General features: G+C 58.7%; 55 protein-coding genes and 1 pseudogene (2 of these 56 cut by a window edge). 26 read left to right on the top strand and 30 right to left on the bottom strand.

Going from position 1 to position 56,502, the window contains the following annotated elements; all coding sequences use genetic code 11:
* From speB to ACR3ES_RS07515, 10 genes are all read right to left on the bottom strand, one after another.
* Positions 1-221, bottom strand: partial view of an agmatinase gene (gene speB, locus ACR3ES_RS07470; protein ID WP_170428729.1) — the start only. 622 nt of this gene lie to the left of the window's left edge; 221 of the gene's 843 nt are visible here — the first part of the coding sequence; it begins with the start codon at positions 219-221; the stop codon falls past the left edge of the window.
* Entirely contained in the window at positions 218-1,387 is a 1,170-nt protein-coding gene (gene nspC / locus ACR3ES_RS07475; protein ID WP_170428733.1) for a carboxynorspermidine decarboxylase, read from the bottom strand. The genes speB and nspC overlap by 4 nt, the downstream gene beginning before the upstream one ends.
* An 80-nt stretch (positions 1,388-1,467) precedes the next feature.
* Positions 1,468-2,691 (bottom strand): saccharopine dehydrogenase family protein, encoded by a 1,224-nt coding sequence (locus ACR3ES_RS07480; protein WP_170428737.1) that lies wholly within the window; start codon positions 2,689-2,691, stop codon positions 1,468-1,470.
* A 23-nt stretch (positions 2,692-2,714) separates the two neighbouring features.
* Positions 2,715-4,604: a biosynthetic arginine decarboxylase gene (gene speA, locus ACR3ES_RS07485; RefSeq protein ID WP_170428740.1), complete on the bottom strand. Its 1,890-nt coding sequence runs from the start codon at positions 4,602-4,604 to the stop codon at positions 2,715-2,717.
* 99 nt (positions 4,605-4,703) lie between these two features.
* Positions 4,704-5,789: a DUF1513 domain-containing protein gene (locus ACR3ES_RS07490; RefSeq protein WP_170428743.1), complete on the bottom strand. Its 1,086-nt coding sequence runs from the start codon at positions 5,787-5,789 to the stop codon at positions 4,704-4,706.
* Positions 5,790-5,792: 3 nt separating this feature from the next.
* Positions 5,793-6,803: an imelysin family protein gene (locus ACR3ES_RS07495; RefSeq protein ID WP_170428746.1), complete on the bottom strand. Its 1,011-nt coding sequence runs from the start codon at positions 6,801-6,803 to the stop codon at positions 5,793-5,795.
* 3 nt (positions 6,804-6,806) lie between these two features.
* Complete coding sequence (locus ACR3ES_RS07500) at positions 6,807-8,342, bottom strand: di-heme oxidoreductase family protein (RefSeq protein ID WP_480425133.1); 1,536 nt, start codon at positions 8,340-8,342, stop codon at positions 6,807-6,809.
* Complete coding sequence (gene bfr, locus ACR3ES_RS07505) at positions 8,314-8,799, bottom strand: bacterioferritin (protein WP_170428754.1); 486 nt, start codon at positions 8,797-8,799, stop codon at positions 8,314-8,316. Before bfr ends, ACR3ES_RS07500 begins: the two co-directional genes overlap by 29 nt.
* Entirely contained in the window at positions 8,747-9,040 is a 294-nt protein-coding gene (locus tag ACR3ES_RS07510; protein WP_170428757.1) for a (2Fe-2S)-binding protein, read from the bottom strand. Before ACR3ES_RS07510 ends, bfr begins: the two co-directional genes overlap by 53 nt.
* 134 nt (positions 9,041-9,174) lie before the next feature.
* Positions 9,175-10,446: an imelysin family protein gene (locus ACR3ES_RS07515; protein WP_170428760.1), complete on the bottom strand. Its 1,272-nt coding sequence runs from the start codon at positions 10,444-10,446 to the stop codon at positions 9,175-9,177.
* Positions 10,447-10,696: 250 nt separating this feature from the next.
* Between ACR3ES_RS07515 and ACR3ES_RS07520 the strand changes: the two genes are divergently transcribed.
* Positions 10,697-11,245, top strand: coding sequence for a ZrgA family zinc uptake protein (locus tag ACR3ES_RS07520; RefSeq protein ID WP_170428763.1), 549 nt, complete (start codon positions 10,697-10,699; stop codon positions 11,243-11,245).
* Between the two features lie 629 nt (positions 11,246-11,874).
* Here ACR3ES_RS07520 and ACR3ES_RS07525 read toward each other — a convergent pair.
* From ACR3ES_RS07525 to ACR3ES_RS07540, 4 genes are all read right to left on the bottom strand, one after another.
* Positions 11,875-12,498, bottom strand: a complete 624-nt coding sequence (locus ACR3ES_RS07525; RefSeq protein WP_170428766.1) for a methyltransferase domain-containing protein — start codon at positions 12,496-12,498, stop codon at positions 11,875-11,877.
* A 1-nt stretch (position 12,499) separates the two neighbouring features.
* Positions 12,500-13,255 carry a CDP-diacylglycerol--serine O-phosphatidyltransferase gene (pssA, locus tag ACR3ES_RS07530; protein ID WP_170428768.1) on the bottom strand — a complete coding sequence of 252 codons (756 nt, stop codon included), beginning with the start codon at positions 13,253-13,255 and terminating at the stop codon, positions 12,500-12,502.
* A complete protein-coding gene (locus ACR3ES_RS07535) occupies positions 13,252-13,941 on the bottom strand; it encodes a phosphatidylserine decarboxylase (RefSeq protein WP_170428770.1) in 690 nt (229 codons plus the stop codon). Before ACR3ES_RS07535 ends, pssA begins: the two co-directional genes overlap by 4 nt.
* A gap of 268 nt (positions 13,942-14,209) precedes the next feature.
* Positions 14,210-15,208: a LacI family DNA-binding transcriptional regulator gene (locus ACR3ES_RS07540; RefSeq protein ID WP_170687740.1), complete on the bottom strand. Its 999-nt coding sequence runs from the start codon at positions 15,206-15,208 to the stop codon at positions 14,210-14,212.
* 191 nt (positions 15,209-15,399) lie between these two features.
* Here ACR3ES_RS07540 and dctP point away from each other — a divergent pair, with 191 nt between their 5' ends.
* The 10 genes from dctP to hisD all read left to right on the top strand — a co-directional run bounded on the left by dctP (position 15,400) and on the right by hisD (position 24,936).
* Positions 15,400-16,404 (top strand): TRAP transporter substrate-binding protein DctP, encoded by a 1,005-nt coding sequence (gene dctP / locus ACR3ES_RS07545; protein ID WP_170428774.1) that lies wholly within the window; start codon positions 15,400-15,402, stop codon positions 16,402-16,404.
* An 89-nt stretch (positions 16,405-16,493) separates the two neighbouring features.
* Positions 16,494-17,042 (top strand): TRAP transporter small permease subunit, encoded by a 549-nt coding sequence (locus tag ACR3ES_RS07550; RefSeq protein ID WP_170428776.1) that lies wholly within the window; start codon positions 16,494-16,496, stop codon positions 17,040-17,042.
* Between the two features lie 9 nt (positions 17,043-17,051).
* Positions 17,052-18,362, top strand: a complete 1,311-nt coding sequence (locus tag ACR3ES_RS07555; RefSeq protein ID WP_170428779.1) for a TRAP transporter large permease — start codon at positions 17,052-17,054, stop codon at positions 18,360-18,362.
* Between the two features lie 15 nt (positions 18,363-18,377).
* Complete coding sequence (locus ACR3ES_RS07560) at positions 18,378-19,268, top strand: SMP-30/gluconolactonase/LRE family protein (RefSeq protein ID WP_170428782.1); 891 nt, start codon at positions 18,378-18,380, stop codon at positions 19,266-19,268.
* 10 nt (positions 19,269-19,278) lie between these two features.
* Positions 19,279-19,788 (top strand): OsmC family protein, encoded by a 510-nt coding sequence (locus ACR3ES_RS07565; protein WP_170428785.1) that lies wholly within the window; start codon positions 19,279-19,281, stop codon positions 19,786-19,788.
* Positions 19,785-20,381: a carboxymuconolactone decarboxylase family protein gene (locus ACR3ES_RS07570; RefSeq protein WP_170428788.1), complete on the top strand. Its 597-nt coding sequence runs from the start codon at positions 19,785-19,787 to the stop codon at positions 20,379-20,381. The genes ACR3ES_RS07565 and ACR3ES_RS07570 overlap by 4 nt, the downstream gene beginning before the upstream one ends.
* A 389-nt stretch (positions 20,382-20,770) precedes the next feature.
* Complete coding sequence (locus tag ACR3ES_RS07575; protein ID WP_170428790.1) at positions 20,771-21,754, top strand: TRAP transporter substrate-binding protein; 984 nt, start codon at positions 20,771-20,773, stop codon at positions 21,752-21,754.
* A gap of 26 nt (positions 21,755-21,780) precedes the next feature.
* On the top strand, positions 21,781-22,272 hold the full coding sequence (locus ACR3ES_RS07580; protein WP_170428793.1) for a TRAP transporter small permease: 492 nt from the start codon (positions 21,781-21,783) through the stop codon (positions 22,270-22,272).
* 3 nt (positions 22,273-22,275) lie between these two features.
* Positions 22,276-23,565: a TRAP transporter large permease gene (locus ACR3ES_RS07585; RefSeq protein ID WP_480425136.1), complete on the top strand. Its 1,290-nt coding sequence runs from the start codon at positions 22,276-22,278 to the stop codon at positions 23,563-23,565.
* Between the two features lie 54 nt (positions 23,566-23,619).
* Positions 23,620-24,936, top strand: coding sequence for a histidinol dehydrogenase (gene hisD / locus ACR3ES_RS07590; protein ID WP_170428799.1), 1,317 nt, complete (start codon positions 23,620-23,622; stop codon positions 24,934-24,936).
* A 115-nt stretch (positions 24,937-25,051) separates the two neighbouring features.
* On the opposite strand, the gene ACR3ES_RS07595 is transcribed toward hisD, so the two are convergent.
* From ACR3ES_RS07595 to ACR3ES_RS07610, 4 genes are read right to left on the bottom strand one after another with little or no spacing between them, the layout of a single operon-like run.
* Entirely contained in the window at positions 25,052-25,654 is a 603-nt protein-coding gene (locus ACR3ES_RS07595) for an amino acid synthesis family protein (protein ID WP_170428802.1), read from the bottom strand.
* 22 nt (positions 25,655-25,676) lie between these two features.
* On the bottom strand, positions 25,677-27,788 hold the full coding sequence (locus ACR3ES_RS07600; protein WP_170428804.1) for a CoA transferase: 2,112 nt from the start codon (positions 27,786-27,788) through the stop codon (positions 25,677-25,679).
* On the bottom strand, positions 27,785-28,600 hold the full coding sequence (locus tag ACR3ES_RS07605; protein WP_170428807.1) for an alpha/beta fold hydrolase: 816 nt from the start codon (positions 28,598-28,600) through the stop codon (positions 27,785-27,787). The genes ACR3ES_RS07600 and ACR3ES_RS07605 overlap by 4 nt, the downstream gene beginning before the upstream one ends.
* The gene (locus ACR3ES_RS07610) at positions 28,593-29,003 is read right to left on the bottom strand and encodes a RidA family protein (RefSeq protein WP_170428810.1); all 411 of its coding nucleotides are present in this window, start codon (positions 29,001-29,003) and stop codon (positions 28,593-28,595) included. Before ACR3ES_RS07610 ends, ACR3ES_RS07605 begins: the two co-directional genes overlap by 8 nt.
* Before the next feature lie 164 nt (positions 29,004-29,167).
* On the opposite strand from ACR3ES_RS07610, the gene ACR3ES_RS07615 reads away from it, so the two are divergent.
* The 4 genes from ACR3ES_RS07615 (at position 29,168) to ACR3ES_RS07630 (ending at position 33,560) form a co-directional block, all read left to right on the top strand.
* Positions 29,168-30,625, top strand: a complete 1,458-nt coding sequence (locus ACR3ES_RS07615; protein ID WP_170429668.1) for an aldehyde dehydrogenase — start codon at positions 29,168-29,170, stop codon at positions 30,623-30,625.
* Between the two features lie 89 nt (positions 30,626-30,714).
* Positions 30,715-31,749, top strand: coding sequence for an LLM class flavin-dependent oxidoreductase (locus ACR3ES_RS07620; protein ID WP_480425139.1), 1,035 nt, complete (start codon positions 30,715-30,717; stop codon positions 31,747-31,749).
* A gap of 63 nt (positions 31,750-31,812) precedes the next feature.
* Positions 31,813-32,616 carry a carnitinyl-CoA dehydratase gene (locus tag ACR3ES_RS07625; RefSeq protein WP_170428815.1) on the top strand — a complete coding sequence of 268 codons (804 nt, stop codon included), beginning with the start codon at positions 31,813-31,815 and terminating at the stop codon, positions 32,614-32,616.
* A 101-nt stretch (positions 32,617-32,717) separates the two neighbouring features.
* Positions 32,718-33,560, top strand: a complete 843-nt coding sequence (locus tag ACR3ES_RS07630) for a 3-hydroxyacyl-CoA dehydrogenase NAD-binding domain-containing protein (protein WP_480634707.1) — start codon at positions 32,718-32,720, stop codon at positions 33,558-33,560.
* A gap of 16 nt (positions 33,561-33,576) precedes the next feature.
* Here ACR3ES_RS07630 and ACR3ES_RS07635 read toward each other — a convergent pair whose 3' ends face one another.
* Complete coding sequence (locus ACR3ES_RS07635) at positions 33,577-34,632, bottom strand: GlxA family transcriptional regulator (RefSeq protein ID WP_480425140.1); 1,056 nt, start codon at positions 34,630-34,632, stop codon at positions 33,577-33,579.
* 132 nt (positions 34,633-34,764) lie between these two features.
* On the opposite strand from ACR3ES_RS07635, the gene ACR3ES_RS07640 reads away from it, so the two are divergent.
* From ACR3ES_RS07640 to ACR3ES_RS07670, 7 genes are all read left to right on the top strand, one after another.
* The gene (locus ACR3ES_RS07640) at positions 34,765-35,661 is read left to right on the top strand and encodes a beta-keto acid cleavage family enzyme (RefSeq protein WP_170428821.1); all 897 of its coding nucleotides are present in this window, start codon (positions 34,765-34,767) and stop codon (positions 35,659-35,661) included.
* A complete protein-coding gene (locus ACR3ES_RS07645; protein WP_170428823.1) occupies positions 35,658-36,662 on the top strand; it encodes an ABC transporter ATP-binding protein in 1,005 nt (334 codons plus the stop codon). Before ACR3ES_RS07640 ends, ACR3ES_RS07645 begins: the two co-directional genes overlap by 4 nt.
* Before the next feature lie 61 nt (positions 36,663-36,723).
* Positions 36,724-37,830 (top strand): extracellular solute-binding protein, encoded by a 1,107-nt coding sequence (locus ACR3ES_RS07650; RefSeq protein ID WP_170428825.1) that lies wholly within the window; start codon positions 36,724-36,726, stop codon positions 37,828-37,830.
* Between the two features lie 175 nt (positions 37,831-38,005).
* Positions 38,006-38,794 (top strand): ABC transporter permease, encoded by a 789-nt coding sequence (locus ACR3ES_RS07655; RefSeq protein WP_480425143.1) that lies wholly within the window; start codon positions 38,006-38,008, stop codon positions 38,792-38,794.
* Entirely contained in the window at positions 38,680-39,579 is a 900-nt protein-coding gene (locus ACR3ES_RS07660) for an ABC transporter permease (protein ID WP_480426467.1), read from the top strand. The genes ACR3ES_RS07655 and ACR3ES_RS07660 overlap by 115 nt, the downstream gene beginning before the upstream one ends.
* Positions 39,580-39,617: 38 nt before the next feature.
* Positions 39,618-40,766: an acyl-CoA dehydrogenase family protein gene (locus ACR3ES_RS07665; RefSeq protein ID WP_170428831.1), complete on the top strand. Its 1,149-nt coding sequence runs from the start codon at positions 39,618-39,620 to the stop codon at positions 40,764-40,766.
* On the top strand, positions 40,763-42,874 hold the full coding sequence (locus ACR3ES_RS07670; RefSeq protein ID WP_170428834.1) for an acetate--CoA ligase family protein: 2,112 nt from the start codon (positions 40,763-40,765) through the stop codon (positions 42,872-42,874). Before ACR3ES_RS07665 ends, ACR3ES_RS07670 begins: the two co-directional genes overlap by 4 nt.
* Before the next feature lie 105 nt (positions 42,875-42,979).
* Here the strand turns inward: ACR3ES_RS07670 and pta are convergent.
* From pta to ACR3ES_RS07700, 6 genes and pseudogenes are all read right to left on the bottom strand, one after another.
* A pseudogene (gene pta / locus ACR3ES_RS07675) lies at positions 42,980-44,004 on the bottom strand (phosphate acetyltransferase).
* An 11-nt stretch (positions 44,005-44,015) separates the two neighbouring features.
* Positions 44,016-45,056, bottom strand: a complete 1,041-nt coding sequence (locus ACR3ES_RS07680) for a YeiH family protein (RefSeq protein WP_170428840.1) — start codon at positions 45,054-45,056, stop codon at positions 44,016-44,018.
* Between the two features lie 9 nt (positions 45,057-45,065).
* On the bottom strand, positions 45,066-45,209 hold the full coding sequence (locus ACR3ES_RS07685; protein WP_170428843.1) for a hypothetical protein: 144 nt from the start codon (positions 45,207-45,209) through the stop codon (positions 45,066-45,068).
* 65 nt (positions 45,210-45,274) lie between these two features.
* On the bottom strand, positions 45,275-45,652 hold the full coding sequence (locus ACR3ES_RS07690) for a hypothetical protein (RefSeq protein ID WP_170428846.1): 378 nt from the start codon (positions 45,650-45,652) through the stop codon (positions 45,275-45,277).
* Positions 45,653-45,980: 328 nt separating this feature from the next.
* A complete protein-coding gene (locus tag ACR3ES_RS07695) occupies positions 45,981-46,673 on the bottom strand; it encodes an MOSC domain-containing protein (protein WP_170428850.1) in 693 nt (230 codons plus the stop codon).
* A complete protein-coding gene (locus ACR3ES_RS07700) occupies positions 46,670-47,212 on the bottom strand; it encodes a MarR family winged helix-turn-helix transcriptional regulator (protein WP_170428853.1) in 543 nt (180 codons plus the stop codon). Before ACR3ES_RS07700 ends, ACR3ES_RS07695 begins: the two co-directional genes overlap by 4 nt.
* A gap of 87 nt (positions 47,213-47,299) precedes the next feature.
* Here ACR3ES_RS07700 and ACR3ES_RS07705 point away from each other — a divergent pair, with 87 nt between their 5' ends.
* Positions 47,300-48,064 (top strand): hypothetical protein, encoded by a 765-nt coding sequence (locus ACR3ES_RS07705; protein WP_170428856.1) that lies wholly within the window; start codon positions 47,300-47,302, stop codon positions 48,062-48,064.
* Between the two features lie 56 nt (positions 48,065-48,120).
* On the opposite strand, the gene ACR3ES_RS07710 is transcribed toward ACR3ES_RS07705, so the two are convergent.
* The 4 genes from ACR3ES_RS07710 to ACR3ES_RS07725 form a co-directional block, all read right to left on the bottom strand.
* Positions 48,121-48,900 carry an IclR family transcriptional regulator gene (locus tag ACR3ES_RS07710; protein ID WP_170428858.1) on the bottom strand — a complete coding sequence of 260 codons (780 nt, stop codon included), beginning with the start codon at positions 48,898-48,900 and terminating at the stop codon, positions 48,121-48,123.
* An 11-nt stretch (positions 48,901-48,911) separates the two neighbouring features.
* A complete protein-coding gene (locus ACR3ES_RS07715) occupies positions 48,912-50,270 on the bottom strand; it encodes a TRAP transporter large permease (RefSeq protein ID WP_170428861.1) in 1,359 nt (452 codons plus the stop codon).
* Complete coding sequence (locus tag ACR3ES_RS07720; protein ID WP_170428863.1) at positions 50,270-50,935, bottom strand: TRAP transporter small permease subunit; 666 nt, start codon at positions 50,933-50,935, stop codon at positions 50,270-50,272. The genes ACR3ES_RS07715 and ACR3ES_RS07720 overlap by 1 nt, the downstream gene beginning before the upstream one ends.
* Before the next feature lie 67 nt (positions 50,936-51,002).
* Positions 51,003-52,241 carry a TRAP transporter substrate-binding protein gene (locus tag ACR3ES_RS07725; protein WP_170428866.1) on the bottom strand — a complete coding sequence of 413 codons (1,239 nt, stop codon included), beginning with the start codon at positions 52,239-52,241 and terminating at the stop codon, positions 51,003-51,005.
* Between the two features lie 108 nt (positions 52,242-52,349).
* Here ACR3ES_RS07725 and ACR3ES_RS07730 point away from each other — a divergent pair, with 108 nt between their 5' ends.
* Together ACR3ES_RS07730 and ACR3ES_RS07735 are read left to right on the top strand one after the other, a co-directional pair.
* Positions 52,350-53,945 carry a GMC family oxidoreductase N-terminal domain-containing protein gene (locus ACR3ES_RS07730; protein ID WP_170428868.1) on the top strand — a complete coding sequence of 532 codons (1,596 nt, stop codon included), beginning with the start codon at positions 52,350-52,352 and terminating at the stop codon, positions 53,943-53,945.
* Between the two features lie 60 nt (positions 53,946-54,005).
* Positions 54,006-55,220, top strand: coding sequence for an MFS transporter (locus tag ACR3ES_RS07735; RefSeq protein WP_480425145.1), 1,215 nt, complete (start codon positions 54,006-54,008; stop codon positions 55,218-55,220).
* A gap of 20 nt (positions 55,221-55,240) precedes the next feature.
* On the opposite strand, the gene ACR3ES_RS07740 is transcribed toward ACR3ES_RS07735, so the two are convergent.
* The gene (locus ACR3ES_RS07740; RefSeq protein WP_170428874.1) at positions 55,241-55,858 is read right to left on the bottom strand and encodes a TetR/AcrR family transcriptional regulator; all 618 of its coding nucleotides are present in this window, start codon (positions 55,856-55,858) and stop codon (positions 55,241-55,243) included.
* A gap of 187 nt (positions 55,859-56,045) precedes the next feature.
* Between ACR3ES_RS07740 and ACR3ES_RS07745 the strand changes: the two genes are divergently transcribed.
* Positions 56,046-56,502: the 5' end (the start) of a homocysteine S-methyltransferase family protein gene (locus ACR3ES_RS07745; protein ID WP_170428878.1), read on the top strand. The gene runs 488 nt beyond the window's last position; only the first 457 of its 945 coding nucleotides appear in the window; the start codon lies at positions 56,046-56,048; the stop codon falls past the right edge of the window.

The following is a 56,502-nucleotide window of genomic DNA, read 5'->3' on the forward strand; positions in this document are numbered from 1 at the left end:
GCGCAGTCCAGCGGATCTTCGGTGAAGATTCCTTCGGCACATGGCTCGGCGTGGCCGGTGATGCGTTCCAACTCGTTGCTGGCGTCGATGATGGCCTCGGGGCCTTTGGCGGTGCCCGAACCGTAAGAAACCGTGCGTTCCAACGGCACCGGGATCACGCGGAAGCGCGCGTCTTCGCTGCGTTCCGAGGCGGTCAGTTCGCTGTCGAGGAAAATGCTCATGAAAGCCTCGATTTGAAGTCGTCATAGCCGAACTGTTTGATGATTTGCAGCTCGTCTGTTTCGCTGTTCCACAAGGCGATGGTTGGCAGGGGAACACCGTTGAACGTGTTGGTCTTGACCATCGAGTAATGCGCCTGATCGAGGAAGGCAAAGCGTTGGCCGATTTCCAGCGGCTTGGCCCAGGTGTAATCACCGATCACATCGCCTGCTAGGCAGGAGGGACCGCCCAGACGGTAGGTGTGGCCCTCCTTGGCCTCGTCCAATAGGGCGGGGCGATAGGGGGCCTCGATCACGTCGGGCATATGACAGGTGGCCGAGATATCGGTGATCGCCAGGGTCATACCGTTGGTGGGCAGGTCGAGAATTTCGCCGACCAGAATACCCGCGTCAAGCGCCACCGCCTCGCCGGGTTCGAGGTAGACGTCGACGCCGTAGGATTCATGGATGGCCTTGATGAAGGCCACCAGCCCATCGCGGTCGTAGTCATCGCGGGTAATATGGTGCCCGCCGCCGAAGTTCAGCCATCTGAGTTGGTTGAGGAAGGGGTTGAGTTTCGGTTCAACGGCAGCCCAAGTGCGTTTCAACGGCTCGAACCCCTGTTCGCAAAGCGTATGCATGTGCAGGCCGTCCACCCCGGTCAGAGAGGCTTCGGTCAGTTGACTGACAGGTGTTCCGAGGCGTGAACACGGCGCGCAGGGATCGTATTTTGGAACCTCACCTTCGGAATGTTCCGGGTTGATCCGCAGGCCGATCTGCACATTGGCTGCGTGGGCTTTGGCGAGAAATCGGTCCTTTTGCGCGGGCGAGTTAAAGATGATGTGGTCGGACAGCGACAGAATCTCGTCGATATCCGCATCTTTGTACCCGGCGCAGAAAGTTGCGACCTCTCCGCCATATTCTTCGCGACCCAGCCGTGCTTCGTAGATGCCGGAGGCACAGGTGCCGCAGAGGTGTTGGCGCACCAGCGGGGCCAGCGAGAACATCGAAAACGCTTTGAGCGCGCTGAGGACATGCGCGCCGGATTGTGTTCCAACGTCTGATAGGATGCGCAGGTTTCGCTCTACCGCTTTTTCATCGACTACAAAGCAGGGGCTGGGTACCCGGTTAAAGTCGAAATTGCGGAAGGCGCCGGCGTCACCAGCTTGTGTGGTCATCAGGTCGGACATGTCCGGCGTCTCCGTTGGGTGGAAAGGCCGGGGCTCTGCCCCGGACCCCGGGATACTTTTAGCCAGATGAAGTTCTGGATCTAGAATTCTACGGGGCCGTCGAGTTCGTGGACTTGCCATGGCAGGCCGTGAGTGTTCAGCATGTCCATGAAGTCATCGGGGTCGAGTTGTTCCATGTTCCAGACGCCCGGCTCGGTCCAATTGCCTTTTAGCACCTGTGCCGCACCGATCATGGCGGGGACGCCGGTGGTGTAGCTCACGGCCTGGGAGCCGACCTCGGCGTAGCATTCTTCGTGGTCACAGATGTTGTAGATGTAGAAGGTCTTCTCGCCCGAGCCGTCCTTGGCCTGACCCGTGGCGATGTCGCCGATGCAGGCTTTGCCCTTGGTTTCTGCGCCCAGATCGCCGGGATCGGGCAGCAGGGTTTTCAGGAACTGGATCGGGATGATCTCCTTGCCGTCATGCATCACCGGGTCGATGCGGGTCATGCCCACATTTTCCAGCACTTTGGCGTGGGTGATGTAGGCGTCGCCGAAGGTCATCCAGAAGCGGGCGCGCTCGATCTCGGGGAAGTGGGTCGAGAGTGACTCCAGTTCCTCGTGATACATCAGGTACATGTTCTTGGGGCCGATGGCGGGGAAGTCGAACTCGACCTTGTAGGTCATGGCGGGGGAGTGTTTCCACTTGCCACCTTCCCAATGGCGGACCTCGGCTAGCACTTCGCGCAGGTTGATTTCCGGGTTGAAGTTGGTGGCGAATTCCTGATCGTTCGAGCCGCCATTGGCGTCCAGGACGTCGATTTGGCGAATAGTCTCCAGCTTGTGCTTCTTCAGCCATTTCGCGAAAACACTGGTCACGCCCGGATCGAAACCTGATCCGAGGATGGCGGTCAGGCCAGCTTCTTTGAAGCGTTCCTGATAGGCCCATTGCCAGTGATACTCAAACTTTGCCTCATCCTCGGGCTCGTAATTCGCCGTATCCAGATAATGGATGCCAGCCTCCAGGCACGCGTCCATCAGCACCAGATCCTGATAGGGCAAGGCGAGGTTCACAAGGATTTCCGCCCCTGTTTCCTTGATCAGCTTGACCGTGTCTTCGACCTTATAGGCGTCCAGTTCGGCGGTTTTGATGTCCACACCGACGCGGTCTTTCACCGCTTTGGCGATGGCGTCACATTTTGACTTGGTGCGGCTGGCCAAAGTGATTTCGGTAAAGATGTCCGAATTCATCGCCATCTTGTGCACGGCGGCGTGCGATACGCCACCTGCACCGACAACCAGTGTTTTGCCACTCAAAGTTCCCATGGGGGTCATCTCCTCTCAAGGGTTTATTCGTAATAGGTGTAGCCGTTGATCGAGTCGCGATAGGCGCTCATCAGGGTTTTGCGGTCCTTGGCCTGTAAAGTACCGGTCGAGATCGCCTCGTCCACCATTTTGCGAAAGGCAGCAACGCAGTCTTGCGGATCGAACTCGACATAAGACAGGACCTGGCTGATCGTGTCGCCCTCTTGTTCATGCAGCAGGTCAAAGCCGCCATCGGCACGCAGGTCGATGGTGACGACGTTGGTGTCGCCGAACAGGTTGTGCAGATCGCCCAGCGTTTCCTGATAGGCGCCGACGAAGAAGACGCCCATGAAGTATTCGTTTTCTTCTGGCAGCGAGTGCACTGGGAGGCTGGGGGAGACGCCATCGGCTAGAATGAACCGGTCGATCTTGCCGTCGCTGTCGCAGGTGATGTCAGACAGGACCGCGCGCCGATCCGGGGTCTGGTTCAAACCTTGCAGGGGCACGATCGGGTGCAACTGATCGATCGCCCAGACATCGGGCAGCGATTGGAAGAGCGAGAAGTTGCAATGATAGATATCGGCCACCTTCTCGAGTTGCTCGTCCACATCCGTTTCCAGATCGTCGCTCGCCGCCAGTGCCTTGAGGCGCGCCATCAGGGACAGGTAGATGCGCTCAGCCCGGGCCATTTGGCGCAGATCTACATAGCCGCGGCGGAACAGGGCCCGGAGTTCGTTGCGGTAGAAGGTGGCGTCGTTCCAACATTCCTGCAGCCGGTCTTTACTGAGATAGCCATGCACGGCGGCAAGGTCAGCGACCAGATGGTGGTCGTCAGCTTCAACTTCGGGTCCGTTGGGCGCGTCGTACAGAGTGCTTTCCAGCACGTTGAACACCAGCATCGAGGAGGTTGCGACCAGGGCTCGACCGCTTTCGGTGACAAGGGTAGGGTGATCAATCTCGGCTTCGTCCATGGCGTAGGCCACGGTTTCCACCACGTTGGCGCAGTATTCCTCGACCGTGTAGTTGATCGAGTTTTCGGCAGCCTTCTTTTCGCCCGTATAGTCCACACCCATGCCGCCGCCGAGGTCCAGATGGGTCAGCTGCACGCCTTCGCGGGTCAGTTCGGTGTAATACCGGCAGGCCTCGCCCACGGCGCGGCGGACATCGTTGACATCCTGCACCTGAGATCCCAGATGCGAGTGCTGCAGCTTGAGGCAATGCAACAACCCGGCTGCTTTCAGTTTGTCCACCACGGTGACCAACTGATCGGTGTTCATGCCAAAAGCGGACCGGTCGCCCGAGCTTTCTTCCCATTTGCCGCTGATCTGGTTGGTCAGCTTGACCCGTACACCGATCAGGGGGTCGATACCCAGTTCACTATACACGTCGATTACCGTGTCCGCCTCCTTGGGGCTTTCCAGCACAATGACCGTGTTAAAGCCGATCTTGCGGGACAGGATCGCCAGTTGGATGAATTCCGTATCCTTTACACCATTGCAGACGATCAGCGCCTCGCGCGACAGGCGGTGGGCCAGTGCGATCACCAGTTCGGGTTTTGATCCGGCCTCAAGCCCATACTCGTATTTCTTGCCAAATTCGACGATGCGGTCGACCACTTGCGCCTGCTGATTCACCTTGATCGGAAACACGCCGCGATAGGTTCCTTTGTACCCCGTTCGGGCAATTGCATCAGCAAAGCTTTCGTTAATATGCGCGATCTCGTGTTCCAGATAGGACGAGACGCGCAGGATCATCGGAGCCTTAATGCCCCTGTCGTCCAGATCGCTGAGGATACCCGGCAGGCTGATTGCATCGGCCTCGGGCGCCATCGGATTGCGCAGACCGATCTCGCCCTGTTCCGTCACCTCGATGAGGTCCTTGCCCCATTTTTCAACCCCATAGATGGCGTGCGGTGCGGCAGGCGTGTGTTTCAATCAGGTCCATCCTTACGGTTTAGGTGCAGGTTCGCGCCGCCAATACGGTAACGGCTCGATTCGTCCAAGTGTAAACTGCGGGGCAGTGTCTGCCGATCGTTATGAAACGTTGCGGATCGGGATCAGATGATTGTCCCACTGACACTCGGATCGCATCGAAATCGCGGATCGTGCTGATGTGACCGACCCAAACACCCCGGTGCCCGTTGTGAAAATCAACCCCTGCGGGCCCGCACCCAGACCACACACGTCTTCAAGCGTAAATGAATCCAAAAATGTGTCGTTGATTGCGTCAAAGCGCAGCAGGGCGTTGCCGCGCGGGCAGGTGATGGCCACCGTTTTGCCGTCCGCCGCAAAGGCAATGCTGCCTGCATAGCCTTGCAACGTGTTTTGGATATGTTCTGGGGCGGATAACAGGCGCGGGGCTTCGCCTCTGTGGTGTAGCCCCAGAAGCGCAGGGTGTTCGGTCCGATTGCCCTGCCATTGCATGGCAAACCCAACCAAACCATCCCCTCGGACCGCAAGATGACGAATTGAATTCTTCCGCAGTGCCCGGGGCAACTCGACCTGCTCGATCACAGATCCGGACAGATCGACATAGGTCAGATTGGACTGCATGGTCGGCAGGTTCAATTTGGTCCGTCCGGTGTCCGGATGCGTTTCAATGCCACCATTGGCGACCACCAGCGATTTGCCATCCGGCATCAGCCGCATGTCATGCGGTCCGACACCACCCGAGGAAAACTCGCCCAATCGTTCAAAGCTATTGGCGTCCCACACGCCGATCAGACCTTCCCCTGCCTCGTAGTCGTTTTCGGTGGCGTAGAAATGGTCACCGTCTGCTGAGAATGTGCCGTGACCGTAGAAGTGGCGCCCATCAGGTGCCGCAAGTTCAGCTTTGACCGATCCGTTTTTGCAGTCGATTACGCTGGCAAAGGTGCCGGGGCGTCGGGCGAATGCCACGGCCTGCGCCTTAAATGGATGTGCGGCAGCGGCGTGACCGCGTGACGGCAGTGGAAGGGCAAACAGGATCGCGCCATCGCCGCCCAACCCGGCCAAACGATAAGAGCCATCAGGAAACAGGGCTGCCGCCAGAAAGTCGGGCGCCCCGACCGACGCCCAGCCTTTGACGGGCGACAGGCTCGCTGCGGCGAGACCGGCGATGAAGTGACGGCGGCTGGTCATGGATCAGTCCCCGTCAAGCGCGTTGAACCCGGCATTGATCCCAAGTGTGGGACCCAAATCCAACGCGGCAATGGCGCGAATATCGTTGACGGATCGCTGCAACACCTCGATCCGCAGCCGTCCTTGAGGGGTTTCCACACCGGCAAAGGTGGGATCGTCAATCGACTGGGCGCTTTCGATGGCACGCGCAAAGGCGGCGTCCAGATCAGCGGCGATTTCGGGATGATCGAAAGACAGGCGTGCAGCGAGATCGCGCAGGGCGATCAGTGACAGCTCGACATGGCGCAAAGACCGGCCCGAACGGCGCGCCTCGGCCCGATTTGGGCGCGGGCGATCAAACGTGCCAAGGGGTCGGCCCAGACGGGTTTCGTGGGTGAACTGCAAACCTGTGGACAATGCCTTGAACAGCTCCTGCATCGCTTCATCCTGTGATCGGTACGGGCTGTCACCGCCGGGTTGTGTCACGAGGGGGGCATAGTTCTGCCAGTCGGCGGCGATGGCCTTGGCATTCGCGTCGATGTCGGATGTGATGGCTTGCAGCAAGGCGCACCGGTAGGCCGTGCTGCCCTGATCGGCAAATGCGGGATCGTACAGCAATTGTTCGATCGCAAAAAAACCGCGTCCTGCCACGGAGGTTTCAGCAAAGTCCTCGGGGTTTTGAACTGCCAGATCCTCGGCGGCAATCAGCTGCGACAAGGCTTTTGGCGTGAATCCCTTGGTGTCCGGCCAGAACGCCAAGGCAAATGCGCGGTCGTCCGTTTCAGTCGGACCAAAGCGCAGGTGGCTGGCTGAAATCCAGTTGTCGAAAGCCGCGCCATATGCCGCGCGGAGGTCTGGCGAACTTGGGTCACAATCCGACTGAGCGGTCGCAACCAGAGCACCGGTCGCGTCAGAAAACGCGGCAAAGCGTGGCATGATATGGGTTTCGGTTACGTCCATAAGGATCGGCGCCCGATCCTGCGCCTGGACGGCGAATGGTAAGAATAGGGCTGCGAGCAAGGCAAGAATTCGCATCGGTCAGAGACTCTCCAGAAATCGAATGAGCGCGTCGCGGTCGGCTTTGGGCATGGACACAACGGTATCTCGGGCGGATTGCGCCTCGCCACCGTGCCATAGAATCGCTTCGAGTAGGGTGCGGGCGCGTCCATCATGCAGAAATTGAGTGTGCCCGGAAACACGTTCAGTCAGGCCGATGCCCCACAACGGCGGCGTGCGCCATTCCCGCCCGGTTGCGCGGGCCTCGGGGCGGTTATCGGCCAGGCCGTCCCCCATGTCGTGCAGCAACAGGTCGGTATAGGGCCAGATCAGCTGGAAACTGTGCTCGGGTCTGTCCTCCATCCGATGGGTAACATGGGCCGGCGTATGGCAGGCGACGCATCCCGTCGTATGAAACACCTCTTTGCCGCGCAGAACCTCGGGATCGTCTATATCTCGGCGTGCCGGAACACCCAGATTTCGGGTGTAGAACGCGATGAGATCCATACCGATCTGGTCCACTTCAAAAACGCGAACGTCGTTGTCACCGTGTGGCGCGTTCAGACAGTTGATCTGCGCGTCAGTGCAATCACCGTGTGGAGCTGGGTACAGGGGTGTGGAAATACCGATATCGCCCGAAAACGCAGAGGAAGACTGCTCCATCAGCGTCGGCATTCCGGCCTTGTGTCCAAAACGCCCCATCATTGGCGCGCCATACTCGATAGACCAGACGATGTTCGGTCGGCCCGAGATACCATCCCCATCCATGTCGTCTGGGTCGGCCTTGGCCAAAAGATCCTCCACCGGGATGGCTTCGAGCAGACCAAGCCCGATCATTTGCGGCGCAACCCGGGGACTGAGCATGGCGTCGGGATGTAGGGGGCCATAGCCCAGATCGGCAGCCTTGTATGTCGGGCGCCGCAGCGAGGCGGTTTCACCCTCGGACAACTCGACCGGGATGTCCTCGTAGGTTATGTCCAACCGATATTCCGAGGGGTGGCCCGCCAACGCGAAATCCTGCATCTGGTTGCCATAGTTTGGATCGGGGAGGGTGGCGATATAGTCCTCAATCTCCGAATACCCGTCTTCGGGCGTGCCGGGGATCGAGACCCTCAGAAACATCGAGATTGCATTGTCATCCGGTCCGTTGGGGGGATGCCCCCGCCCATCCTTGATGTGACATCTCTGGCATGATCGCGCGTTATAGAGTGGCCCCAAACCGTCCGATGCGAGTGTCGACGAAGGCGAGGACACCCAGATCTTCTTGAACAAACCGTTGCCTACCCTGAAATCCAGCTCTTGCTCGAAACTCAGGTTGCGGGAGGGTTGCGAGAAGGCGTCCGCGTCGTTGCGCACGCGCACTGTTGCCGCGCCGGCCGACAGCTCTTCGAATTGCTGCGGCTTGTCAAAGTTCCGGGGCGCCGAGATGGCCGCCGAGATGCGGGCACGTTCAGCATCGGTCCGAGGTTGAAAATTTAGATGAAGGTCACGTAATTCGGCTGATAGGGAAGGGGTGGCCGCCAAGGCGACCACCAACAGGGTAAAGAGGCTATTCGCCCTCGGCCATTGTCGCGGCATTGAGTTGCGCGTACTTGGCCTCGCCGATCCTGTCATGCAGGTCGAGCTGGGTTTCCAGAAAGTCAATATGCCCCTCTTCATCTGCCATTAACTCTTCAAACAGCGCCATTGATACATAGTCACCGACGCTGTGGCAGTGTTCGCGCGCTTCTTTGTACAGCGCCCTTGCGTCAATCTCGGCAGCAAGGTCGCATTCCAGTGTTTCTTTTGGGTTCTGACCGATACGCAAAGGATCAAGCTTTTGCAGGTTCGGATGGCCTTCCAGAAATAATATACGCTCAATGAGCTTGTCCGCGTGGTGCATCTCTTCGATGCTCTCTTCGCGGCTTTTCTTCGCCATACCGCTCAGACCCCAATCTTCCTGTAGTCGGTAGTGCAGCCAGTACTGGCTGACTGCGGTCAATTCATGCCGCAGTGACTTGTTTAGATATTCTATGACCTTGGGATCGCCCTTCATCTGCTTTCTCCTGAGTTACTCCGGTGCGTAGTGCACGGAGTTGCATGGGTACTTCCAGATTATCGTTTGATCTCATGGTGTCTAGGAAAAGAGGCATGCACCCGCCACAGTCTGCGGACTTCCCAAGGGCATGGTAGATTTTCCCAGGTGTGATGATGGTGCTCGAATCCGCCGTTCGCATCCAGTCGATTGCAGAGCGGATGTCGTGATCGGTGATGTTAGTACAGTGGCAAACGATCATAGCTACTCGACCGATTCTGATTTCTTACTTAAATAGTAGGTTATTTGCCCGGGGTCCAGTTCGAACTTGCATTTCCTGCGGTTCGGATGACCGGAAGCGCAATTTGTCGCACGCTTCCGGCCCGTTTTAGAGAGTTACTGGAAAACAGCGTCCGGGTTATCCAGGCTGTCCGACCCTTCAAACTCGATCTGGTCCAGTTCCAGGGCGGTAACGATTCGCTCGATGGTCCGTGTCTGATCGACGAGTCCGTCCACGCCGCCCATAATCAGGGCTTCACCACCTTCATTGCCGCGCTCCAGCATCTGGTCATAGGCAAAACCGGCTTCGGCCGTTGTCTTGATCAGGCCAAGTGCCTTCATCGTGTTCGCCAGCTTGGCCCGCATCTCTGTATCCAGCGCCGGGTCAGTTGCAACGACCAGATCGGACAGCGACGCCCCGGACACCGGTGTGCCGTCGATACGCGTGTAGCTGCCTTTATAGACGTTCTGGATTCCCAACCCATCGTAGTAATGGCTGTTGTGGGTGTTGTCGGCAAAGCAATCATGCTCTTCCTCGGGGTCGTTCAGCATCAGGCCCAGACGCATCCGCTCACCGGCCTGCTCGCCATAGGACAAAGAGCCCATGCCGGTCAGGATTGCACTGACACCTGCGGATTCGTCAGCGGTTACCGCAGCACGGGCGTCGCCACCGTCGGCCCATTGCGCGGTCATCCATTCCAGATCGCTGACAAGCAGGTCGGTGGCTGCGCTCAGATACTGGGCACGGCGGTCACAGTTGCCGCCGGTGCAAGCGTCACCCTGCGCATAGTCGGACCAGGGCCGATTGCCGGCGCCGGCGCCGTGGCCGTTGAGGTCCTGGCCCCACAGCAGGAATTCGATGGCATGGTAACCGGTCGCCACGTTAGCCTCGATCCCGTCTGCCTCGTGCAAGGTCTCGCCCAGCAGTTCAGGGGTGATTTCGCTGGCGTCCACCGCATTGCCCGACAGCTCAAAGCTGGGGTTGGCGATCACGTTCAGCACCGCGAATTCGTTCTCGTCTGTCGCGCCACCATAAGACGGGTCAACATAGTCGATCAAACCCTCGTCCAGAGGCCAGGCGTTTACCTTGCCTTCCCAGTCATCAACGATGGGATTGCCAAAGCGGTAGACCTCGGTTTGCTGATAGGGAACACGCGCCGCGATCCAAGCAGCGCGTGCGGCGTTCAGGGTCGCGTCCGACGGATCGGCGATCAATGCGTTAACAGCGGTTTGCAGCGCTTTTGCTGCAATCAGGCTGTCCTCGTATTTGGCTTCGGCAATATTGGCGTAGTTGTTCAGCACATCGGCTTTCGCAGGTGCATCACTGGCCGAGGCGGCGGTAGCGATACCCAGGGTTAGTACGCTGGCGGCAGCAAATAATCTGGTCATGAGGTTTGAGTCTTTCCTATCAGAAATGGCAATGTGTGGTCACACGTGCCACAAGATTTTCACGGCAAGATAACTGAGTGATTTCATCAAGTATGTCAACCTGGGTTCTAAGGTCGACATTGTCGCAATGGTTGATCCAGTGCATTTGCCTCCCCATATCTGGTGGTTTTTGACGCACCCGGCGACATTGCGCGACCGTTTAAACAGGATAGAATAGAGGGCCTGATTCTGTTTTCAGCGGTGCCGGTTAATGAAGTGCGCGGTTTTTGCCTTGTTCCTATGCCTTGCAGCCTTGCAGGCACACGCCACTGAGCTGCGGCCGCAGGGTTCCAAAACGCTTGGTATCGTTTTTTCGGATACGGAATTTTCCTTGTCTCTGGCGGTGCCCGGCTCAGAAATTGTCGGATTTGGACGCCCCGCCGAAAACGATGATGAGCGGGCTTTAGTGGCGGTGGCGATCTCTGATCTGTCAAAGCCTTTGGAACTGTTTGTCGTTCCTGACGCGGCTGGTTGTTTCACCACATCCGCCAATGTCACGTTGTCCGGCGAGAGCCTTGGGCAAGAAGATGGTGCAACAGGCAGCAGCGACCAGCCCTTAACAAATTCGGAACACACCGAGTTTCAGGCCGAGTACATTGTCCAATGTCAGGATCTGGGGGCTTTGGACAGGATTGAGTTTGCCTATTTCGACCGTTTTGAGGGCACTGACAAACTCACGGTCCAAATTGAAAAAGCCGGCGCGGTGCGCGCGTTCGAGGTGACCCGGGCCACACCGCTTTTGGATTTATCGGCCATTTAACCACCTCACCATGATTGATAAAACCAAGCGCAACTGGTGGTCCTCCTGAGTGTTGTTTTGTCCTCAGATGAAGGGGAGAGGTGATGTCTGTTCGTTGGATTGCGAGGTCAGCCCTAAAAGCACGCGCAAGTTCACCCGCATCCGCATCGCCCGGCACAGAAGAAAGTGGGGCCAGTCGCAAAGAGGTCAAACGCTTGCCGCCGCTAAGTTTCGATTGACTGAAAATCCCGAACGCCCATGTGTCACGTGCCAAGCAGCGGTTGGCGTGACCGTTGAAGCTCTATGCAAGTGGAACGCCTGGAGACCCTGGTGTGAAAACCTGGATCTTAAAAGTACGAGATCGTGGATATCTGCATCCGCCACCTCAGGGTTGATACGGAATTGACCACTGAGATCTTGCATAACGCGCAATGGCGGAGTGCAAGCTAAACATCTCAGATACTGCGCTCAGGAACTCGGTGGTCTTCAAGGTTGTCCAGGCGCTACGGCATGCCAAACGGCGAAAGCCCGTTAGGATGATTGAAAAAAGGAAGATATGTGTCTGCTGTGCCGACAGCCTTCGCAAGACGTTCTTTTCGGACATCTTGTTGCGGAATCTTCTGGTGGGGCCGGTTCAGTCACCGAATCCTTCAGGCCTCTTCGGCCTTATGAAGAACAAGGAATGTCATCATCCCAAACGGCGGCAGGGATTGTTTGTCGTCGATCACCAGATCAGCTTCTTGCAGCACAGTGTCCATCGCGAAATCGGAATGCCACCCGAGAGTGTTGGCGAATGGCGCGGATATCCGTTCGAGAGACGCCAGCAGTCCCTTTTCGCGCTTGAAGTGGTTGGTGATTACAACCTTGCCGCCGGGTTTGAGGACCCGCGCGATTTCGGCCATCACCTTTTCCGGCTCCGGCACCACTGAAAGCACATGCATCGCGACAATTGTGTCAAAGGAGCTGTTTGGAAAATCGAGGTTCCGGGCATCCATTTGGCGAAGTTGTACCACGTGATCCAACGTCATCCGCTGCACCTTGTCTTGTGCCTTGGCAAGCATCTCTGTGCTGAAATCTATCCCGGTGACCAGAAGATCGGACTTGTAGTGCTGCAGTGACAATCCGGTGCCGACGCCAACTTCTAAAACACAACCCTCCCGAGTGTTGACATAGTCAACGGCCTTGCGTCTACCCGTGTTGGTTACAGCACCAAAGGTTCTGTCATACACAGGTGCCCAGCGAGCATAAGAGGTTTGTACGGCTTTGATATCCAACTTACTGCTCCTTGTCGGCTTTGCTGGGCGGTCTTGCAATAAGGCACCAGATGACTGTCCCGATGTAACCCAGGCAAAGTACCACAAGAGTGATCCAAGCGTAGGTCAGGACAGCTGCGCCAAGAAACGCAAAACTCACCAGGAAGAATTTTACATTCTCGCGGGAAATTCGAGTGGTTTTAAACGACCAGGTGGGGATCTGGCTGATCATCGCCAATCCGACCACGATCATATAGGCGCAAATGATCACATCCGGCAGCAGTGGCGCCTCGGCAAATGCAAAAGACACGAACATCGGCAACATCACCAGTAACCCGCCCGCCGGCGAAGGAACGCCAACGAAATAAGGTTCTTGTGCGTCGCGATTTTCCGCCTTGTTGCTGACGTTGAACCGAGCCAGACGCAAGACGCAACACGTCGTAAAAACCAGAACTGAAATCCATGCAAGGTGGAGCGTGTCCTGCAAGGCCCAGAAATAGATGATGAGCGGCGGAGCGGCGCCGAAGTTCACAAAATCCGCCAGCGAATCCAGCTCCCCTCCCATCTTGCTATCGCTGTTGAGCAAGCGTGCGAGCCGTCCATCAAGGCCGTCCAGAACACAAGCCGCCAGGATCAGCTGCGCCGACAGTACATAGTTGCCCTGAACGCCAAATCGGATTGCAGACATACCTGCGCAAATCGCCGCAATTGTCAGCATATTGGGGATGAGCTGAACCAGAGCGAAGTCTGATATGTGCCTGTCGGGTGGCCGGGTCATTTCTCTGACCGCGTACCGTTTGCCGGACCGGGCAGGTTGGCCAGAACGGTTTCGCCTGCAACCATTGTTTGGCCGATGCGGACCAATGGTTCAACGCCCGCGGGCAAATAGACATCCAGCCGGGACCCGAAGCGGATCAGGCCGAACCGGTCGCCGGTCTGCATCCTGTCACCGGGTTTCACGAAACAGACGATACGTCTTGCAACCAGCCCCGCAATTTGAACGACCGCTAGATCTCGTCCATCGGCCATGCGAATGCACAGGCTGTTGCGTTCGTTATCAGCACTGGCCTTGTCGAGCGATGCGTTGAAAAACTTGCCGGGGCGGTAGGCCACCGCAGTGATTTCACCCGATATCGGTGTTCTGTTCACATGGCAGTTGAAGACGCTCATAAAGACGCTGATGCGGGTAAGGCCGGTTTCCGGCATGCCAAGCTCGGCTGGCGGAATAGCCTGTTCAATCAGGGATACAATGCCGTCCGCTGGGCTGACAATGAGCCCCGAACGTTGGGGCGTTATCCGTTCCGGATCGCGAAAGAAATAGTAGCACCAAACGGTCAGACCCACGCCGACCCATCCAAGAGGTTTAAAAACAAAGAATAAAACCAGGCTAGTGGCAGCAAAGACCGCAACAAAGACGTTGCCCTCTGGGTGCATTGGCTTGATGAAAGTGCTGAGCATATTCACGTGCTAGTTTCCCTCACGGCAACTTGCGGAAGTTTCTTAAGGCCATTGCGACGGAATACAAGCGGGTTCTGGCGGGTGCGGAGAACAACCGCTTTCTCGCCCATCCTTTGTCCTTGTGAAATCGACAGCTTTGTACTTGCTCACAACCACCATACACGGCGGTCGGCGCGTATCGCGGGGAAAGCTTGAATTGGCAGAGTCCGCCAGGACTCATGCACCGCATCAGCAAGGCTTCGGGAGATCATTTGAAAGAGCAGCCGGGGGAGGTTCAGGCCGAGCCACGTTCGATCAACCGGCAGGGAATCCAGATCTTTTCTTCCACCTTCTCGCCCCCGACGACGATCCGGTCGACCACATCGGTCGCGCGTTCCGCCATGGACTGCACAGGCAGGCGAATCGTGGTGAGCTGGTTGCTTTCCCATTCTGCCATGGGGATGTCGTCAAAACCCACGACCTTCATGTCATCGAGAAAGCCGGTCCCAGCAGTCGCGCGCAGCCGGTCCATCAATCCGATGGCGAACAGATCGTTTGGGCAGAGAAACCCGTCCGGCAACCCTCCGCGCGCTGACAGTAGAGTATCCGCGACGCGGGTGCCATCATCATAGCTATAACCGCCGTCAAAGACCTTGAGTGGCGCCTGCCCGTGACGCTCAAGCCCCGCGATATGCCCAGCCAGACGGGCCGCGCTGGTCCAGTGACCTGCTGTGCCCCGCGCCACCGCGATCCGACGGCAACCGCGTTCAACCAACAGGCGTGCGGCCAGGTTGCCACCCTGTGTGAGATCGGCACAGACCGAGGCCGTCACCGACTCGTCGTCGATCCGGTTCAGAAGCAGGACCTGAAGCCCGGCCTGCTTGAAATCTGCTACCAGTCCAGGGGGAATGTTCATCGAGGTCAGGATGACCACCCCGACTTGGTACTGACGGAAAGTTGCGATCAGCCTGCCCGCGTCGTCATCCGTGCCGATCTGACACGAGATCGGGATAAAGTTGTTTTGTTGCAATGCCATAGAGATGGATTGGTGCAGAACGGCGTGGATCGGATTGTTCAGCTGACCCATAAGGATTCCGACAATCTGTGACCGGCGCGAGGTCAGCGCCTGTGCCAGGGCATTGGGCTGATACCCCAGTTCCCGCGCCGCTTTGAGGATTCGTTCGCGCGTTTTCTCTTGTACGGAATGACCGTGCGAGAATGTCCGCGACACAGTTGCGCGCGACACTCCAGCTCGTTGGGCGACATCGTCTGCGGTGGCTCTTCCCTCGGGCATCGGTGCTTCGCTTTTCTGCTGATTTACAAGGATAATGACGCGGTTGGTCGTGCATGTCTAGGGTAGTTTATGAAAGCGCGTTCATTCAATTATCGTAAATAAAAAATAGCTTACTTGACATTTAATCGAGGTGTGTTGCAAATAAAATGAACGCGCGATCATTGACGCGATCACTTTACGGGAGGAAACGTATGAAACCCCAATCGATCAAAGCCTTTGGCTCTGCGGTGGCTCTGACACTCTTGGCGTCGGGCGTACATGCGCAGGACATTTCGTGGGATCTTGCCCTTTACGGCAGCCCGGCCTTCCGCGTCGCGGGCGAAAGCTTTGCAGAGTACGTCAACGAAAACAGCGGCGGCAAGATGGAAATCACCGTGCACAATGGCACGCTGTCGCCGACCCGCGAAGTGCTGGACAATGTGTCGATCGGGGCGTTCGAGCTGGGTTACGTGATCTCCAGCTATCACCCCGGCAAGAACCCATTGTTGTCGGTTCTTGATCTGCCGTTCCTGCCGATCCCGACCATGGAGGACCGGCTGGCCGTGGCGGACATGGTCTATGAGAACCCGCATGTGAAGGCAGAGTTCGCAAAATGGGGTGTTGTACCGATGATGACCGTAGTTCAGCCGAACTACGAAGTCATGGGCAAGGGTGACGCACCGAGCGGTCTGGAGTCCTTTGACGGCATGCGCATGAAAGCGACCAGCGGTATCGGCAACGCGCTGGCGGTCTACGGCGCAAGCCTTGTGAATGTCAGCGGCCCCGAGCAGTACAATGCGCTTCAGACCGGGGTGATCGACGCGGTGGCGGCCACACCTTCTGCGCATGGTGGCTACAAGCTATATGAATTGTCTGATTGGTACACCACCGGCATGGCGGCAGGGACGGCGCATGTGACGTTGGTGGGCAACGAAATGGCCTATGACGCACTGCCGGATGATATGAAGGCGCTGTTGGCAGACGCCAAGGCGTACGCCAATGCGGAAACCATAAAGGCCCAGATGAATGCGGCGGCGCAATACGAGCCGGAGTTGGAAAAGCGCAACCTGACCCATGTGCAGGTCACGCAGGAGATGATCGAAACCCTGCGTAGGGATGCGGCTCAGCCGGTTTGGGATGCCTATGTGGCTGATCTGGAGGGCAAAGGGCTTCCCGGTCAGGAGATGCTCGACCTTGTGCTGAATGCCGGCCAATAATCCTCCCCAGGGCGGGTGCGTGCTCCGGCATGCCCCGCCCGAAAATCTTGTGAACGTGGCGTCTGCACGCGGGCGCGCCGGAGGGTTTGATGCTTGAAAAGCTGGACAAGGCCCTTATGCGGGTCGAGTACCTGACTGCCTGGATCGCGGGGCTGACAATTTTTGTCATCATGTTGCTGGTTACGGCCGAGGTTCTGATGCGGCGTCTCTTCAATGCGCCGATCCAGGGGCAGATCGATTTCATATCCATGGCGATGGCGACCTTCAGCCTGCTGTGCATTTCCTATTGTTACCGGCAGGCGGGACATATTCGCATGGACATGTTGCAAAAAATGGCTCGCGGGCGATTGGGTTGGGCGACGCATCTGTTTGCCACGCTGATCGCGCTGTTTGTCGTTCTCGCCATCCTGCCCGGCACATGGACGCATTTCACGCGGGCCTGGACGTTGGGCGACACCACCCTTGGCGTCGGCCTGCCCACGTGGCCCTCTAAACTTGCGGCCCCCGTGGGGCTAGGCATTCTGGCCCTGCGGCTGACACTGGAAATCTGGGTTTTCGGACGCCTCGTGCTGAACGACCGGCTTGCGCCAATCGGGGTGCCGCAGCCTCCGAACCCGCTTGAAGACATGGACGCGTAAGGACACATCATGGATCCCTCGACAATCGGCGCTTTGGGTTTTCTCGCCCTGGTCGTCATGGTGATGACCGGCGTGCATATCGTCTTTGCGACTGCAATCACCGGCTTTCTGGGCATTGTCGCGCTCAAGGGCTGGCCGGTGGCGGTCAACATCGCCGGTATCATCCCGCATTCGGCGGGCTCGAACTATCTGTTCAGCGTCCTGCCGATGTTTATTCTGATCGGCTTTCTGGCCAGCAGCTCGGGCATGGTCCAGGGGGCCTATCGGGCTGCCAAGGCCTGGATCGGGTGGATGCCCGGTGGGCTGGCGGTTTCGACAGTTATGGCGGCAGGCGCCTTTGGCGCGGTGTCCGGCGCCAGCCAGGCGACGGCGGCGGTTTTTGCCCGTGTCGCGATCCCCGAATTGCTGAAGCTGAAATACGCGCCGTCGATCTCGGCTGCTGCCGTGGCCGCCGCGGGCACGCTGGCATCGCTCATCCCGCCCTCGGCTGCACTGGTGGTCTATGGCGCAATCGTGGATCAAAGCATCGGGCGGCTTTTGCTGGCTGGGTTCATTCCGGGTGTCTTTTCGGCGCTGCTCTACGCCGGGTTCATCCTGCTGCGCTTTGCCTCCAATCCCGACCTGGGACGCCCGATCACCGGCATCGGCTGGTCTGAACGCGGAAAGTCCCTGCTGGACGTGATGCCGATAATCCTTGTGATGCTGATGATCCTGGGCGGCATGTCCACCGGTTGGACCACACCCACGGAGGCCGGAGCAACCGGGGCGGCCATCGTCTTTGCCTATGCGCTGGCGCGTCGTCGGATCGGTTTTTCGGACTTGCAGGCGTCGCTGGTCGAAACAGCCAAACTGACGGTGATGATCTTTTCCACCTTTTGGGGCGTGTTCATCTTTGCCCGGTTTCTAGCCTTCACCCGCCTGCCAACGGAAATCGCGGAATGGTTGGTCGCCCTGCCATTCTCGCCAACGATGATCCTGGTTGCGATCTTGTGCGGGTACGCATTTCTGGGCATGTTCCTCAGCGCCTCGGGCATGATGCTGCTGACGCTGCCGGTCATCTTTCCGGCGATAGTCGAGCTGGGCATCGACCCGATCCTGTTCGGCATCCTGGTTATCAAGATGGTCGAGATCGGGTTCATCACCCCGCCTGTCGGCCTCAACGTCTATGTGGTGGGGGGAGTGCGACCCGACATTCCCATCGCCAGCATCTTTCGCGCCATCTGGCCTTTTGTCCTGATCGACATACTGACTGTGGCGCTGCTGATCATTTTCCCATCCATCACGCTATTTCTGCCCAACCTCGTTCTCGGGGCGGGCTGACCCATGGAGATGCCCATGCCATTCGACATCCGTTCCGACGCTTTTACCGAGGCGGTTCCGCCCAACAGCCGTCTCGAAGAAATCGCCGGTTCCTTCGGCTTTACCGAGGGGCCGATCTGGCACCCGCAAGAGCATTGGCTGATTTTTTCCGACATCCAGGAAAGCCATCAGTACAAGTGGAGCGAGGCCGAGGGTCTCAAAGTGTTCCGAACCCCTTCGAACCAGGCCAACGGCAATTTTTTCGACCATCGAGGCCGCGTGATCTCATGCGAACACGCGTCGTCCCAGCTTGTGCGGCATGAACATGGTGGAAAGCAGGTGGTGCCGCTGGCCACCCATTATGACGGCAAGGCGCTCAACAGCCCCAATGACGTGATCTGCGACAGTAAGGGCCGGATCTGGTTCTCGGACCCCAGTTTTGGGCGCATCCGCGAGGATCTGGGCATTCTACGTGATCAGGAGCTGCCATATCAGGGCGTGTTCCGTCTGGACCCGGACGGGACGCTGGATCTGGTCGCGGACGATTTCCAGCAGCCGAACGGGCTGTGCATGTCTGCGGATGAAAGCCGACTTTTCGTCAATGACAGCTGGGGCGGACATATCCGGGTGATGGATGTCACGGCGGAGGGCAAGCTGACCAATAACAGTATATGGGCCGACGTCACCGGCGAGGGCGAGGGCGTTCCGGACGGAATGAAAACCACCACCGACGACCACATTCTGTGTAATGGTCCAGGGGGCGTACATCTGTTCAATGCCGATGCGGAGTGCCTCGGCGTGATTCTGACCCCGCAAAAATCCACGAATTTCTGTTTCGGGGGGCCGGACTTTCGGACGCTTTACATCACCGCCTCCACCTCGGTTTACCGCATCCCGACCGCAATGACCGGTCTGGCAATGTTCTGAAGGGCTTGACATGAGCGACGCATACGAGATTCCACCCAGCATCGAAAACACAGACACGCCGACATTGGTGCGCCCCCGGGTGACGTCGCGCCTCAAGGACGGTTTTGTCGTCTCGATTAACAGCCGCAACAACCGCTGGATTATCGACGAACCCGAGCACAAGGGAGGGTCTGATCTCGGCCCAACGCCGCTCGAATCCCTGCTCGGCGCACTTGTTGGTTGTGAAAGCGTTGTTTTGAAGCTGGTGGCAGAGGCTATCGGTTTCAGATTCACCGATCTGGACATTGAATGCACCGGGACCGCCGACATGCGCGGAGCCCGGGGGGTCAGGGGCGTGCGGCCTTATTTCACCTCGGTTGAGATGGTGATCGAGATCGAGACCGACGAGAGCGACAAGCGGCTGAAACTTCTGCGCCGCAATGTCGAACAACGCTGCCCGGTCATGAACCTGTTCGAAAGCGCCGATGTCGAGATGAACGTGACCTGGCAAACCCGCAGTGCCAAGCGGGGGGCGGCATGACCCGCATCCCGCCCGCTGATCCCGAGACCTATACAGACGACACACGCGCCTTTCTGAAGGCACGGGAAGAGGTGTTGGGGTTTGTGCCCAATTCAATGAAGGTCATGGCGCGCCGACCTGCGGTGGGCGCCGCATTTGTCCGTTTGTCGGACGCGGTGATCCAAAACCCCGAGATGACGACACCGGTGATCTTGCGCCGCATGGTGCAGCATATCGCCAGCTATGCCGCTGGGTGCCTTTATTGCCAGGCCCATACCGCGCGTCTCGTCGACGATCTGAGCGAGGACGAACGCAAGATCGCGACCATATGGGAGTTCGAGACCAGCGATTTGTTTACCGAGCTCGAGCGTGCCGCGCTGCGCTTTGCGATGGCGGCGGCCTCGGTCCCCAATCTTGTCACCGGTGAGATGATCGGGGAGATGCGCCAGCACTTCAGCGATGATGAGATCGTGGAGCTTCTGGCTTGTGTCTCGGTCATGGGCTTCATGAACCGGTGGAACGACACGCTTGCTACCACGTTGGAGGATGCGCCCCGCGACAGTGCGGAGCGGACCATCGGCAAGAGCGGCTGGACCGCGGGTCGGCACGGTTAGTGGTGTTTTTGAAGGGGTGTGCAGGGCGTGGGTCAGTCCCCGTTCATCCCGGGCATAAGGCTATCTAAGCAAACGTTTGCATTAATATTGCATTTTCTCACGTTTTGACAAATTGTCACAGGTATTTTGCATACTATTCAATTTATTAAAGGCAATTTTTTGAATGCAATTTTTGCATTCGATTGCATTTCTTATTGATACAGAACCGATTCACACATAGAAGGCGCGATGTGAACCGCTTATGCGCACAGGGTAGTCACCTCGCGGTGGCACCTGCTGTGGCCGGCTCATAGAAACAGCCCCGCTGGTTCGGCGGGGGTGACATAGGACGGGCTCGGCCCGGGATTATTACGCCCGACGAGTCAAGTTGACCCAAAAGGGGAGGACTCATGATCAAGACCACCGTATTCGCCGTCGGCATTGCCGCGTTGCTCGCCAGCGCCGCCCAGGCAGACACGACCATCCGTATCGGTCACGCCACGCCGGAAAGCTCGCCGATCCATCAGGCGCTGGCCTATTTCGAGGAAGAGCTGGAAAAGCGCTCGGATGGCGGTATCGAAGTCGAGATCTTTCCTGGCGGTCAGATCGGCAGCGTCAAGGAAATGACCGATCTTGTGCAGTCGGGTAACATTACCATGGCCACCGGCGCCTCGGTGCACCTGAGCGCGGCTGTCGATCAGTTGGCCATTCTCGACCAGTTCCTCCTCTTCGAAGGCGAGGATGAGGCGCGTGAACTGCTGGATGGCGAGGCTGGACAGGCCATCTCTGCCGCGATGGAAGAGCGCGGTCTCAAGAACATGGGGTTCATGGAACTGGGCTTCCGCAGCTTCACCAACTCGCGCGCACCGCTGGACAGCTATGAGGCATTTGCTGGTCTGCGCATGCGTTCCGCTGACAATCCGATTGCCATCAAGGCTTGGCGCGCGGTGGATGCCGTGCCGGTGCCGCTGGCTTGGGGCGAGATCTACTCCTCGTTGCAACAGGGTCTGATTGACGGCCAGGAAAGCGCGCTCTCGTCGATGACTGTCGAGCGTTTCTTCGAGGTGCAAGACCATGTTTCGCTGACCGGGCATATCTATTGGCCGGAACTGTGGATGGCCAATCTCGACTGGTACAACGGCCTGTCCGATGAAGACCGCACGCTGATCGACGAGGTTGCCCGCGAGACGGTTCTGAAACAGCGCGAACTGACGGCGGCGGCAAACGCGGCCACGCTGGAAGAGCTGAAAGAGGCTGGTTTGACCGTCAACGAATTGCCGGCCGAGGACAAAAAGCGTCTGGGCGAAACTATGAATAGCGCCATTGAGCCCGATATCCGCGCCAAGGTGGGTGACGAGTTCTACGACACCTTTATGTCGGCGGTGTCCAACTAAACGCCGGAAAAGAGGGAGGAAGGCGAATGCGACGACTCGAGAAATGGTTCGAGCCGGTGGTGATTGTCACCATGCTCAGTGCCATCATCGTTTTGGTCTTTGCTGATGTGATCGCGCGCTTCGCCTTCTCCACATCCATTGCGGTGGCGAATGAACTGGCCCGCTTCTGCTTTGTGTATATGATCTATTTCGGGGTCAGCTATGCCATCCGGGAACGTCGCCATATGCGGGTGACCGTGGTTCTGGACATGCTGCCTGAAGCCCTGCGCCGCTGGGTCTTTGCGCTCGCCGAACTGATCTTTCTGATCTACTCGGTTGTGGTCTGCTGGTTGGGCGTCGTCATCACTCACCAGGCGCTGGATCGCGGCAAGATTCTCAGCTCGACGGAATGGCCGCTGAGCGTGCTTTACGCCGCGATCATTATATCCGGCGCGCTCAGCGTGCTGCGGTTGACGCATTCGCTGTATCGGGTGGTGGCTTTGGGCGACACCCGCCTCGGCCCGCAAACGGACGTCTGATTTATGACAACTGCTATTCTCTTCGGAAGCTTCTTTCTGCTCCTGATCATAGGCGTGCCGATCGGCATCGCCCTGGGGTCCGCCAGCCTTTTGGCCATCGCCTATATTCCGTTTCTGAGTCCCGATATGTATGCGCTTGGGCTGGTCTCGGGGATTGATAGTTTCACCCTGATTGCGGTTGTGCTGTTTACTTTGGCCGGGTCGATGATGGCGCATGGCGGGATCTCCAAACGCCTCATCGCTGTGGCCGACCGCGCTTTTGGCGGCGCCCCCGGCGACTTAGGCACGGTCACAATCATGTCGTGTCTGTTCTTTGCCGCCATCTCGGGCACAGGATCGGCCACCGTGGCGGCCATCGGCCTCGCCATGATCCCTGCGCTGGTGCAGCGCGGCTATGACCGCGCCTATGCGGCGGCTATGGTCGCCTCGGCCGGTGGTCTTGGGGTGATGATCCCGCCTTCGGTGGTGATGATCGTCTATGCGGTGGCGGGCGGTGTGTCGGTCACGGCGCTTTTTATGGCGGGGATCGTTCCGGGTATCGTGATCGCGCTGACGCTGATTGTCTACAACGTCCTGCATCGGCGCCGGGACGCAGAGCGGGGTGAGGCGCATGTCTACGAGGGCAGTATATGGACCGCGTTAAACGATGCAAAACTGGCGCTCGCCATGCCGCTGGTGGTGCTGGGCGGAATTTACTCTGGCGTGGTCACACCCACCGAAAGCTCGGCTGTCGCCGTGGTCTACGCCCTTTTGGTCAGCTGCTTTGTCTACCGCGAGCTGCCGCTGCGCGACATTCCCAAGATGATGCTGGAATCGGCCATGTTGGTGGCCGCCGTGCTGGTGATCATCGGGGCCTCGGTGTCCTTCGGTCGGATCATCGCGCTTGAAAAAATTCCCTCGGAACTTGCAGAATTTGTGTTGTCGCTGACCCAGAGCAAGATGATCGTCCTTCTGGCTGCCATTGTCCTTTTGCTGGTGGTGGGGACCTTTCTCGAGACGCTTGCGGCCATCGTGATCCTGACCCCGGTCCTGCTGCCGATCATGCTGCAGCTTGGTGTAGACCCGGTGCATTTCGGCATTGTGATGATCGTTGCGCTGGCCATCGGATTTGTCACCCCGCCGCTGGGGGCCAACCTCTTCATGGCGGCACAGGTGGGCCAGGTGCCCTATGACAGGATTGCCCGCAAGATCTTCCCTTGGGTCCTGACCATGATCGTGGCGCTTTTGATCATCGCGTTTGTGCCTTGGCTCACACTTGCCTTACCGCGCCTGTTCCTAGGCTACGGCCTGTAACCCTTCTGCGGGGCGGCGGGGCCGCCCGCCTCATCAATGTAAAGGAACCGAACCATGACCATCGAGTATCTCAAACGCGGCAAGCCAGAGGCGGACCGGGCTGAGGACGATGCCGAGACCCGCGCTGTTGTAGAAGCAACTCTGAAAGACATCGAGGCGCGCGGCGATGCGGCGGTGCGCGACCTGTCCGAGAAGTTCGACAAGTATTCGCCCGCCTCCTTTCGCCTGAGTCAGGAGGAGATCGACGCCCTGATCGGACAGCTTTCCGAGCAGGAACTGGCCGATATTAAGTTCGCCCAGGAACAGGTAGTCAACTTTGCCAAGGCGCAGCGTGACTCGATGAAAGATATCGAGATCGAGACGCTCCCCGGTGTGATCCTGGGTCATCGCAACATCCCTGTTCAGTCGGTGGGTTGCTACATCCCCGGCGGTAAGTTCCCGATGGTGGCTTCGGCGCATATGTCGGTTGCCACCGCTAAGGTTGCCGGCGTGCCGCGCATCGTCGCCTGCACCCCGCCTTTTCAGGGCAAACCGAACCCGGGCGTGATCGCGGCGATGCATCTGGGCGGCGCCGATGAAATCTATGTCATGGGCGGCATACAGGCGATTGGCGCCATGGCCATCGGGACCGAAACCATCGACCCGGTGCATATGCTGGTGGGTCCCGGTAATGCCTTTGTGGCCGAGGCCAAGCGCCAATTGTTCGGTCGCGTCGGCATCGACCTGTTCGCTGGACCGACCGAGACCATGGTGATCGCCGATGAAACTGCCGCCGATGCCGAACTGTGCGCCACCGACCTGCTCGGTCAGGCTGAACACGGCTATAACTCACCCTGTGTCTTGCTGACCAATTCGCTCAAACTGGCCGAGGATACGCTGGCCGAGATCGACCGGATACTGGATATCCTGCCCACCGCTGGGACGGCGCGTGCCAGCTGGGATACCTATGGCGAGGTGATTGTTTGCGATACGTATGACGAAATGCTCAAGGTTGCGGATGACATCGCCTCGGAGCACGTGCAGGTGATGACCGACCGCGACGACTGGTTTTTGGACAACATGACCTGTTACGGAGCACTATTCCTGGGTCCACGCACCAACGTTGCCAATGGCGACAAGGTGATCGGAACCAACCATACGCTGCCGACCAAGAAGGCAGGGCGGTATACTGGCGGCCTCTGGGTGGGCAAGTATCTGAAAACCCACAGCTATCAGAAGGTCACAACGGACGAGGCGGCCACTCTGGTCGGGGAATACGGATCGCGCCTGTGCATGTTGGAGGGTTTCGTCGGTCATGCCGAACAATGCAATATCCGGTTGCGGCGTTATGGCGGCGTCAATGTGCCCTACGGCGAACCAGCGCCTGTGTAAGCTTTACCTCGTGGTGCAAGATTGAAAAGCGGGCTGAACCGATTCAGCCCGCGTATGGGGTGCCGGACTGTACGAGGCGTCTAGGTCTTGTCCTGTGCGCCCAACAAGAACATTGTCAGACTCCGGCAGGATTGTGGACGTCGGCGCCGATTTCCTCGAGATCAGAATAGCGATCACCGATACGGTGATGCGGTCTGCCGCCGGTGGCGCCGGCCAGGGCGACAACAAGCTCATCATGCGCCGGGGCATCATAAATCGAGAATTGTGAAGTCAGATAGTGTGATCGTCGGCCGGTATCGTGAATGTCCATCATCGGCACCTGGATTTGAATGCCCGCCGACCCGCGGGTGTTGGTGAACCCAAGGTAGGACTTCGCGCCAACGGCCTGACGATAAAAGTTACCGAATTTCAGTGTGTGGATCAGCGCCGAGGCATGTTCCAGTTCACAATCGGAACCGGCAACGCAGGCCTTGCCATAAGCCTCGATCTTGTCAGCGCCGCCAGCCAGATCAGTGAGCCGGTTGGTCAGCGCCTGACCCAGAACCGGCGCCATGCGATTGATGTCGGGCTTTAGATCCTCGACATAGCCTTTGCCGTACCAGGGATTCCGGACAACCGCAGCGACCCCGATCATCCGCAGAACCGGGTCTGCAGCCTTGTCGCCGTCACGGTAAATATCTTCGTCAAAGGTGACGATTTTGCGCAGTTCGGGAAGCATGTAGTCTCCTTGGTTTATAATGTCAGGTGGGTGAGAGCTGGTGCACGGTTCCGCTGGCCGTTGTGCCTTGGTAGATCCCGAAATCCTCGATTTTGGATTCTTCGGCGTACCGTTCCAGCATGCTGCGCTCGGCGGGATCCTGAACGCGATCCAGGGGGATGCCTTGGATCGGGAACAGCAGATGCCCGGGCGGGACCTTGCCTGTGGCAGTGCCGCGGAAGACTACGCCCAGGACTCCCGCATCGATATCGTCATAAACCGCATAAAGCGCCTGGGCGCCCGGGGTCAGTCCCAGCGCAGAAAGATGGCTTAGAAAGGCTTCTTGCGTCGCGGTGCCCGGAGGGGCCTTGGGTACGGAAACCGAACCGTCCGGCTCTTGTCGCAGCAATACCTCTCCGCCGATACGCAACAAGACGCTCAGCCGCATGGGGCCATGTTTGGCTGCTGCCTCGACCAGAGTGTCGCCGACGCCGAGCGAGAAATAGCCGCCACGATGATACCCCAGCGGATTGCTGTCTGAGGTATCGAAGTCTGCCACCGCTCCGATCAGAATCAGGTGATCGCCCGCATCAACCAGCCGGTGCCGCGCGCATTCGAACCAGGCCAATGTGTCGTCCAGAAGCGGTGCATCCGCAGGACCCGGGCGCCAGCTGACCTGATCGAACTTGGTGGGGCTGCGCGAAGCAAAGAGGTTGGAAACCTCCTTTTGCGCCTCTGACAGAACGTTAATCGCGAAATGCGGCGCCTGAGTAAAAACCTCGCAACTGTGGGCGGTCTTGGCCAGGCAGACCAGCAGCATCGGCGGGTCCAACGATACCGAGGTAAACGAGTTGGCCGTGAACCCGCGTGGTGTGCCGTCTTGCTGGCGAGTGGTGACAACCGTCACCCCGGTCGGAAAGGCACCGAATGCGGTGCGCAGCGCCCTTTTACTTTCATCGCTCATCCGGGGCGGCTCGATCTCCGAGAGATAGTGCTCGGTATGTGCGCCAAGCAGCGGGGCGGCCTGCGGGGCGGGCAGGGGGGCGCTGCCGAACCGCAGCGGATTGGCTGCAACGGTGAACGGACGCGCCGCCGGATCAGGATGTGGTACTTCTGTCAGCAGGCCACGTGCGGCGGCATGCGGATCGGCAAAGATATCCGCAACCGTATTGAGTGGGCCAAAAGGGATCACGCCGCCAAGGGCCGCCGTCAGTTCGGCCTTGCTGCGGTTCGCGGTCCAGGCGGATACTTCCTGCCGCAGAGCCGCCGTATGCTGTGCTCGCTCGGCCCGCGTGACAAACCTTGGGTCGGTGGCCAGATCCGGTCGGTCCATGGCCTGGGCCAATGCTTGCCAAAAGCTGTCGTCGACGATCCCGATCGCTACCTGACCGTCGCTTGCTGGAAACAGGCCGAAAGGAGCGAGAAGCGGATGGTCATTGCCCTCGGGGCCTGCAATTTTTCCTTCTATATCGTGCAAATAGACCGCACGTTCGCAGAGGCTGAGGATCGCGTCATACATGCCGACATCAATGAACTGCGACTCGCCTGTCGCTTCGGCTTGGCGCAGGGCCGCCATAATACCGAAGCTCATCATCATGCCGGCAAACACGTCGCCGACACCGGGGCCGACCTTGCAGGGGGTTTCGGCATCAGGACCGGTTTGCGACAGGATACCGCCCATTGCCTGGGCCACGATGTCGTACGAGGGCCAATGGGCATAGGGACTTTCACCAGAACGCGGGTCGCCGAACCCCCGGATCGCAGCATAGACCAGCCCGGGACGGATTTGGGCCAGAGTTTCATACCCAAGGCCTAACCGCTCCATCACGCCGGGGCGGAAGTTCTCCACCACCACATCGGCGCTGGCAACCAGGCGTTTCAGCGCCTCCTGACCGTCCGCGGTTTTCAGGTCCAACTGCACGCTTTTCTTGTTTCGGTTCAGGCTGACGAAATACCCGGCCATTTCCCGCTCGGGATCATCGTCGCGCCAAGGTCCGTTGGACCGGCTGGTGTCGCCATTGGCGCCTTCGATCTTGATCACTTCGGCACCGTGATCGGCCAGCATCATCGTGCAATAGGGCCCGGACAGCATGCGTGACAGGTCGATGACCCGGATGCCATTCAGGATGCCATTTGTCTGGGTGGCTGCGGTCATTTTGTGACGCTCCGTGTGTGAACCCGTTTCAGAAAGGCGATGAGAGGGGTGTTGACGGCCTGTGGATCTTCGGCCAGGGCCATATGTCTTAGGCCCTTTAGGATATGCAGTTCGGAACCTGCGATTTCGCTGGCGATGGCGTGCGACATTTCGGGGCCGTTGCCGAAATCCTCCTCTCCGGTCATCACCAGCGCAGGGCTGCCAATGGCCGGGCTGGGGGCCACGATTTCTTCGATCCCATCCGCAAGAACACGGTAAATGCGGTGATAGATAGCCGGATCGTTGGCCAGAACCCAGCTGCGGACCAGATCCATCTGCTTGGGGTAGGCCGCGCGGTGGGCGGCGGTAAACCACCGCTCCAAAGCCGCCTCGACCGTTGTGCCTGGCCCGCTTTCAAGGGCTTGCGCGACTCGTTGCAGGATCGCAGCCTGTGCCTCGGGTTTCCGCTTGTGGGGCGAAAACAAGATGGCCAGTGCGGCGACCCTGTTCGGATAGTCCTTGGTGAAGCGCCGAGCGATCATGCCGCCCAACGAAAAACCGGCAATGGCTGCTCGGTCGCAGTTGCAGTGATCCAGCACGCCGGACAGCTGCCGGGAAAACAGCATCAGCGATGGTTCGTCCGGCGGCGGGGCACTGCCGCCGTGCCCGTAGAGATCGTAGCTTATGACCCTGAAACCGGCTTCCAAAAGGGCGGGCGCAGTCCACTGCCAGCAATCCCGGTTAAGACCCAGACCGTGAATCAGCACTACCGCCGGCGCGTGCTCAGGACCTGTCGAGGTTACGGTAGTTCCGTCAGGCAGTTGCTCAGTCATGCGCTGCCTGCATCGACTGGGGTTTGTAGGCGACGACCTCGACCTCGACCCGGCAATCGACAAGCAGGTCGCTGACAATGGCAGAGCGGGTGGGCGGCTCTTTCGGAAAATACTCGCCGTAAACCGTATTGAAGCCGGGGAAGTCTGCCCGGTCGCGCAACCACACCATGGCTTTGACCACATCGGCCATTTCGCACCCCGCCTCGGCCAGTGTTGCCTGGATGTCGTCCAGAACGGCACGAGTTTGCTCTTCTATGCCTCCAGTGGTCAACACGGCACCGTCGCGCACCGGAATTTGTCCGGTGAGGAAAACAAAGTCCCCTGCGCGAATGGCGCGGGACAGTGTCAGAACGCGACCGCCGATTTCCAGCGCGCCGCCGATGATCTGTTTGGTTTGGGTCATCTCTGTTTCCTCGCGTTTTTACCAGTTTGGTGTTTTCCCGACGCAAAACCTAGGATTTCCCGCCGTATTGTGGCGAAAAAAGCGAAAACTCCGGTTAGGATTGACCGCACGATGAATGGAAACGAGTGGGAGGAAAACCTGTGAGCGACGTGCGCGGTTACAAGATGCTGATTGATGGGGAGTGGTGCGATGCGTCCGATGGCGGGCGGTTCGACAGTGTCAATCCGGCTACGGGCGATGTCTGGTGCCGGGTGCCCGAAGCCACCGAAGCGGACGTGGATCGTGCAGTGCGGGCGGCGCACAGGTCATTTCTTGAGGGGCCCTGGCCCAAGATGTCGCCCAGCGAGCGTGGCAAGTGTTTGCGCCGTTTGGCTGAGTTGCTGGCTGACCGATCCGAACAATTGGGTCGGACCGAAGCCGTGGACACTGGCAAGATGCTGAAAGAAACCCGCTGGCAGGCAAAATACATTGCCGAGTTTTTTCAATTCTATGCCGGATGTGCCGACAAGATTTCGGGCGAGACGCTGCCCATCGACAAACCCGACCTGTTCGTTTTCACCCGGCGGGAACCGCTGGGCGTGGTGGCCGCTGTGGTGCCTTGGAATTCGCAGCTGTTTCTTGTCGCGGTCAAGATCGGCCCGGCGCTGGCGGCGGGCAACACCGTGGTGTTGAAGGCGTCGGAATATGCGTCTGCGGCCCTGCTGGAATTTGGCGAGCTAATCGACGAAGCCGGGTTTCCGCCCGGGGTGGTCAACATCGTCACCGGGCACGGCGACCCTTGCGGACGGGCGCTGACATCGCATCCACTTGTGGCGCGCGTGTCCTTTACCGGCGGGCCGAACGCGGCGCGGATGATCCTGGAGAACTCCAAAAACAACTTCGCCGAGGTCAGCCTGGAACTGGGTGGCAAGTCACCGTTTCTGGTGTTCGAGGATGCCGATATCGAAAGTGCCGTGAACGGGTCGGTTGCCGGTATCTTTGGCGCCGCGGGTCAGAGCTGCGTGGCCGGATCCCGGCTGTATCTGCACGAGGACATTGCCGATGAGTTTCTGGAGCGGATGGTTGCCATCGCCAGAGACGTGAAGATCGGCGACCCTTTGGCCGACGATACTCAAATGGGGCCGCTGTGCACGCCCGGTCAACTGGAACATATCGAACGCGAGGTCGCCTTTGCGATCGAGCAGGGTGGCAATGTTCTTTGCGGGGGCAAACAGCCCTCGGGCATGACGGGGCAGTTTTATGAGCCCACCATCATCGAGTGCCCGCGACAGGATATGCAGATCGTCGATACAGAACTGTTTGGGCCGGTTCTGTGCGTGCAGCGCTTCCGGACCGAGGAAGAGGCGTTGCAACTGGCCAACGATACAACGCATGGGCTGGCGGCCGGGATCTTCACCCGTAACAACGCCCGCGCGCTGCGCCTGTCCGCGGCGGTACGGGCGGGGATCGTCTGGGTCAACACCTACCGTGCGGTGTCACCGATTGCCGAATTCGGCGGCATTAAAGGGTCCGGCTATGGCCGCGAAAGCGGGTTTCAGGCGATGTATGACTACACGAGGCCCAAGACCGTCTGGATGAACACCTCGGACGAGCCGATGGCCAACCCCTTTGTCATGCGGTGAGCAGCGGCACCGCTGCGGATCGGCGGGATCGGCGCAACTCATCCACAACACACTGAAAGCGAATAATATTTTGCAGGGAGGCACTCTCAATGAAGTTTCAACTGGCGATCAACATGGAACGGCTGGACCCGTCTCTGGATATGAAGGCCGTGCGGGACCATACGCTGGACATGGTCAAGATGGCCGAAGACGGCGGGTTCGAAATTGTCTGGGCAGCCGAACATCACGCGATGGAGATGACGATTGCACCGAACCCGTTTCAGATTCTGACCTGGTGGGGAGAAAACACCAGCCGGATTCGGTTAGGTACGGCGTGCGCGGCGGCGGCCTATTGGCACCCGATCCGATTGGCGGGTGAGGCGGCGATGACGGATTTGCTCACCGACGGGCGGTTGGAATTCGGGATCGGATCGGGTGCGTATCAGCGGGAATTCGACCGGATGCATCCGGGCCTGAAACAGTCCGATGCCTGGCGGTACATGCAGGAAATGCTGCCGGCCGTGCGGGCGCTGTGGCAGGGCGATTACGCCCATGATGGCGAATACTGGTCTTTCCCGGCGTCCACTTCGGTGCCCAAGCCGCTGCAACCACACGTGCCGGTCTGGGTCGCTGCCCGGGCGCCGATTACCTATGATTACGCCGTGCAGAACGGCTGTGATGTAATGTCCTGGCCGCTGACCCGCCCGATGAGCGAAGCGGAGCTTTACGTGCAACGGCTGGAGGATGCGGTGGCCGCTCGTCCCGGCAAGCGTCGTCCACGTATGGCGATGATGCGGCATACCGCCGTTTATGATGGGGCCGAGGGCCATAACGCGGCATTGTCCGCCGCCCGACGTCAACTGGGACAGTTCGAAAATCTGTTCAAGAACCTAGGCGATGTCGACAACGGTTTTGCCAAGCAGATCCCACTGGAAAGTCTGGAGAACCGGGCCGAATATGATGCCGATATGCTGACCGAAAACCTGATGTTTGGCACCTCTGAAGAGGTCACTGAAAAGCTTCGCAAATACGAGGCGCTTAAGGTGGACAGCTTTATCTATTACGCAAGCCTCGGCCTTGGTCACAAAGAGCAGAAACGCTCGCTGGACCTGTTCTGTGACAAGGTCATGCCGAATTTCCACTAAACGCCGACGCCAAGACATTCGCGCGCAAGCGCCGGTACCGACAACAGACTGGAGTATACGGAAATGACAAACGGAGTGGAGGTCACACGGCGCGGCCGGGTGCTGGAGGTCAAGTTGAACCGGCCCAAGGTGAACGCCATCGACATCCCGATGAGCCAGGCGTTGGGTGCCGCCTTTGCCGAGCTGCGCGACGATCCCGACCTGTGGGTTGGCATTGTCACAGCCGAGGGAGACCGGATTTTTTCTGCCGGGTGGGACCTCAAGGCGTTGAATGACGGTGAGATGCAGTTGGATAACTGGTGGGAAACTGCCGACTACGGCCAGGGCGGTTTTGCGGGACTGACCGAGAACTGGGCGCTAAACAAGCCGGTGATCGCGGCCTTGAACGGTCTGGTGATCGGCGGCGGGTTTGAGCTCGCTTTGTCCTGCGACCTGCTTATCGCGGCCGATCATGTGGAATTCGGATTGCCCGAGATGCCGCTGGGGATTGTTCCGGATGCGGGCGCATTGCAGCGCCTGCCAAGACGTATTCCATACAATATCGCGATGGAGATGTTCCTAATGGGCCGCCGGATGCCGGCCGAAGAAGCCGCACGGTACGGCTTGGTCAACAAGGTCGTGCCAAAGGCAGATCTGATGGACACGGCGCGCGCCTGGGCCGATCAGATCGCAGGCTCGGCGCCGCTGGCGATGCAGAGCGTCAAGGAGGTGTTGCGCGCCATCGAGTGCCGTCCCCTTGAACAGGCATTCTCGGAAATGCGCGGGGATCAGTTGGAAACCTACCGCAAGATGCTGAAATCCGAAGATTCCGCCGAAGGCGTGGCCGCGTTTGTGGAAAAACGAGAACCCAATTTCAAGGGAAGGTGACGTATGTACCCCAAACCTGAAGAGATTACCCGTGTCACGTCAATCGGTGGTGGACCAATCGGTGTGGGTTGGGCGGCGCATTTTCTGGCCCGGGGTATGACGTGACGCTGTATCTGCACGATGCAGATGAAGTCCCCGCAGCCCGCGCAATACTGAACACCGCCTGGATCAGCCTGACGGGTCTGGGCCTGGCGCCGGGTGCGTCTCTGGACCGTTTGCATATCGTGCACGATCTTAATGAGGCCGTTGCCGAGGCGCAGTTCATTCAGGAAAGCGCGCCCGAACGGCTGGAGATCAAACAGGCGCTGTATCGGCAATTGGGAGAGATAGTTCCGGAAAACGTGGTGATCGGCTCCTCAACCTCGGGGCTGACAATGACCGCGATACAGGCCGAGTGCGCAACGCCAGGGCGCACCGTGATCGGACATCCATTCAACCCGCCCTATTTGCTTCCGCTGGTCGAGATCGTGGGCGGAAAACGTACCAATCCCGAGGCCACCGAATGGGCCGCCGCGTTCTACCGCGCGGCGGGCAAGGCACCCCTGGTGATGAAAAAGGAGATCCCGGGCTTTGTCGCCACCCGCCTGCAAGAAGCTCTGTGGCGCGAGGCCTTGCATATGGTGGCAAATGGTGAAGCGACGCCAGAGGATATCGACATAGCCCTTATGAATGGGCCGGCGCCCAGAATGGCGGTGCAGGGACAGTGCATGGCGTTTCACACCGCCTGCGGCAAGGGTGGCATGGCCACCAATCTCGATCAGTTCGGTCCGGCACTGAAACTGCCCTGGATCCGACTGGAAGCGCCGGAACTCACCCCGGAATTGCGTGACCGAATGGTGGATGGCTGCAACGGGATCGCAGCCGGTCGCGGGTTCGAAGAAATGGCCGGACAGCGGGACCGTCAGATCGTGGCGTTACTGAACGCAATCCGCAGCACTGAATGACGTCTGGGGTGTTCACTCAGGCCGGAGGCTTTTGCCGTACAGACTCAATGAAAGAGGCAAGCGTGCCCGGCCATTGCGGGTTCGGTTCACTGTCAGGCCACGCGTTGCGGTAGGCGCTGGGCTTGCGGCCAAAGCACTCTTTGAAAGCCTTGTTGAAATGAGACTGAGTGTTGAACCCGGATGCCACTGAAATCTCACCGATACCAAGACTTGTCGACACCAGCAGCACGCGGGCGTGCTGAAGTCGCAGAAGCTGCGCGAACCGGCTCACGCTGCAGCTGAAATTCGCATTGAACCGACGCTCGAGCTGCCGTTGCGAAATGCCGATACGGGCGGCGACTTCACCGACCCGCAGCGGCTCCTCGATGTTTTCCTCAATCAGTTGCACGGCCGCGCGCACCCCATCAGGGAGCGTGGCCAGGCCGCGCCCATGAGTGATTTTCTGCGGCGTATCAGGTGGCCGCAGCGGGTGGTGCATGATCTGGTCGGCAATTTCTCCTGCCAATGCACGACCGCGATAGGTTTCGATAAAGGTCAGCATCAGATCGAACCCGGCAGTTCCACCGGCGCAGGTCATCACCGGGCCGATATCGGTATAAAGTTGCTCGACAACCTCGATATTTGGGAACCGTTCACGAAATCCCTGCAGATAAGACCAATGAGTGGTTGCCTTCAGATTGGTAAGTAGCTGAGATTCGGCGAGGATATAGGCGCCGATTTCAACACCGCAAATCTGGACGCCGTTCCGGTGCTGGCGCCGCAGCCACGCCATCAGGTCCGGGTTCGAGTATTTCTCGCCACCCCAACTGGCGAGCACAAAGACCGTCGTGTTCCGGGGCAGAACGGCTCGAGGCAGCCTGCATTTGGCGGACAGACCGTTGCTTGCCGACAGTTCGGCGCCGTCAAAAGAATAAAGATGGTGTTCGTAGAGTTTGGACAGCGACAGATAGTTAGCAACCCGGATCGGTTCGATCAGTGAGTTCAGGGTCATCATGTTGAAACGCGGTGTCAGTACGAAGGCGCAGTTCCAGATTTGATCAGACGTCTCGCGGTTTACATCCATCTGTTCCATAGATTCATTTCTTACTAATTATTTGCGCAAACTTTTCTTTTTTCGTCTCTTAGCGTCAATATATGGCGAAAAAAAGCGCATTTTCCATGATTTCCTGCGACATCTTGAACAAGACGCACATGGGAGAAGTTAATGAATCACGAGGTTATCGTGACCTGCGCAGTCACCGGCGCCGGGGACACCACCAACCGCAGCCCTCGGGTTCCGGTCACGCCAAAGCAGATTGCCGATGCAGCGATCGAGGCTGCAAAGGCAGGGGCCGCCATTGCCCATATTCATGTGCGCGACCCGGAGACCGGACAGGCATCTCGGGACCCTAAACTGTTCAAGGAAGTGGTCGACAGGGTGCGTGACAGCGGGACCGACGTTGTCATTAACCTGACGGCTGGCATGGGTGGCGATTGGGTTCCGGATGCCGAGAATCCGGCCATGCCGGGTCCGGGCACGGACATGATCAGCGCCGATGACCGGCTGATCCATATCGATGAATGCCGCCCGGAAATCTGCTCGCTGGACTGCGGCACGCTGAATTTCGGCGATGGCGACAACATCTACATCTCGACCCCGCCGACCTTGCGGCACATGGCGACAAAGATTCGGGAATGGGGCGTCAAGCCCGAGATGGAAGTGTTCGAACTGGGCCATATCCGTTTTGCGCGGCAAATGCAGGCCGAAGGGTTGATTGACGACCCGGCGATGTACCAGATTTGCCTCGGCATTCCCTGGGGCGCCGACCAGACCCTGGACACTCTGATGGCGATGAAATCGCACTTGCCTGCGGATGCCGCTTGGGCCGGATTCGGGATCAGTCGGATGCAAATGCCGATGGCCGCCGCCGTTGTGGCGGCGGGCGGCAATGTGCGGGTTGGTCTGGAGGACAACCTGTTTCTGGATCGCGGCGTTCTGGCCTCCAACGGGCAGCTTGTCACCCGGGTGGTAGAGATTATCGACCGCATGGGGGGCCGGGCCGTCACGCCGCAAGAAGCGCGCGACAAGTTGAAGCTGCACGGCGGAAAGGCAGCTGGATGAAGAACGGCTTGAGCGCGGGCGATTTACAACTGCAGAAAGTGTCCAAGAGCTTTGGCGCGTTTCAGGCGGTGAACGCCGTCGATTTGGACATCCGGCAGGGGGAGTTTCTGACCCTGCTTGGCCCGTCAGGGTCAGGAAAGACAACGTTGCTGATGATGATTGCCGGGTTTCTCGGTGTCACTGCGGGCGACATCGCCCTTGCGGGCCGATCCATCGCTGGCATACCGGCCGAAAAGCGCAACTTTGGCATGGTGTTTCAGGGCTATGCGCTGTTTCCGCACATGACCGTGCGCCAGAACATTGCCTATCCGCTGGAAATCCGCAAAAAGCCCCACGCTGAGATCGAGGCGCGGGTGGACGAGATGCTGGCGCTGGTTCAGCTTGAGGCGTTTGGCCATCGCAAGCCCGACGAACTGTCGGGAGGCCAGAAACAGCGGGTGGCCTTGGCCCGCGCGATTGCCTTTGAACCGCCGGTACTGCTGCTGGACGAACCGCTGGGTGCGCTGGACAAGAAGTTGCGCATTGAGGTGCAGGAGCAACTGAAGGACATTCACCACCGCATCGGCACAACCTTTATTTTCGTGACCCATGATCAGGAGGAGGCGCTGTCGATGTCCGACCGGATCGTGATCATGCGCAACGGTCAGGTTGAACAGGTCGGCACCCCGCAGGAGTTGTACGAGCGGCCCGACACGCGGTTTGCCGCAAGCTTTCTGGGCAAGAGCAACTTTCTGCACGCGGATGGGCGGCTGTATGCGCTGCGACCTGAAAAGGTCGATCTGGCGCCGTCAGGCTCTCGCTCGGAGCAGGCCCGAAAGGCGGGCACTGTGCGGTCGGTGACCTATTTCGGGTCGATGCTGAAATGCATGGTTCAGGTGGAGGGCGAAGACGACTTTGAAATTGACTTGGTCGGATGGGGCAAGAGCGGTGAGCCATGCCCGGGCCAAGAGGTCGACCTGTTCTGGAGCGATGACGCTCCGGTGCCGGTCGCAGACAGATAACGCACAGACGCGGAGAACCGTGCAACCCACAGTCACATCCAACGGAGATCGGGAGGAAAACATGACCGACAAGACGTTTATGAAAGAAGCGGCGGTTCAAGGCGCCAAGGCATTCAAGGCCGGAAAGATGGACCGCCGGTCTTTTCTGACACTTTGCACGATGGCGGGCGTTGCACTTTCGGCAGTTGCCGCAGGGGATGCCGAAGCCGCGGCAGACCAGATCGTCCTATGGAATTGGGGCGGCGACGCCGAACGCTGTCACGGCGAAGCGATCGGGCAACCGTTTTCGGCGAGTACGGGAATCCCGCTCAGGATCGACACATCTGGACCGCTTCAGGGGAAGATCCGTGAGATGGTGGACTCGGGCAACGTGACTGCGGACGTTGCGGATGCAGATGCGTTTGACGCAATCGCGCTGGGAAAATCGGGCCATCTGGAACCGATTGACTACAGTGTGGTCGACAAGACCAAGGTTCTGGACGGATTCACCTGGGAGTTCGGGGTTTCGGTCATCTTCTACGGCTATGCCTTCATGTACGATACCGAGAAGTTCGGCGATAACCCCCCGAACTCGTGGGCGGATTTTTTCGATACGGCAAACTATCCTGGCAATCGGTCGCTTTATAAATGGGCCAATGGTGCGCTGGAAGGAGCGCTGCTGGCGGACGGGGTTCCAAAGGATGCGCTGTATCCGCTGGACGTGGATCGCGCTCTTACCAAGATCAAATCGATCAAGGATGACAGCCTGTACTGGGGGTCGGGATCCGAGGCCCATTCGATGATCGTGAACGAAGAAGTTGTGATGGGTATGGTCTGGCAAAACCGCGCTCGGGCCATCGAAGCAGACACCGACGGACGGTTCAAGCTGGTGATGAATGAAGCACTGGCGATGCCCGGTGCCTATATAGTGCCGCGCGGTAATCCCGGTGGGGCCGATGCGATGAAATTTATCGCTCAGGCTCAGGATGTGTCCTCACAACTGGCACTACTGGAATGTCTGGGCATGACACCATCGAATCCCGAGGCTTTTGCGCAGATCCCCGAAGCTCTGTCCCCGTATGCGATCACATCGGCCGAGAATGTCGGAAACGTCGTATTCAACGACCCGGGCTGGTGGGCCGAACATGCGGGGGATGCGGTGAACGCCTTCCTCGAAGCGATCAGTTGATCCGGAGCGGGCCGCCTTTTCTCCCCGGTCGGCCCGTACCGACCTTGACCGCCACGCAAGGCCAGTCCTTGCGTGGCGGCGCAAACCACCACTCAATACGGAACTTGGCCACGTGCAGACTCTCTTAAGATCTTTGACCGGCTCGGGCTGGCTTTTGGTCCTGCCGTTTCTGGGGGTGCTGATCGCGCTGTACATCGGCCCGATCCTGAATATCCTCTGGCTGAGCTTCACCGATCCTGAGCCCGGTTTGGGCAACTACGTAGAGCTGGCGACCAGCGAGGCCCTGATCCGGATCATCCTGACCACGTTACGCATCTGCTCGCTGACCACGCTGTTCAGCGTCCTGATCGGGTATCTGATCGCGTACGCGATGGTGCATGCTGATGCCAGAAACCAAAATGTAATGCTGGCGCTTTTGCTGATTTCATTTTGGATTTCGGTTCTGGTGCGCACGTTTTCCTGGCTGATGCTGCTGGGCAATAACGGGCTGATCAACAACACGCTCGAGGCGATGAACGTGATCAGCGAGCCGATTGCCTTTGTTCGCAATGAACTCGGCGTGCTGATCGGCATGGTACATTACATGGTGCCCTACGCGGTGTTGCCGCTGCTGGCCAATATGCAGGGTCTGGACCAGCGGGTGTTTCAGGCCTCGCGCAATCTGGGAGCGTCCGGCGCGGCGACGTTCCGGCGCATCTATCTGCCGCTGACCCGCCCCGGTATCGTTGCCGCATCACTGCTGGTGTTCATTCTTTCGCTGGGCTTTTATGTCACCCCGGCCATCCTCGGCGGCGGCAAGGTGCTGATGGCGGCCGAATATATTTCGGTGCAACTGCTGGTGACCCTGCAATGGGGCACGGCGGCGATGCTGGCGGCGTTGATGTTGATGGGCGTCATGGCGCTGATGTGGATCATGTCGCGCTTTATGAAGCTCAGCACGGTGTTTGGGGGGGCGACGCAATGAAACCGTCTGCCATGACCCGCCTCATCCGCGCAGGCGCCTGGGTTTTTCTACTGTTTTTGGTTCTGCCCGCACTGGTGGCTATCCCGATTTCGCTGACGCCCAAGCGGTTCCTGTCCTTTCCCAGCGGAGATGTGTCGCTGCGCCACTTCGAGAATCTGTTCACCAGCCCCGAATGGTTGTCGAGTTTTTATCAGAGCGCGGTCATTGCCACATCGACGGCCGTGTTGGCGACCATCATGGGCACGCTGGCGGCGGTTGGCCTCTGGCGGATCACCTCAAAGTACAGCGAACTGGTGCGTGCCCTACTGCTGATGCCGCTGATCATCCCGCAGATCATTTCGGCAATGGCCTTCTACAGGCTGTGGATTCCGCTGGGCCTGTTAGACAGCTATGCGGGGCTGATCCTGGCGCATTCGATCCTGGCGGCGCCGATGGTGCTGATTACGGTCAGCGCCTCTCTCGCCAATTTCGACCCCAAGCTGGAACAGGCCTCACGCGGGATGGGGGCCAGCGGCTTCACGACCCTGCGCCGTGTGATCATTCCGTCAATCCGGCCGGGCGTCATGGCCGGGGCGCTGTTTGCCTTCATTCTCAGTTGGGACGAAATCGTCGTCTCGCTGTTCATTTCCAAATTCACCGTTTTCACACTGCCTCGACGCATGTGGAACGGTATTCGTGAAAACACCGATCCAACCGTGGCCGCCGCCGCCGTCGTTCTGGTGGCTCTCACACTCGTCATCTTTGCCCTCACGGCCTGGCTGGGCCGACGGCGCAACAGCCCGTAATAGTCTATTTCAAGGAGGACGCTCCGGTGAGTATTCCCATGTCCCACGAAGATGAACTGCTGCGCGATACCGTGCGCTCGTTCCTCGAAGATCATGTCCTGCCACATGAAGAGATGGTCGACCGTCTGGGCGAGGTGCCCGAAGAACTTGGCCACGATATCGAGGCGAAGTCAAAGGCGTTGGGGCTCTTTGCTGCAAATCTGCCGGAACGGGTCGGCGGTGGCGGTCTGAACCACACCCAGATGTCGATTATCGAGCGGGAGTTTGGCCGCACCAGCCATGCGTTGCACTCCTGGATTGCGCGTCCCACCGAATTGCTGCTCGCATGCGACGGCGATCAGATCGAGAAATACCTGCTGCCCTGTGTGAGCGGGGAAAAGCGTGAACTGTTCGGCCTGACCGAGCCCGAGGCCGGGTCAGACGCAATGGGTATGAAGTCGAACGCAAAGAGGGATGGAAGTGATTGGATTTTGAACGGGATGAAGCATTTCATCTCGGCTCCGACCCTGGCGGATTTTGCCATCGTTTTTGCTGCGACCGGACAAGATGATACCCCGCGCGGCCCGCGCAAGCGGGTGACGGCATTTCTGGTCGACCGGGATATGCCGGGGGTTACGTTCCGAGAAGGCAACAAATGTGTCTCCAACCGGGGCTACAAGACCTATGAGCTGATTTTTGACGACGTACGGCTTGGCCCGGATCAGATTCTGGGCGAAGAAGGTCGCGGGTTTGAATTGGCCGGTCAATGGCTTGGCATGGGCCGGATCTGGGTCGGGGCCACGTGCTGCGGCAAGGCCGAACGGATGATGGAGATGGCCACGGACTGGGCGGCCACGCGCAAGCAGTTCGGCAAGCCGATTGGCAGTTTCCAGGCCACGGGGTTCCGGCTGGCGGACATGGCGATCAACCTGCGGGCGGCCGATCTGATGGTCTGGGATGCGGTGCGCCGGGCCGACGCCGGCGGTCTGAAAGATGAAGATGCCGCCATGGTCAAGGTTTTTTGCTCTGAGATGCTGAACCGCGTGGCCGACGACACCGTGCAGGTTTTCGGCGGCATGGGATTGATGGAGGAAGTCCCGGTGCAGCGCATGTGGCGTGACAGCCGCATTGAGCGGATCTGGGATGGCACCAGTGAAATCCAGCGCCACATCGTCACCCGGTCGATCTTGAGGCCACTTGGCGCATGACACCGGAGCAGGAGCAAAACTTCGAGCGATTGCTGCGACCGCGACAAATCGCCTTTGTCGGCGGCGCCGATGCGATCGTTGCGATCGGCGAGGCGCGCCGCCGCGGCTATGCGGGGACCCTATGGCCGGTGAATCCGCGCCGTAGTGAAATGGCGGGCTTGCCCTGTTTTGCCTCGTTGGACGATCTGCCCTGTGGTCCGGATGCCGTGTTCCTTGCGATCCCGGCAGAACCTGCCATTGAGGCGGTTGGTCGGCTTGCGGCCATGGGGGCCGGGGGGGTCGTGTGTTATACAGCCGGATTTGGGGAAACCGGAGGTTGCGGACCAGCCCGCGAGGCGGCATTGCGCGCAGCGGCGGGCGATATGGCTCTGATCGGTCCTAACTGCTATGGTGTTATCAATTATTTGGACGGATCCGCACTCTGGCCGTTCACCCATGGCGGTGGCTGTCCCGGATACGGGGCTGCTGTGATCACTCAATCCGGCATGTTCTCGTCCGACATCACCATGTGCCAGCGATCTCTGCCATTGACCCATATGATCTCGGCGGGCAACCAAGCAGTTCTGGCGCTTGAGGATTTTGTGGGGGTTCTGGCTGGCAACCCGGCAGTGCGAGCCATCGGTCTGCATATCGAAGGTTTGCGTGATGTATCCCGCTTTGAACGCGCGGCGGTAGAGGCGATCCGGAGTGGCACCCCCATTGTCATCCTCAAGACCGGTCGTTCCAGGATCGGTGCCGCGCTGACGCAAAGCCACACCGGGTCGCTGTCGGGGGCCAACGAGCTTTATGATGCGCTTTTCGACCGCACCGGCGTGATTGCGGTATCCAGCCCGTCACAATTTGTCGAAACACTGAAGTACCTGTGCGTAGCCGGGGCACCAGAAGGGTCCAACGTTATGGGGTTCACCTGTTCCGGCGGTGGCGCGACCATGCTGGCGGACCATTCTGAAACCATCGGTCTTTCCTACCCGGAATTCAGCGAACCTGACCGGGTGTTTTTGCAGGACCTGCTGCCCGACATTGCAACCGTGTCCAACCCGCTGGACTACACCACGCCGATCTGGGGCCAACCCGAACACACTGGGCCCGTTTTTTCCGAGGCGGTGTCCCGGTCCGGCGCGGATTCCGTGATGCTTGTACAGGACTACCCGGCACCCGGTCTGGACGAAACCAGATCATATTATCTTGCCGATGCAATGGCGTTGGCGGACGCCGTTCAGGACATCGGGCTGCCCACTGCTGTCTGCTCGACACTCCATGAGAACATGGATGCAAAGACGCGGGCCGAACTGATTGCACGCGGTATTGCGCCGATGATGGGTATACACGAGGCGCTGAATGCCACTGCGCAAGCGGCGGGCTGGGCAAAAGCGCGCGATCGGATCAGTGCCTGTCCGCCAGAACCTTTACTAGAGGCGCCGATACCTGCTCAGATCAAGGCGCTGGATGAAGCCGCCAGCAAGGCCCGGCTGAAAGGCAGTGGAGTAACTCTGCCCGACAGCGCATTGGTGTCCGGAGAAGATGCACCTGCGGCTGCCGTCGATCTGGGTTTTCCCGTGGCGCTGAAAATGATGAACCCCCGGCTGGCGCACAAGACCGAGGCTGGCGCGGTACGTCTGGGCCTGGACACCGCCGAAGCCGTGTCCAAAGCGGTGGCGGAGATGGTTGAGACTGTGGGCGACTATGATCGCGAGGCTGTCTCGGACCTGTTTCTGGTCGAGCGCATGGCGATCCCGCCGGTGGCGGAGATGATTGTGGGCATCCGTCATGATCCGCAATTCGGTCTCGCGATGACCATCGGCAGCGGCGGCGTACTGGTCGAACTGTTGCGGGACACTGAAACGCTTCTCTTGCCGGCCAGCGCAACAGATATCCGTCGCGCGTTGGAACGGCTGAAGCTCAGTACGCTGCTGGGCGGGTTCCGCGGCAGGCCAAAAGTTGATCTGGACGGTCTGGCGACGCGGCTGGTGGATCTGGGTGACTTTGCTCTGGCCAATGCCGGAGATATTGCAGAGATCGAGATTAACCCGCTGTTTGTGAACGAAAATAGCGTGGTTGCCGTGGATGCGCTGATCCACGTGACCGACACGAGGCCGCAGCCGCAATAGCACAGATGGTGGGGGTCGATCATGCGACTCCTGAACGCCTTCCCGCCCGATCCCGAGATTGTGGGGGAAGAGAACTGGCGCGAGATGTGGAGAAGCCGGGGTGGTCTACTGATCGGGCGCCAACGCTGAATTGCGAGCCTCAGCCTGCGCGGCCGTTACTGCGATCATGTGCAGAATGTCTTCTGCAGAGCATCCCCGCGACAGATCATTGGCCGGCTTGTCGAGGCCCTGCAGAATGGGCCCGATCGCCAGCGCACCGCCGACCCGTTGTGCAATCTTGTAAGCGATATTGCCGCTTTCGAGATTTGGGAAAATGAACACGTTGGCGTTGCCCCCAGCGGCGAATCCTTGGCCTTCGCAGCCGCCACATCCGGCACAAAGGCCGCGTCAAATTGCAATTCGCCGTCGATCAGCAGGTCGGGAGCGGCCTGTTGCGCAAGCTGCGTCGCTTCGACAACTTTTGAGACGGCTGCATGGCTCGCACTGCCGCGCGTTGAAAAGGACAGCATGGCGACATGTGGAACGTCATTCACCAACGCCTTGAAACTGCCGGCGGAATCAATTGCGATCTGCGCCATTTCTTGAGCGGTGGGGTCAACAACCAGCCCGCTATCGGCAAAAATGTGGGCCCCTTTCTTGGGGTGGTGATCCTTGCAGAACATCATCAGAAAGAAGCTGGACACAAGTTTGGTGTCGGCTTTTGTGCCGATGATCTGAATGGCCGTGCGCACAATATCCGCAGTGGTTGTCGCGGCTCCGCCGACCGTGCCGTCGGCCAGCCCTTTCTTGACCATCAACGCGGCAAAGACATGTGGTTTGCGGGTTTCGCGAATGGCCTGTTCCAATGTGATGTTCTTGTGTTTGCGCAATTCGTAGAGCAGCAGAGCCAATTCATCGAAAGACGCCGACATTGCCGGGTCTTCAATCTGAATCCCGTCCCCGACCTTGGCCTTGAGAAGGGCGAATTGGCAGGCAATCAGCTCTTCATTTCCAACCAGAACAATGCGCGCTACCCCTTTTTCGCTGGCCGCCAGCGCAGCCTCAATCACGCGCGGGTCCGATCCTTCGGGAAGCACAATCGTTTTCCCGGACCGGGCCGCATTCTTGAGAAGCATTTCCAACGGTTTCATATCGATTCCTTTCAAAAATGCACGAGGTAGACACCTGCCAGAACCAATACAGCGATAAAGACTGTCTCGGCTACGATCAAGACGATGGCCTGACCTCCAACATCCAGAATGCGCTTGAGTGAGGTTTTCATCCCGACAGCCGCGATGGACACGAGCAGTGCCCATCGGCTGAGGCTTGCCATAAAGGACGAAAGCGCCTCGGGAATGAATCCGAGTGAGTTCAGTGTGGCAAAGATCAGGAACCCGACAACAAACATCGGCAGGATAGGGGGCCGTTTGCCTTCTTCGTCGCTGAATTCCGCAAAGCGCCGCACAAGGGCGGAAATGATCAGCACAACCGGAGCCAACATCGCGACCCGGATCAGCTTGACCATTGTCGCCACCTCTCCGGCCTCGTCCGACACCGAGAACCCCGCTCCGACAACCTGCGCCACGTCGTGGATGGTGCCACCCAGAAAGACGCCCGAGATCTGGTCGTCAAAGTCGAACGTCTCGGTCAGGATCGGATAAGCGATCATGGCGACCGTTGACAGTACGGTTACCGACAGAACCGTAAAGATCAGGTTGCGTTCGGAATGTTCGTTCTTGGGCAGGATCGCGGACAGTGCCATCGCGGCGGAGGCACCGCAAATTGCAACCGATCCCCCGGTCAGAACACCAAACCGCCAGCCACGCCCCAATACCCGTGCACCAAGCAGCCCGAACAGGATAGTCAGGATCACGCCCAGGATCACCACGGCGATCAGTTGCGGACCAAGGCCAACCATCAGCTCGACCGAAATCCGCGCCCCTAACAGAGCGACCCCAAAGCGCAAAACCGTTCGGGCCGTGAAGTCGATGCCTGCCTTGCATCCCCCGGCCTCTTCCTCGGCCAGAAAGTGAAAGGCGATCCCGAGCAACAGCGCCATCAACATGGCAGGTGCACCGTAGTGTTCGGATAAAAACTGGGCCGCAACCGCTACAACAACGGCGACCAGAAAGCCGCGCCCGTTTTTTTGAACGAAACCGCGCGCCCAGGACAGGGGAGACCGGGAAGCATCCAAATTCTGCATTACGTTTCCTTAGATGAGGCTTGGCTTACGTTGGCGCGCAAAAAAGAAATGCCGGGGCCAGCCACTGGCCCGCAGCGGATTTATGGATTTATTGAGCGGCCATGTTTGCCGCTGCAAAACCTTCACAAAAGCCTCCTCCGTCGTCATCTCCATAGGGTTTTCCTTGATTGCTAAGCCGCGCCGGCGATGCTTGCTTATAGAATTTTGTCTCTCAGATCTTAGCCGGCATATGCCGTACGCTGGCCCAAACGGCGGAAGAGTGTCCAGACACCGTTGCCGGGTCGCAGCGAGGTTAAGATGGCCAGATCAAACGCTTTATCTGCCTTGTGCGCAACCCGTTTGGCCACTCTTTTGTGGTCCTGTGCTGAGTGCATAACGCCCTTGCCATAGTAGCCCACCGCAGAGAAGACGTTTTGGTCCGAGTCGGGCCGTCTGTATGAACTTTTTGCCACCGGACTGTGGGCCATTTTCACATAGCCAAAGGTGAGCGTGTCGGTGTGAATACAGGTCCCGTCTGGCTCCCAAATCTCTCCGGTCTTCTCCCTGTCAAGCGTGCAGCCGCCTTGCAGTTTGTGCAGCGAGAGTCTGCGGGCCATTTGCAACCGGTGTGTCGTGTTGGTTCGTCGAACCGCAAGAGCCGCGTCGGTCGCCACAAGTCGACGCCTTTCGGGCCTGGCTTGGCGAGGAGCTTCAAGGTGGCATTCAGGCCTGATCGAGGCCTGTTCGAAACGGTACCTCGTCGCATACGGAGTGTGGCGTCTGGACGCTGAACGGTAGCATAGGCCACGATGACCCCGATCGTTGGAGGCGCGTTGCAGTCCGATAGACCGCCTTGCGCACCTCAAAGTCAGTAAGACGGTCCTGTTCAGTTGGGTAAGTCATCCTTGTTCCGACATCCCGAGCGGGGCTGATCAGATCTTCCGCTTAACCTTTGAGGCGTCTGCTGGTGTCCTCATCCCGATCACCGGACGCCATTTTTTCAAATGCAGTACGCCAACCGACGGCAAGTTCGGGCAACTGGGCCAGTATTGCGGCATCTTCGTCCGACACACGCCGCGTCAGTCGTGCGGCGGTGACCCGTTTTACAGACCAGCGGGCCTGCGGGCGCTCCACCAGTCGCACCTCATCACCAACGCCTGCCTCGCCGTGCTCGAGAATGCGGTAATACCAACCGGTTCGGCCCGTTTTCTGAAAGAGATAAGCCATACGCTTGTTCTTTGTGTGCTCGGACACTTTCCAACAAGGCTGCCGACCCTGACTGATCTGAACGGTCGCTGTCCCGAGGCGTAGGATGTCCCCGATGCACAGGGTGTCTTCGGTCATGCCATGCGTGGCGATATTCTCTCCAAACGCGGCGGGCTCGGCGTCTGGCGGGATTGCGCCTTCTGCTTTCCATGACGGGTAGTGATCTGATGCATAGTGGTGGATGGCCTTGTCCCGGCCGCCATGATTGACCAGATCGGCCTGCGCGTCGCCTACAAATCCGCTTTCGTCGATGCGCTGAGGTCCGGAGACGGCGGTTTTTCCAATAGCGGACGGGTCCCGGCCCTCCCATCTGTGCTGAACCGCCCCGAAAAAGAGGCCGTCGATCCGAGAGTAAAGGTCCGGCTTGGTCATGCGCTTTCCTGTTCATGGCAAATCTGGTTGGTTTGATGGGGTGAGAGCGAAACATTCAACAATGCGCAAAACGGACCGGCGTCACGCGTATGATGGTGAACGCAGGTTTTGCACAGCCCGAATTCGCGACCCTCGTTTTTGCGCAGTACATTTTGCAGTGCCTTCGATAGCAGGTCTTGAAACAGTTGTTGGTCTTCCGCGTCCAGTTTTGCGATTGCACCCTGTAGCGGGGCAGGTGCTTCAACCGCCTTTTGACCGGCGGGTGTCAATGCATAGCTAATTACCCGCTTGTCATGCGCTGATCGTTGTTCTGCCACATAGCCTTTTTGCAACAGCGACTTCAGCGACTGCGTGGTCGTGCCACGGGTTGTGCCCAAGTAATCCGACACATGGGACGGGCTTCGGGAAAACCGGTTGGCCCGGGACAGATACCCAAGCGCAGCGCGTTGTGTTGGGTTCAGATCTCCGTCCCATCCGGCCGCCGCGTCCAGCCTTCCCAGCCGATTGATGAGTTCACGAATTTGGATGTCTGGTGTCATGATTGGAATGTAGCGACTCGAAATTAATCTTGCAATAGTTTCGACTCGCTATTAATAGTGAGTCGAAATCATCTGAAAGGACAGATCATGAAAGTCACACGCTACCCGATTTCGGCTGCCATCGCGGTGCTCGGTACTGCCGCGCTTGCCGATGGTAATCATTCCCATAGCCATGCCCTCAATCAGCAGGGCGCCATTCTATCCGAATCGGATGCGGCGAAGGTTGCGTCTTTTGACATTCTGGCTGCGCATGTTCACCGCGCCGGCAACACCGTCACGTTTCACATGACCACCAACGGAATCGCCGGTGCCGACACGCCCGATGCGACAGGGGCAGTGGGCGGGGCAGACGTTTTCGCGTATGTCTGGCCGACATCGCTGGACCCGTCCGCTGTGGGGTTCGAAGAAGGAACCGGGGTTCTGGCGCTGGCGGCGACAAGTCACCCGGATTTCGACGACACGCCGTTGTTTGACGAAAACAACGATGGCGATCCGGCGAATGACGGTGGCGTCTGGCACAGTCACTGGGTTGTCCTGACACCGACCGAGGCATGCGGGCCTGGTGCGCTCGCCGTTCGGGACATCCCGGAAGGCGAAACACCCAAATTGCCTGCAACATGGCCGGGATTTCCGATCTTTCTCGACAGTCCCGGTTTTACGCCCTTGTTCGACGGTCCTGAGATTGCGGTCAACGCAGGCTTTCGCAGCGATGTTGAACTGGACGGGGTCGCTTATGACGGCGTGACTTCGGCGCTACGGGTCAACGCTAACATTCATGCACCTCTATTATGTGTTGTGGATCTGTTTGATGTCGCATCGGGCAATCTCAGCCTGCCGGGAAAGATCGAGTAGGCAGGCGCCGGGCTGCCTAGTCTATGGCAGGGTTCAACCGGCCTTGGGTCCAAGGATCAATCGGCTAACAGGCTGGAAAGCTTTCGGGCACCCTGACGCAGAGTGTCCAGAAATTGCATCAGCCCGTCCACGTCATGGCGTTGCACCGGCGCGTGAACCGACAGTGTGGCGACAAGCCGCTCGCGACCGTCCAGGATCGGCACCGCGATGGCCGTCATGCCGGACATGAACTCCTCGTCATCGGTAGAATACCCGTTGCGGGACACCCGGTGAATTTCATTGCGCACCGCGTCGGGTGCGGTCAGGGTCTGCGTAGTGTGGGCGTGAAGTTTCCGGGCCGACAGGTAGCCGTCCAGCGTCTTGTTCCTGAGTGTAGACAAGTACATTTTTCCGCTGGCCGTGCAGTGAAACGGCACCTGCGTCCCAATGGGGAGCTGAATCCGCAGCGGCCATTTGGTTTCCACCCGGTCGAGATAGATCATGCCTTCGCGGTCCGGGATGGCCAGATTGCAGGTTTCGCCGATGTCATCCGCAACCCCACGCAGGATCGCAAGCCGTGCGGTGCGCAGGTGTTCCGCAGACATCGTGTTGACCGAAAGCTGACGCAACCGCGGACCCGGGCCATAGGAACGACCGTCGAGATCGCGTTGCAGAAAACCTTCGGCCTCGGCTGTTTGAAGCAGCCTGTGAACGGTTGGCTTGGCCAGTCCCAGCGACTCGATCAGATCGGACGGTTTGACCGCAACGCCCCGCCTTGCGACCTCTTCCAGGATCAGAAGCAATCGCAGGTTGGTTGGGATCTGAGTCTCTCTCGCTGGTGCGTCCGTGTCGGCCATCCGGCTACATTCTATTTGTTTGGCAACAGGATCAAGGCCAGATCAGGCACGAGCGAAACAAGGATCCAAACAGACAGCAACGCCGCAAGATAAGGCACCGTGTACCTGAGCAACCGGAAGTAAGGAACGCCGGTTACACCCGATGCAACATAGAGGTTGAGGCCATAGGGCGGCGTGATGAACCCGATAGAAGCCCCGACAAGGAAGATCACCGAGAAGTGGATCGGATCGATGCCGACCGAGGCCGCAATCGGCGCAAGGATTGGAGCGAGGATGATCGTAACCGGCAGGCTTTCCAGAACCATGCCCGAGAAGAAGACGATCACCATCGAGGTAAACAGCACCGCGTGGTAGCCACCCATTGATGTCACGAAGTTCCCGATGGTCTCCTGCGCCCCCAAAAGTGACAGGATTTGCTGCATCACCACGGAAATGGCGATGAGCGGCGCAAGAATACCAGTGATCTGGGCTGAGCGGATGACAATTGAGGGAATCTCGGGGATCGTAAACCCTTCGACAACGAACATTTCGGCATAGCTTTTCTCGGTCGGCGGAATGTCGTTGCGCGCGCCCATGATCCGGTTGATCGGGTAGCTGACAAGACCGGCGATCACACAGAAGCCCACAGTCACGCCCGCTGCTTCGGTTGGGGAAAACTTGCCTGTGTAAATGCCCCAAAGAACGAGCCCGATTGCAAAGAACCCGAGCCACGCGCCAAATGCAGTCTTCAGAACCCGGTTCAGCTGTAGCGGGATCAGATGGCCCCAGCCGTTCATGCGACAGATGATCCAGCAGGCGAATTGCATGCCAAAGACCATTAGCGCGCCGGGCAGGATGCCCGCGACAAACAGTTCGGAAATCGGCAGGTTCATCAGGAAGCCATAAACAATGAAGATAATGGAGGGTGGGATGATAATCCCGACCGTACCACCGGCGGCGGCGGTCGCCGCACTAAAGCGTTCGTCATATCCGCCTTTGACCATTTCGGGATGCAGCATCGAGCCGATGGTCGCGGTTGTGGCCGAGTTCGAGCCCGAGATCGCGGCAAACAGGCCGCAGGCACCCAATGACGCCATTGCCAGCCCGCCGCGTATCCATCCCAGACAGGCATAGGCAAAGTCGCTGAGCCTGCGCGCAATGCCCGACTTGTTAATCAAGTCTCCGGTCAGAATAAACAGCGGCATCGCCAGCAGCGCGAACCCCTTGTTGAAGACGTTCAGAAGCTCAGCGCCCATATTGTCCAGTGTCAGGCCCAAAACGAACGAGCAGCCGATGACCCAGTACCCGATGACCAGCAGCACCGGCACACCCAGCATGAACAGAAACGTGACCCCCAGCGAGATCAGTGTGACCATGGTTCCGTCTGTCATCAGTCTGCCCCGATCACGGCTTGCTTGATCATAGGCTCGCCGGTTCTAAAGTTATGGAGGTCGTCGGCCAGGTTCTGAAACACCCGCCCGACCATGAGAAAAAAGGACAACGGCGCTGCCAGCAGGAACCACCATTGCATAATGTTGTCGGTTCCCAGAACGATCTGGAAATTCGACGCGGACAAGGCCACCAGTCGAGATGTCGTCACGATCACGATCACAGCGAAGGTAAACCAAAGGACGGCATCCAGGATCAGGCAGGCCAACTGGCCCCCGCGCGGCATTGAGGTGCGGAACTCGCTAAAACTCAGATGGGTGCGCAGGCGAACATTGTAGGACGCGCCGAACCACGCCATCACCATGAACAGAAGCGGCGGAATGGTTGTTGACCATGGCTCCTGATCGTTAAACACGAAACGGTCGATGACACCCCAAAAGATGATCAGGGCAATGGCCAAGTAGGAATACACCATGACCGAGCGTTCAAGGTGACGTTCGATGAACGGAGAGGCCCGGTAGATCATCATCACTGCGAATCCGCCCAAAGCCGCAACTGTGGTTCCGACGACCCATGTTGCGTCAGAGCGCAAAGCGGATTGGATCTCGAATGAATCCTGGCTCAATAATGCGCTGAAAATGGCGCCGACATCTGCCCAAAACGACATGAACCCCGTCCTCCCAGTCGGTGTTTAGCGGAACCGGCCCGCGTGGGGCCGGTTCTGTATGATTGTATCAGGCCTGGCCCATCCACCAACGGCGCGGTTCGACATTTTCCGGCAGTGTGTCTGCGGGAATCTCGCGCGCGATGTCGTAGATCTCCTGATACGTATCGATGCCACCGGCCCAATTGTTCAGCCGCTCGCGCCATTCCGCCCAGGGTTCGGGGTTGTAGTTGGGCGCACACATTTCCTCGGCCAGTTTGATCTGATCGTCTGCCAGGAATGCAGCGCGTACGCCGTTTTCCGCGAAGATCGTGTTGGGCAGCTGAGGGTCTGAGAACCCAACCGTGTTCAGCAGGGCCGCCTCGTTGGCACCCTGGATCAGGGCCTGCGTGAAGTAGGACGACTCCATGACCGCGTCCTGCAGATCACCACCGAGCCCGTCAAAGACCTTGGCCGACATCGATGTATGTTCGGTGCCGCAGAAGAACTTGAGGTTCACGGACTGTGAGACAACGGGCGCCATGTTGGCATAAGCCACAGCCGAGGCCCAGGTTTCGGCCCCGTCGATCAGACCTGTCTTCAGGGCGTCGAGGGTTTCTTCCCAAGCCACCGGAACCGGGTTCAGGTTCAGCAGCTGCATTGCGATCCTGCCCAGCTGGGTGCCGGTCACGCGGTTTTTGGTGCCAAACAGCTCTTCCAGTTTGGTGACCGTCGGCTTGTCCTCAAAAGTTGAACCCATTTGCAGGCCGCGCAGCTCACAATGGGTGAACAGGAACTTGAGACCATGCCGCTTTTCGAGGGGCTCACGCAGGATGCGCTGACTGGCGGGGTGATAGAAGAAGTAGTATTGTGCCGCGCGGCTGGGGAACATGTAGGCATAGTCCAGAACATTCAGATACGGTGCCCCACCTGCCGAGTTCTGCGTCGATGCCGCATAGATATCGACGATTCCCTGCTGGGTTTTTTCGACACAGCTGAGCTGTCCGCAGATCTGGTTGTCGCCGATGAATTCGATGCGAATCTCGCCATCCGTGCGCTCTTCGAGATCGCGCGCAAATTCAATTGCACCGGCCCGCTCAATCAAAAGGTTTCTTGTATTGAACCCCGATGCGCCAAATTTCAGCGTATGTTTCGGTTCCTTTGAGAACCGTTTTTCATAAGTGGATTCTGCGGCTTGCGCCAGATTGGCGAGGCTCATTGCGCCCCCAAATCCGCCTGCGGCCAACAGCGTGGAACTCATGCCATAGCGACCCGCAACACGGAAAAAATCTCGCCGCGAAATACCACTTAGTTTTCGACCGATCTCCATTGCTTACCTCCCGTTTCGCAATTATTGAGACGTTTTGTATCAAAAAATGCTAGTATAGTTCTGGCAATTTGCATAGAGTTTTTTCAAGGCGTTTGGGAGGAGACAGTCATGGAGGTAGATTATGCAGTTGTCGGAGCCGGTTCTTCGGGCTGTGTCATCGCCAATCGGCTGAGCGCCGATCCCAATACATCCGTTGCACTGCTCGAAGCCGGTGGGCGCGATACCAACCCGTGGATTCACATTCCGGTCGGGTATTTTAAGACAATGCACAATCCGTCGGTTGACTGGTGTTATCGCACCGAACCCGATCCGGGCCTGAATGGCCGGTCGATTGACTGGCCCCGCGGCAAAGTCCTTGGTGGGTCCTCGTCGCTGAATGGTCTTCTGTATGTTCGCGGGCAAAAAGAGGATTACGACCGCTGGCGGCAGATGGGAAACGTCGGCTGGGGCTGGGACGATGTGTTGCCCCTGTTCAAACGCAGCGAAGATCAGGAGCGCGGTGAGGACGAATTTCACGGCGTTGGTGGCCCGCTGTCCGTTTCGAACATGCGTATTCAACGCCCGATCTGTGATGCCTGGGTCGCTGCCGCACAGGCGGCGGGCTATCCGTTCAATCCCGACTACAACGGGGCTGATCAGGAAGGGGTGGGGTACTTTCAGCTCACCACGCGAAACGGACGCCGGTGCAGTTCCGCCGTCGCCTACCTCAAGCCGATCCGCAACCGTCAGAATCTGAGTATCATCACCAATGCGTTGGTGACGCGAGTGGCGATGGACGGGAAAAAGGCGACGGGACTGGTCTATCGCGACCGGTCCGGTGCCGAGAAAACACTGACGGTGCGCCGTGAGATCATCCTGTCCGGTGGCGCGATCAACTCGCCTCAAATCCTGATGCTGTCGGGGATCGGAGACCCGGATCATCTGAAGGAAAACGGCATCGAACCGGTCCACGCGCTGCCCGGCGTCGGGAAAGGGTTACAGGACCATCTGCAGGCGCGGCTTGTCTTCAAATGCAACGAACCGACATTGAATGACGAGGTGCGCAGCCTCTTTAACCAGGCGCGGATCGCCCTGAAATACGCGCTGTTCCGGGCAGGCCCCATGACGATGGCAGCCAGTCTGGCGACCGGGTTTCTGAAAACGCGGCCCGGCGTGGAAACGCCCGATATCCAGTTCCACGTTCAGCCCTGGTCCGCAGACAGCCCGGGTGAAGGCGTGCATCCGTTTTCGGCCTTCACCATGTCGGTCTGCCAATTGCGGCCGGAAAGCAGGGGCGAGTTGCGTCTGAACAGTCCGGATCCATCGGAACACGTCAAAATCGTTCCCAATTACCTGTCGACGGAAACTGACTGCAGAACAATTGTCGACGGTGTCAACATCGCGCGCAAGATCGCCAAGCATAATCCGTTGGCATCGAAGATTTCGACCGAATTCCGGCCCACGTCTGACCTGTCTTGCGACGATTACGAAGGCACGCTGGACTGGGCGCGATCCAATTCGGTCTCGATCTACCATCCGACCGGAACCTGTGCGATGGGGACGTCAAACGGAGCGGTCGTTGACCCCAGCCTCAAGGTGCACGGTATCCAGAACCTGCGGGTTGCTGATTGCTCCATCATGCCTGAGATCGTAAGCGGGAATACCAACGCACCGGCGATCATGATCGGAGAAAAAGCCAGCGAATTGCTAGCCGCCGACAAGTGAATCTAGACGCCGGTCGAGTTTAGACTTGCCAGTCCGGCAATTCACGTGTCGGTTATCCGCATGAAGTTTAACGGCCCATATCTTTTTATTCTGGCGACCCTGATGATCGATGCCATCGGAATTGGCATCGTGTTTCCCATTATGCCCGATTTGATGGATCGGGTAGGCGCCGACAGCACTGCCCAAGGGGCGTTGTGGGGCGGGATCATGATGTCGGCCTATGCAGCAGCCATGTTTCTATTTGGTCCCATTGTCGGCAGCCTTTCTGATGCTTATGGACGCCGACCGATCCTGATTGCGGCTCTGGTCACCCTGACAATCGACTATGTCATTATGGCGTTGGCGCAAACCTACTGGGTCTTGCTTGCGGGTCGGATTCTCGCCGGTATGGCTGGGGCCACATACATCACCGCAACGGCATACATCGCCGACATTTCCGCGCCCGAAGAGCGTGGGGCGCGGTTTGGCATGATCGGCGCTGCCTTCGGCATTGGTTTTGTCCTGGGTCCGGCTCTGGGCGGCGTTGCGTCGGGCTGGCACATCACGGCACCGTTCTGGATCGCGGCCCTCTTGTCGGCGCTGAACGTGGCGTTTGGTGTCTTTGTTCTTCCGGAGTCACTGAAGAAAGAGAACCGACGCCCCTTTGGCAAGAGAGACCTCAATCCACTTGGCAGCATCATACGGGCCTTTTTGGTGCCCGGTCTTGCCATTCCGCTGATCTGTATCTTTGTCTTTGAGTTCGCAAACATGGTCTACCCGACGCTCTGGGCCTTTTGGGGGCGAGAAGTCTTTGGCTGGGACGGGTTTACCATCGGGCTGACCCTGTCGGCGTACGGTGTCCTGATTGCCGTGGTTCAGGCCGGCGTTCTTCCGCAGTTGACCCGGCATTTCGGAGATTATCGAACCCTGCTTTTTGCCATATTCGCGGCTATTGTCGGCATGGTTGGTTATGGGATCTCTACCACGGTTCTGGCGGTGGCCATCTTCCTGCCGGTTGCTGCCCTTTCGGACATGGCGCCGCCGCTGATGACCGCATTTGCGGCCAATCGGGTGGGCGAGGATCAGCAGGGGCTGGTTCAGGGCGTGATCGCGTCGCTCTCGGCGGTCGCCGCCGTTGCGGCACCACTGGCGCTGACGGGTGTCTTTGAACATTTCGTCAGCGGCGACAGTATTTACCTGCCCGGAGCACCCTTCCTGCTGGGAGCTTTGATGGTTGCGGCCATTCTGCCGCTGATCCTGCGCCTGCGATCTCAGGAGCCGATTGTTCAAAACTGAATACGGTATCCGGTTGAGCGTTAATTGGGTTTCGAACTAAACAGCAGCTTCAGGTAGGTGCGAAACAGCATGATCTGTTCCGAGGCATTGTTGTGTTCCCGCAAGGCGCGCTGCAGAACCAAGCCGCCTTCCACCACACCGGACACCATGTCACCCAGGGCGTCCATGTTTACTGGCTCTCTGGGCTCGTAGATCTCGGCGATGTCTTCGAACATGCCGCGAAACCGCTTGCGCCACCCAAGAATGGCCTGCCGGTTCAGTTCCCGCACGCCTTCATCGAAGAGCCGGTCTTGATAGGCCGTTGAAGCGATCACGCATCCGGGGTGGCCGGTAGGCATTTCTTCGAGCATCTCGGCGAGAAGCTTCAGGCCGATCAACATGCAGTGCAACGGATCGTCGTTCAGTTCCCGTGCCCGCGCAAACAGGTCGTCATACAACGCGTTTTCGACCTCAATGTACCGCTCCAGCATGGCCCGGGCCAAAGCGTTCTTGTCCTTGAAGTGATAGAAAAACCCGCCGCGCGAAATCTCGGCCCCCGCAACGATTTCCTCGATCGAAGTTGCCTCGAACCCTTTTTCCAGAACGGCCGCCTCGGCAATGTCGAGGATTCGGCTTCGAGTATCCACTTTCTGGTCCATGGTCTGTTCCTGACTGTACTGTGAGTCCAGTTGGCAGCTCCCAACCAGACTGCAATCGCGCGGCGAACAAGCTTAGCCGCTGAAAATACGTCAAAAAAGGATTCCGCACAACCGGACCACGCGGCAACTATCAGCCGAACATGATCTGAGGCTATGCCCTTCGCATCAACACAAGAGGATTGGTTTGATGCGGATTCAACAGCTTATTGATACACGCCGTTTCTTTCTCTCGGACGGAGGGCTTGAGACATTTTTAATTTTTGACAAAGGCTACGATCTGCCCTGTTTTTCGGCGGCCGTGCTTTTAGACACCGCGCAAGGGCGGGCCGACTTGAAAGCATACTTTGAGAAATTCATTGGCATCGCCCGGCAGTCTGGCCGTGGTTTTGTCATGGATGCGCCAACCTGGCGCGCGGGAACGGCGTGGGCCGGTCCGTTGGGTCAAACCGTTCTGGACGTTATGGAAACGAACAGACGGGCTGTCGAATTCGTCTCGGGTCTGCGTCGCGAGCATGAAACCGAAGATCTGCCGATCCTGATCAACGGGTTGGTTGGTCCGGCCGGTGACGCCTATGCCCCGGACACTTTGATTTCCCCGCAGGATGCGTTGGTGATCCATGCGCCTCAAATTCACGAGTTGGGCG

Source organism: Ruegeria sp. B1, from assembly GCF_056535885.1.

Excerpts from the sequence above, each read along its gene's own strand:
- ACR3ES_RS07685 (WP_170428843.1), bottom strand. The coding sequence starts at position 45,209 with ATGGAGATGACGACGGAGGAGGCTTTTGTGAAGGTTTTGCAGCGGCAA.
- ACR3ES_RS07570 (WP_170428788.1), top strand. The coding sequence starts at position 19,785 with ATGACCCGCATCCCGCCCGCTGATCCCGAGACCTATACAGACGACACA.
- ACR3ES_RS07580 (WP_170428793.1), top strand. The coding sequence starts at position 21,781 with ATGCGACGACTCGAGAAATGGTTCGAGCCGGTGGTGATTGTCACCATG.
- ACR3ES_RS07730 (WP_170428868.1), top strand. The coding sequence starts at position 52,350 with ATGGAGGTAGATTATGCAGTTGTCGGAGCCGGTTCTTCGGGCTGTGTC.
- ACR3ES_RS07610 (WP_170428810.1), bottom strand. The coding sequence starts at position 29,003 with ATGACCCAAACCAAACAGATCATCGGCGGCGCGCTGGAAATCGGCGGT.
- ACR3ES_RS07565 (WP_170428785.1), top strand. The coding sequence starts at position 19,279 with ATGAGCGACGCATACGAGATTCCACCCAGCATCGAAAACACAGACACG.
- ACR3ES_RS07575 (WP_170428790.1), top strand. The coding sequence starts at position 20,771 with ATGATCAAGACCACCGTATTCGCCGTCGGCATTGCCGCGTTGCTCGCC.
- ACR3ES_RS07715 (WP_170428861.1), bottom strand. The coding sequence starts at position 50,270 with ATGACAGACGGAACCATGGTCACACTGATCTCGCTGGGGGTCACGTTT.
- ACR3ES_RS07650 (WP_170428825.1), top strand. The coding sequence starts at position 36,724 with ATGACCGACAAGACGTTTATGAAAGAAGCGGCGGTTCAAGGCGCCAAG.
- ACR3ES_RS07680 (WP_170428840.1), bottom strand. The coding sequence starts at position 45,056 with ATGCAGAATTTGGATGCTTCCCGGTCTCCCCTGTCCTGGGCGCGCGGT.
- ACR3ES_RS07665 (WP_170428831.1), top strand. The coding sequence starts at position 39,618 with ATGTCCCACGAAGATGAACTGCTGCGCGATACCGTGCGCTCGTTCCTC.
- ACR3ES_RS07635 (WP_480425140.1), bottom strand. The coding sequence starts at position 34,632 with ATGGAACAGATGGATGTAAACCGCGAGACGTCTGATCAAATCTGGAAC.
- ACR3ES_RS07615 (WP_170429668.1), top strand. The coding sequence starts at position 29,168 with ATGCTGATTGATGGGGAGTGGTGCGATGCGTCCGATGGCGGGCGGTTC.
- ACR3ES_RS07520 (WP_170428763.1), top strand. The coding sequence starts at position 10,697 with ATGAAGTGCGCGGTTTTTGCCTTGTTCCTATGCCTTGCAGCCTTGCAG.
- pssA (WP_170428768.1), bottom strand. The coding sequence starts at position 13,255 with ATGACCCGGCCACCCGACAGGCACATATCAGACTTCGCTCTGGTTCAG.
- ACR3ES_RS07690 (WP_170428846.1), bottom strand. The coding sequence starts at position 45,652 with ATGGCCCGCAGACTCTCGCTGCACAAACTGCAAGGCGGCTGCACGCTT.
- ACR3ES_RS07705 (WP_170428856.1), top strand. The coding sequence starts at position 47,300 with ATGAAAGTCACACGCTACCCGATTTCGGCTGCCATCGCGGTGCTCGGT.
- ACR3ES_RS07710 (WP_170428858.1), bottom strand. The coding sequence starts at position 48,900 with ATGGCCGACACGGACGCACCAGCGAGAGAGACTCAGATCCCAACCAAC.
- dctP (WP_170428774.1), top strand. The coding sequence starts at position 15,400 with ATGAAACCCCAATCGATCAAAGCCTTTGGCTCTGCGGTGGCTCTGACA.
- ACR3ES_RS07660 (WP_480426467.1), top strand. The coding sequence starts at position 38,680 with ATGGGGCACGGCGGCGATGCTGGCGGCGTTGATGTTGATGGGCGTCAT.
- ACR3ES_RS07595 (WP_170428802.1), bottom strand. The coding sequence starts at position 25,654 with ATGCTTCCCGAACTGCGCAAAATCGTCACCTTTGACGAAGATATTTAC.
- ACR3ES_RS07695 (WP_170428850.1), bottom strand. The coding sequence starts at position 46,673 with ATGACCAAGCCGGACCTTTACTCTCGGATCGACGGCCTCTTTTTCGGG.
- ACR3ES_RS07720 (WP_170428863.1), bottom strand. The coding sequence starts at position 50,935 with ATGTCGTTTTGGGCAGATGTCGGCGCCATTTTCAGCGCATTATTGAGC.
- ACR3ES_RS07555 (WP_170428779.1), top strand. The coding sequence starts at position 17,052 with ATGGATCCCTCGACAATCGGCGCTTTGGGTTTTCTCGCCCTGGTCGTC.
- ACR3ES_RS07515 (WP_170428760.1), bottom strand. The coding sequence starts at position 10,446 with ATGACCAGATTATTTGCTGCCGCCAGCGTACTAACCCTGGGTATCGCT.
- ACR3ES_RS07600 (WP_170428804.1), bottom strand. The coding sequence starts at position 27,788 with ATGACCGCAGCCACCCAGACAAATGGCATCCTGAATGGCATCCGGGTC.
- ACR3ES_RS07540 (WP_170687740.1), bottom strand. The coding sequence starts at position 15,208 with ATGCCCGAGGGAAGAGCCACCGCAGACGATGTCGCCCAACGAGCTGGA.
- ACR3ES_RS07725 (WP_170428866.1), bottom strand. The coding sequence starts at position 52,241 with ATGGAGATCGGTCGAAAACTAAGTGGTATTTCGCGGCGAGATTTTTTC.
- ACR3ES_RS07605 (WP_170428807.1), bottom strand. The coding sequence starts at position 28,600 with ATGACTGAGCAACTGCCTGACGGAACTACCGTAACCTCGACAGGTCCT.
- nspC (WP_170428733.1), bottom strand. The coding sequence starts at position 1,387 with ATGTCCGACCTGATGACCACACAAGCTGGTGACGCCGGCGCCTTCCGC.
- ACR3ES_RS07735 (WP_480425145.1), top strand. The coding sequence starts at position 54,006 with ATGAAGTTTAACGGCCCATATCTTTTTATTCTGGCGACCCTGATGATC.
- ACR3ES_RS07645 (WP_170428823.1), top strand. The coding sequence starts at position 35,658 with ATGAAGAACGGCTTGAGCGCGGGCGATTTACAACTGCAGAAAGTGTCC.
- ACR3ES_RS07500 (WP_480425133.1), bottom strand. The coding sequence starts at position 8,342 with ATGCCGCGACAATGGCCGAGGGCGAATAGCCTCTTTACCCTGTTGGTG.
- ACR3ES_RS07620 (WP_480425139.1), top strand. The coding sequence starts at position 30,715 with ATGAAGTTTCAACTGGCGATCAACATGGAACGGCTGGACCCGTCTCTG.
- ACR3ES_RS07585 (WP_480425136.1), top strand. The coding sequence starts at position 22,276 with ATGACAACTGCTATTCTCTTCGGAAGCTTCTTTCTGCTCCTGATCATA.
- ACR3ES_RS07495 (WP_170428746.1), bottom strand. The coding sequence starts at position 6,803 with ATGCGAATTCTTGCCTTGCTCGCAGCCCTATTCTTACCATTCGCCGTC.
- ACR3ES_RS07490 (WP_170428743.1), bottom strand. The coding sequence starts at position 5,789 with ATGACCAGCCGCCGTCACTTCATCGCCGGTCTCGCCGCAGCGAGCCTG.
- ACR3ES_RS07480 (WP_170428737.1), bottom strand. The coding sequence starts at position 2,691 with ATGGGAACTTTGAGTGGCAAAACACTGGTTGTCGGTGCAGGTGGCGTA.
- bfr (WP_170428754.1), bottom strand. The coding sequence starts at position 8,799 with ATGAAGGGCGATCCCAAGGTCATAGAATATCTAAACAAGTCACTGCGG.
- ACR3ES_RS07560 (WP_170428782.1), top strand. The coding sequence starts at position 18,378 with ATGCCATTCGACATCCGTTCCGACGCTTTTACCGAGGCGGTTCCGCCC.
- ACR3ES_RS07550 (WP_170428776.1), top strand. The coding sequence starts at position 16,494 with ATGCTTGAAAAGCTGGACAAGGCCCTTATGCGGGTCGAGTACCTGACT.
- ACR3ES_RS07625 (WP_170428815.1), top strand. The coding sequence starts at position 31,813 with ATGACAAACGGAGTGGAGGTCACACGGCGCGGCCGGGTGCTGGAGGTC.
- hisD (WP_170428799.1), top strand. The coding sequence starts at position 23,620 with ATGACCATCGAGTATCTCAAACGCGGCAAGCCAGAGGCGGACCGGGCT.
- ACR3ES_RS07510 (WP_170428757.1), bottom strand. The coding sequence starts at position 9,040 with ATGATCGTTTGCCACTGTACTAACATCACCGATCACGACATCCGCTCT.
- ACR3ES_RS07670 (WP_170428834.1), top strand. The coding sequence starts at position 40,763 with ATGACACCGGAGCAGGAGCAAAACTTCGAGCGATTGCTGCGACCGCGA.
- ACR3ES_RS07700 (WP_170428853.1), bottom strand. The coding sequence starts at position 47,212 with ATGACACCAGACATCCAAATTCGTGAACTCATCAATCGGCTGGGAAGG.
- ACR3ES_RS07640 (WP_170428821.1), top strand. The coding sequence starts at position 34,765 with ATGAATCACGAGGTTATCGTGACCTGCGCAGTCACCGGCGCCGGGGAC.
- ACR3ES_RS07740 (WP_170428874.1), bottom strand. The coding sequence starts at position 55,858 with ATGGACCAGAAAGTGGATACTCGAAGCCGAATCCTCGACATTGCCGAG.